Origin of the sequence: Amycolatopsis rubida (assembly GCF_900115345.1) — a bacterium.
GTDB classification, from domain to species: domain Bacteria; phylum Actinomycetota; class Actinomycetes; order Mycobacteriales; family Pseudonocardiaceae; genus Amycolatopsis; species Amycolatopsis rubida.
In genome coordinates this window covers 57,672-115,342 of sequence record NZ_FOWC01000015.1, presented here as the reverse complement: position 1 = coordinate 115,342, position 57,671 = coordinate 57,672, and the positions used below count along the sequence as shown (strand labels likewise).

At 68.4% G+C, this 57,671-nt stretch carries 49 protein-coding genes and 1 tRNA gene (2 of these 50 cut by a window edge); 24 read left to right on the top strand and 26 right to left on the bottom strand.

What is annotated here, in order from left to right:
- Nucleotides 1-745: the 5' end (the start) of a 30S ribosomal protein S1 gene (gene rpsA / locus BM362_RS37675; RefSeq protein WP_037818097.1), read on the bottom strand. 749 nt of this gene lie to the left of the window's left edge; 745 of the gene's 1,494 nt are visible here — the first part of the coding sequence; its start codon is at nucleotides 743-745; its stop codon lies beyond the left edge, outside the window.
- A 346-nt stretch (nucleotides 746-1,091) separates the two neighbouring features.
- Between rpsA and BM362_RS37670 the strand changes: the two genes are divergently transcribed.
- The 5 genes from BM362_RS37670 to BM362_RS37650 all read left to right on the top strand — a co-directional run bounded on the left by BM362_RS37670 (nucleotide 1,092) and on the right by BM362_RS37650 (nucleotide 6,191).
- Nucleotides 1,092-1,955 (top strand): class I SAM-dependent methyltransferase, encoded by an 864-nt coding sequence (locus BM362_RS37670; RefSeq protein ID WP_093576401.1) that lies wholly within the window; start codon nucleotides 1,092-1,094, stop codon nucleotides 1,953-1,955.
- A 17-nt stretch (nucleotides 1,956-1,972) separates the two neighbouring features.
- Nucleotides 1,973-2,866, top strand: coding sequence for a GNAT family N-acetyltransferase (locus BM362_RS37665; protein ID WP_244287413.1), 894 nt, complete (start codon nucleotides 1,973-1,975; stop codon nucleotides 2,864-2,866).
- Nucleotides 2,867-2,974: 108 nt separating this feature from the next.
- Entirely contained in the window at nucleotides 2,975-3,703 is a 729-nt protein-coding gene (locus tag BM362_RS37660) for an ABC transporter ATP-binding protein (RefSeq protein WP_093576400.1), read from the top strand.
- Between the two features lie 26 nt (nucleotides 3,704-3,729).
- A complete protein-coding gene (locus BM362_RS37655; RefSeq protein ID WP_093576450.1) occupies nucleotides 3,730-5,625 on the top strand; it encodes a YhgE/Pip domain-containing protein in 1,896 nt (631 codons plus the stop codon).
- Complete coding sequence (locus tag BM362_RS37650) at nucleotides 5,622-6,191, top strand: TetR/AcrR family transcriptional regulator (protein WP_067582020.1); 570 nt, start codon at nucleotides 5,622-5,624, stop codon at nucleotides 6,189-6,191. Before BM362_RS37655 ends, BM362_RS37650 begins: the two co-directional genes overlap by 4 nt.
- Nucleotides 6,192-6,876: 685 nt before the next feature.
- Here the strand turns inward: BM362_RS37650 and polA are convergent.
- Complete coding sequence (gene polA, locus BM362_RS37645) at nucleotides 6,877-9,615, bottom strand: DNA polymerase I (protein WP_093576399.1); 2,739 nt, start codon at nucleotides 9,613-9,615, stop codon at nucleotides 6,877-6,879.
- Nucleotides 9,616-9,677: 62 nt separating this feature from the next.
- Here polA and BM362_RS37640 point away from each other — a divergent pair, with 62 nt between their 5' ends.
- A complete protein-coding gene (locus BM362_RS37640) occupies nucleotides 9,678-10,118 on the top strand; it encodes a PaaI family thioesterase (protein WP_067582016.1) in 441 nt (146 codons plus the stop codon).
- Nucleotides 10,119-10,355: 237 nt separating this feature from the next.
- Here BM362_RS37640 and BM362_RS37635 read toward each other — a convergent pair whose 3' ends face one another.
- From BM362_RS37635 to BM362_RS37610, 6 genes are all read right to left on the bottom strand, one after another.
- On the bottom strand, nucleotides 10,356-11,069 hold the full coding sequence (locus BM362_RS37635; RefSeq protein ID WP_067582014.1) for an ABC transporter ATP-binding protein: 714 nt from the start codon (nucleotides 11,067-11,069) through the stop codon (nucleotides 10,356-10,358).
- The gene (locus tag BM362_RS37630) at nucleotides 11,056-11,985 is read right to left on the bottom strand and encodes an ABC transporter ATP-binding protein (RefSeq protein WP_067582011.1); all 930 of its coding nucleotides are present in this window, start codon (nucleotides 11,983-11,985) and stop codon (nucleotides 11,056-11,058) included. Before BM362_RS37630 ends, BM362_RS37635 begins: the two co-directional genes overlap by 14 nt.
- A complete protein-coding gene (locus BM362_RS37625) occupies nucleotides 11,982-13,127 on the bottom strand; it encodes a branched-chain amino acid ABC transporter permease (RefSeq protein ID WP_067582006.1) in 1,146 nt (381 codons plus the stop codon). The genes BM362_RS37630 and BM362_RS37625 overlap by 4 nt, the downstream gene beginning before the upstream one ends.
- Nucleotides 13,124-14,137 (bottom strand): branched-chain amino acid ABC transporter permease, encoded by a 1,014-nt coding sequence (locus BM362_RS37620; protein WP_093576449.1) that lies wholly within the window; start codon nucleotides 14,135-14,137, stop codon nucleotides 13,124-13,126. Before BM362_RS37620 ends, BM362_RS37625 begins: the two co-directional genes overlap by 4 nt.
- A 94-nt stretch (nucleotides 14,138-14,231) precedes the next feature.
- A complete protein-coding gene (locus BM362_RS37615; RefSeq protein ID WP_067582003.1) occupies nucleotides 14,232-15,407 on the bottom strand; it encodes an ABC transporter substrate-binding protein in 1,176 nt (391 codons plus the stop codon).
- Between the two features lie 630 nt (nucleotides 15,408-16,037).
- Nucleotides 16,038-16,649, bottom strand: a complete 612-nt coding sequence (locus BM362_RS37610; protein ID WP_067582000.1) for an ANTAR domain-containing response regulator — start codon at nucleotides 16,647-16,649, stop codon at nucleotides 16,038-16,040.
- 196 nt (nucleotides 16,650-16,845) lie between these two features.
- Here BM362_RS37610 and BM362_RS37605 point away from each other — a divergent pair.
- From BM362_RS37605 to BM362_RS37590, 3 genes are all read left to right on the top strand, one after another.
- Nucleotides 16,846-16,919: transfer RNA gene (locus BM362_RS37605), tRNA-Leu, on the top strand.
- 1,113 nt (nucleotides 16,920-18,032) lie between these two features.
- A complete protein-coding gene (locus tag BM362_RS37595; RefSeq protein WP_093576397.1) occupies nucleotides 18,033-19,145 on the top strand; it encodes an AI-2E family transporter in 1,113 nt (370 codons plus the stop codon).
- Between the two features lie 925 nt (nucleotides 19,146-20,070).
- Nucleotides 20,071-20,550 carry a PPOX class F420-dependent oxidoreductase gene (locus tag BM362_RS37590; RefSeq protein WP_093576396.1) on the top strand — a complete coding sequence of 160 codons (480 nt, stop codon included), beginning with the start codon at nucleotides 20,071-20,073 and terminating at the stop codon, nucleotides 20,548-20,550.
- A gap of 964 nt (nucleotides 20,551-21,514) precedes the next feature.
- On the opposite strand, the gene BM362_RS37585 is transcribed toward BM362_RS37590, so the two are convergent.
- The 4 genes from BM362_RS37585 to ribB form a co-directional block, all read right to left on the bottom strand.
- Nucleotides 21,515-22,372 carry an SDR family oxidoreductase gene (locus BM362_RS37585; protein ID WP_232791663.1) on the bottom strand — a complete coding sequence of 286 codons (858 nt, stop codon included), beginning with the start codon at nucleotides 22,370-22,372 and terminating at the stop codon, nucleotides 21,515-21,517.
- Between the two features lie 28 nt (nucleotides 22,373-22,400).
- Nucleotides 22,401-23,411, bottom strand: coding sequence for a methyltransferase (locus BM362_RS37580; RefSeq protein WP_425285757.1), 1,011 nt, complete (start codon nucleotides 23,409-23,411; stop codon nucleotides 22,401-22,403).
- Between the two features lie 310 nt (nucleotides 23,412-23,721).
- A complete protein-coding gene (locus BM362_RS37575) occupies nucleotides 23,722-25,644 on the bottom strand; it encodes an SDR family oxidoreductase (protein WP_093576394.1) in 1,923 nt (640 codons plus the stop codon).
- A 578-nt stretch (nucleotides 25,645-26,222) separates the two neighbouring features.
- Nucleotides 26,223-27,005, bottom strand: coding sequence for a 3,4-dihydroxy-2-butanone-4-phosphate synthase (gene ribB / locus BM362_RS48545; protein ID WP_232791662.1), 783 nt, complete (start codon nucleotides 27,003-27,005; stop codon nucleotides 26,223-26,225).
- Between the two features lie 361 nt (nucleotides 27,006-27,366).
- On the opposite strand from ribB, the gene BM362_RS37565 reads away from it, so the two are divergent.
- Both BM362_RS37565 and BM362_RS37560 read left to right on the top strand, forming a co-directional pair.
- Nucleotides 27,367-28,674 carry an LLM class flavin-dependent oxidoreductase gene (locus BM362_RS37565; protein ID WP_093576393.1) on the top strand — a complete coding sequence of 436 codons (1,308 nt, stop codon included), beginning with the start codon at nucleotides 27,367-27,369 and terminating at the stop codon, nucleotides 28,672-28,674.
- 39 nt (nucleotides 28,675-28,713) lie between these two features.
- Entirely contained in the window at nucleotides 28,714-29,409 is a 696-nt protein-coding gene (locus tag BM362_RS37560) for a tRNA-dependent cyclodipeptide synthase (RefSeq protein ID WP_067581983.1), read from the top strand.
- 814 nt (nucleotides 29,410-30,223) lie between these two features.
- Here the strand turns inward: BM362_RS37560 and BM362_RS37555 are convergent.
- Nucleotides 30,224-31,582: an NsdA family TPR-like regulatory protein gene (locus BM362_RS37555; protein ID WP_483073388.1), complete on the bottom strand. Its 1,359-nt coding sequence runs from the start codon at nucleotides 31,580-31,582 to the stop codon at nucleotides 30,224-30,226.
- 188 nt (nucleotides 31,583-31,770) lie between these two features.
- Here BM362_RS37555 and BM362_RS47100 point away from each other — a divergent pair, with 188 nt between their 5' ends.
- From BM362_RS47100 to BM362_RS37545, 3 genes are all read left to right on the top strand, one after another.
- Nucleotides 31,771-32,166, top strand: coding sequence for a hypothetical protein (locus BM362_RS47100; RefSeq protein ID WP_143132608.1), 396 nt, complete (start codon nucleotides 31,771-31,773; stop codon nucleotides 32,164-32,166).
- Nucleotides 32,138-34,567, top strand: a complete 2,430-nt coding sequence (locus BM362_RS50405) for a SufS family cysteine desulfurase (RefSeq protein ID WP_093576391.1) — start codon at nucleotides 32,138-32,140, stop codon at nucleotides 34,565-34,567. Before BM362_RS47100 ends, BM362_RS50405 begins: the two co-directional genes overlap by 29 nt.
- A gap of 560 nt (nucleotides 34,568-35,127) precedes the next feature.
- On the top strand, nucleotides 35,128-35,655 hold the full coding sequence (locus BM362_RS37545) for a pyridoxamine 5'-phosphate oxidase family protein (RefSeq protein ID WP_067581979.1): 528 nt from the start codon (nucleotides 35,128-35,130) through the stop codon (nucleotides 35,653-35,655).
- A 267-nt stretch (nucleotides 35,656-35,922) separates the two neighbouring features.
- On the opposite strand, the gene BM362_RS37540 is transcribed toward BM362_RS37545, so the two are convergent.
- The 8 genes from BM362_RS37540 to BM362_RS37505 all read right to left on the bottom strand — a co-directional run bounded on the left by BM362_RS37540 (nucleotide 35,923) and on the right by BM362_RS37505 (nucleotide 43,056).
- Nucleotides 35,923-36,225: a hypothetical protein gene (locus tag BM362_RS37540; RefSeq protein ID WP_143132607.1), complete on the bottom strand. Its 303-nt coding sequence runs from the start codon at nucleotides 36,223-36,225 to the stop codon at nucleotides 35,923-35,925.
- Nucleotides 36,226-36,658: 433 nt separating this feature from the next.
- Complete coding sequence (locus BM362_RS37535) at nucleotides 36,659-37,759, bottom strand: DUF1214 domain-containing protein (RefSeq protein ID WP_093576389.1); 1,101 nt, start codon at nucleotides 37,757-37,759, stop codon at nucleotides 36,659-36,661.
- Nucleotides 37,760-37,840: 81 nt separating this feature from the next.
- Nucleotides 37,841-39,019 (bottom strand): TetR/AcrR family transcriptional regulator, encoded by a 1,179-nt coding sequence (locus tag BM362_RS37530; RefSeq protein WP_093576388.1) that lies wholly within the window; start codon nucleotides 39,017-39,019, stop codon nucleotides 37,841-37,843.
- Complete coding sequence (locus BM362_RS37525) at nucleotides 39,016-40,152, bottom strand: acyl-CoA dehydrogenase family protein (protein WP_093576387.1); 1,137 nt, start codon at nucleotides 40,150-40,152, stop codon at nucleotides 39,016-39,018. Before BM362_RS37525 ends, BM362_RS37530 begins: the two co-directional genes overlap by 4 nt.
- Before the next feature lie 9 nt (nucleotides 40,153-40,161).
- A complete protein-coding gene (locus BM362_RS37520; RefSeq protein ID WP_093576386.1) occupies nucleotides 40,162-40,992 on the bottom strand; it encodes an SDR family NAD(P)-dependent oxidoreductase in 831 nt (276 codons plus the stop codon).
- Between the two features lie 2 nt (nucleotides 40,993-40,994).
- The gene (locus tag BM362_RS37515; protein ID WP_093576385.1) at nucleotides 40,995-41,426 is read right to left on the bottom strand and encodes a MaoC/PaaZ C-terminal domain-containing protein; all 432 of its coding nucleotides are present in this window, start codon (nucleotides 41,424-41,426) and stop codon (nucleotides 40,995-40,997) included.
- Entirely contained in the window at nucleotides 41,423-41,881 is a 459-nt protein-coding gene (locus BM362_RS37510) for a MaoC family dehydratase N-terminal domain-containing protein (protein WP_093576384.1), read from the bottom strand. The genes BM362_RS37515 and BM362_RS37510 overlap by 4 nt, the downstream gene beginning before the upstream one ends.
- A complete protein-coding gene (locus BM362_RS37505) occupies nucleotides 41,881-43,056 on the bottom strand; it encodes a lipid-transfer protein (RefSeq protein ID WP_093576383.1) in 1,176 nt (391 codons plus the stop codon). The genes BM362_RS37510 and BM362_RS37505 overlap by 1 nt, the downstream gene beginning before the upstream one ends.
- A 161-nt stretch (nucleotides 43,057-43,217) precedes the next feature.
- Between BM362_RS37505 and BM362_RS37500 the strand changes: the two genes are divergently transcribed.
- The 9 genes from BM362_RS37500 to BM362_RS37460 all read left to right on the top strand — a co-directional run bounded on the left by BM362_RS37500 (nucleotide 43,218) and on the right by BM362_RS37460 (nucleotide 52,454).
- Entirely contained in the window at nucleotides 43,218-44,102 is an 885-nt protein-coding gene (locus tag BM362_RS37500; RefSeq protein ID WP_208865458.1) for an ABC transporter permease, read from the top strand.
- A 13-nt stretch (nucleotides 44,103-44,115) separates the two neighbouring features.
- Nucleotides 44,116-44,928: an ABC transporter ATP-binding protein gene (locus BM362_RS37495; RefSeq protein WP_093576382.1), complete on the top strand. Its 813-nt coding sequence runs from the start codon at nucleotides 44,116-44,118 to the stop codon at nucleotides 44,926-44,928.
- A gap of 2 nt (nucleotides 44,929-44,930) precedes the next feature.
- On the top strand, nucleotides 44,931-45,917 hold the full coding sequence (locus BM362_RS37490) for an ABC transporter substrate-binding protein (protein ID WP_093576381.1): 987 nt from the start codon (nucleotides 44,931-44,933) through the stop codon (nucleotides 45,915-45,917).
- Between the two features lie 52 nt (nucleotides 45,918-45,969).
- A complete protein-coding gene (locus BM362_RS37485; protein ID WP_208865457.1) occupies nucleotides 45,970-47,184 on the top strand; it encodes a CaiB/BaiF CoA transferase family protein in 1,215 nt (404 codons plus the stop codon).
- Nucleotides 47,185-47,194: 10 nt separating this feature from the next.
- The gene (locus tag BM362_RS37480) at nucleotides 47,195-48,301 is read left to right on the top strand and encodes a DUF1214 domain-containing protein (protein ID WP_093576380.1); all 1,107 of its coding nucleotides are present in this window, start codon (nucleotides 47,195-47,197) and stop codon (nucleotides 48,299-48,301) included.
- Between the two features lie 49 nt (nucleotides 48,302-48,350).
- Nucleotides 48,351-49,658, top strand: coding sequence for an acyl-CoA dehydrogenase family protein (locus BM362_RS37475; protein WP_093576379.1), 1,308 nt, complete (start codon nucleotides 48,351-48,353; stop codon nucleotides 49,656-49,658).
- 50 nt (nucleotides 49,659-49,708) lie between these two features.
- Nucleotides 49,709-50,440: an SDR family NAD(P)-dependent oxidoreductase gene (locus BM362_RS37470; RefSeq protein ID WP_244287410.1), complete on the top strand. Its 732-nt coding sequence runs from the start codon at nucleotides 49,709-49,711 to the stop codon at nucleotides 50,438-50,440.
- On the top strand, nucleotides 50,437-51,516 hold the full coding sequence (locus BM362_RS37465) for a phosphotransferase family protein (protein WP_093576446.1): 1,080 nt from the start codon (nucleotides 50,437-50,439) through the stop codon (nucleotides 51,514-51,516). Before BM362_RS37470 ends, BM362_RS37465 begins: the two co-directional genes overlap by 4 nt.
- A gap of 554 nt (nucleotides 51,517-52,070) precedes the next feature.
- Nucleotides 52,071-52,454 (top strand): MHS family MFS transporter, encoded by a 384-nt coding sequence (locus tag BM362_RS37460; RefSeq protein WP_143132606.1) that lies wholly within the window; start codon nucleotides 52,071-52,073, stop codon nucleotides 52,452-52,454.
- A gap of 76 nt (nucleotides 52,455-52,530) precedes the next feature.
- Here BM362_RS37460 and BM362_RS37455 read toward each other — a convergent pair whose 3' ends face one another.
- From BM362_RS37455 to BM362_RS37435, 5 genes are read right to left on the bottom strand one after another with little or no spacing between them, the layout of a single operon-like run.
- On the bottom strand, nucleotides 52,531-53,373 hold the full coding sequence (locus BM362_RS37455) for a transporter substrate-binding domain-containing protein (protein ID WP_143132605.1): 843 nt from the start codon (nucleotides 53,371-53,373) through the stop codon (nucleotides 52,531-52,533).
- 5 nt (nucleotides 53,374-53,378) lie between these two features.
- On the bottom strand, nucleotides 53,379-53,591 hold the full coding sequence (locus tag BM362_RS37450) for a ferredoxin (protein WP_093576375.1): 213 nt from the start codon (nucleotides 53,589-53,591) through the stop codon (nucleotides 53,379-53,381).
- Nucleotides 53,592-53,598: 7 nt separating this feature from the next.
- Nucleotides 53,599-54,792: an aromatic ring-hydroxylating oxygenase subunit alpha gene (locus BM362_RS37445; RefSeq protein WP_067581970.1), complete on the bottom strand. Its 1,194-nt coding sequence runs from the start codon at nucleotides 54,790-54,792 to the stop codon at nucleotides 53,599-53,601.
- Between the two features lie 14 nt (nucleotides 54,793-54,806).
- Nucleotides 54,807-56,387, bottom strand: coding sequence for an amino acid ABC transporter permease/ATP-binding protein (locus BM362_RS50125; RefSeq protein ID WP_093576374.1), 1,581 nt, complete (start codon nucleotides 56,385-56,387; stop codon nucleotides 54,807-54,809).
- Between the two features lie 29 nt (nucleotides 56,388-56,416).
- Nucleotides 56,417-57,004 carry an Lrp/AsnC family transcriptional regulator gene (locus BM362_RS37435; RefSeq protein WP_093576373.1) on the bottom strand — a complete coding sequence of 196 codons (588 nt, stop codon included), beginning with the start codon at nucleotides 57,002-57,004 and terminating at the stop codon, nucleotides 56,417-56,419.
- Between the two features lie 146 nt (nucleotides 57,005-57,150).
- Here BM362_RS37435 and BM362_RS37430 point away from each other — a divergent pair, with 146 nt between their 5' ends.
- Nucleotides 57,151-57,671, top strand: the 5' portion of a protein-coding gene (locus tag BM362_RS37430; protein ID WP_093576372.1) for an NAD(P)/FAD-dependent oxidoreductase. 637 nt of this gene lie beyond the right edge of the window; only the first 521 of its 1,158 coding nucleotides appear in the window; its start codon is at nucleotides 57,151-57,153; the stop codon falls past the right edge of the window.

The window sequence follows — 57,671 nt, the reverse complement described above, 5'->3', positions numbered from 1 at the left end:
AGGACAGCTCGGAGACGTGCACCAGGCCGTCGACGCCGCCCAGGTCCACGAAGGCGCCGAAGTTGACGATGGAGGACACGACGCCCTTGCGGACCTGGCCCTTGGCGAGCGCGTTGAGGAACTCGCTGCGCACCTCGGACTGGGTCTGCTCCAGGTAGGCGCGCCGCGACAAAACCACGTTGTTGCGGTTCTTGTCCAGCTCGATGATCTTCGCCTCGAGCTCGCGGCCCACGTAGGGCTGCAGGTCGCGCACGCGGCGCATCTCGACCAGCGACGCGGGCAGGAAGCCGCGCAGGCCGATGTCCAGGATGAGGCCGCCCTTGACGACCTCGATGACGGTGCCCTTGACGGGCTCGTCCTTCTCCTTGAGCTCCTCGATCGTGCCCCAGGCGCGCTCGTACTGGGCGCGCTTCTTGGACAGGATCAGACGGCCTTCCTTGTCCTCCTTCTGGAGGACAAGGGCTTCGACCTCATCGCCGACGGCGACAACCTCGGCCGGGTCGACATCGTGCTTGATGGACAGCTCGCGCGAGGGGATGACGCCCTCGGTCTTGTACCCGATGTCGAGCAGGACCTCGTCGCGGTCGACCTTGACGATGGTGCCCTCGACGATGTCCCCATCGTTGAAGTACTTGATCGTCTTGTCGATAGCCGCGAGGAAGTCTTCCTCCGACCCGATGTCGTTGATGGCGACCTGCGGGGCCCCGGTCGGGGCGGTCGGGGCGGTGGCGGTGTCGGTGGTCATTAGGCGGGTTGCTCCGGTGGATGGGTGTCGTAGGTGGACGTGAAGTTGGCTACCGGCGGTGCACGCGGCGGGCCCCGCAACTGGCATGCGACGACCCTGCTCAAACGTCCGGTGACCAAACGTTCCACCAGTGAACGACCGCGGCATGACCCGCTGACGATGCGCGGCCCCGGTGGGTAGTCACCCAGGCAGCGCGAACCCCACTGCGCTAACACGTATCGTACGCGGGCCTGTCCGGGGGACACAATCAGGGTCGCCCTCGGCTCCCGGTACCTTCTTCGCAACGTTTCCGCCGGTCCGGGCATTCCCCGCGCCCAGCCGGCCGCACCCGGGAGAGGAGACCCGCATGCCCGAGCCCGCCGCGGCACCGGCGGCCCTGTCCGGCGACCGCCACGCGAGTGCAGAGGAACGGCTCGGCACCGTCGGCGTCGCCCATCGCGAAGTCGGCGGAAACGAAGCGGAAGCGGCGAATCTGGCCTGGTGGGACGCGGATGCCGACGACTACCAGGCCACCCACGGCGGATTCCTCGGCGACGCCGATTTCGTCTGGTGCCCGGAGGGCGTGCGCGAAGAGGACGCGCGACTGCTCGGCGACGTGCGCGGCAAGCGAGTGCTCGAAGTCGGCTGCGGACAGGCCGCGTGCTCGCGCTGGCTCGCGGCCGCCGGAGCCGAACCCGTCGCCACCGACCTGTCCGGCGGCATGCTCCGCCACGCCCGCGAAGGGAACGCCCGCACCGGCGCGGCGGTCCCCCTCGTGCAGGCGAACGCCGAGCGGCTTCCGTTCGCCGCGGCGAGCTTCGACATCGCGTGCTCCGCGTTCGGCGCGCTCCCCTTCGTGCCGTCGCTGGAGACCGTGTTCGGCGAAGTGCGCCGGGTGCTGCGCCCCGGCGCGCCATGGGTGTTCTCGGTGACCCACCCGATGCGGTGGATCTTTCCGGACGATCCCGGGCCGCAGGGGCTCACCGCGACCCAGCCCTACTTCGACCGCACGCCATACGTCGAGGTGGACGACGACGGCACGGCGACGTACGTCGAATACCACCGCACGCTCGGGGACTACGTGCGCGCGCTCGCCTCCGAAGGCTACGCGCTGGAAGACCTCGTCGAGCCGGAATGGCCGCAGGGCCACACCCGCGCCTGGGGCCAGTGGAGCCCGCTGCGCGGCAGGCTGTTCCCCGGCACCGCCATCTTCCGCACGCGCCGCGACTGACCGGCTACGCTGCGGCAGTGAGCTCCGCAGGCCGATTCGCCGAACTCGACCCGCTCCTGCCGCCGCCCGTCCCGCTCGCGAGCGGCGACCGGCTGCGCGCGGTGACCGCGTCGGGCACGCAGGTTTCCGCGATGCTCCAGCGCTACCGGCACGGTCCGGGCGACGTTCCCCTGCTGTGGTCGGCGGCCGAGGTGTGGCAGCTGTTCCCGGATCCGGAAACGGCAGGCACCGAAGCGTTCGACGCGCTGCTCGGCGCACTGCGGTCCCAAGTGGACACCGAAGCGCCGGGCGCCGATTCGGCGTGCGTCGTCACCTGGCCGAGCCGCGACGCCGAGGCCATCCGGGCCTTTCTCGACCACGGGCTGGTCCCGTTGTCCGCATTGGCCGTTCGCCCCGCCGTCGCACCGGAAGACACCGCTGCCGACGCGTCGATCCGCCTCGCCGGACCGGACGACTACCCCGCGGCGCTGGCCTTGTGCACGGCGACCTTCGACTACACCGGCCTGGTCGCGCACCGGAAACGCGAACAGACCGCGGAACTGCTCGGCCCGGCGCTGCGCCGCGCGCTCGGCGAGAAGGCGACCTGGCTCGCCGAGGCCGACGGCGAGGTGGCGGCGCTCGCGCAATGCGACTGGGTCGAATCCATGCCCGGGAACGAGGCCGCCGAACTGCTGCCGACCGGCCGGTGGGGGTACGTGAACAACGTCGTCACCGCCCCGGGCAGCCGCGGCCGCGGGATCGGCCGCGCACTGATGGCCCGCGCACACCGCGAACTGCTGAACCAGGGCGCGACCGGCACCTACCTCTACTACAACCCGACCAATCCCCTGTCGTCGGTGTTCTGGCACCGGCAGGGCTACCGGCCGCTGTGGACGTCCTGGGAAGCGCACCCTGCGTGGGCCCTGCGCTGAGCCCGCCGCTCTTTGGTGTGACGTCCGGCGAGCCGCCTTGCCGACGCCTCCAGGTCAGGTCTAACTTTTGAACTGACTAGTCAGTTCAAAATCCGTGGAGTGTGTCCTGTGCAGGTCCGTGCCGACCGGGTGTCCCTGAAGGGCCCCCACGGCCCCTTGTTGCCGCCTACCTCGCTCACCGTCGAGGAGGGCTGCCTCACCGTCGTGCACGGCGAACCGGGCGTCGGCATCACCGCGCTGGCGCTGGCGCTGGCCGGACGGCTGAAGCCGACCACCGGCACCGTGACCGCCGAACCGGAGGGCGACCTGCGGCGGCTCGTGGCCGTCGTGGACGCGCCGGGGGTCAGCGAGCCGGACGAGGCCTTGTCGCTGCGCGTCGTCACCGGCGAAGAACTGGCGCTCGCACACCGTCCTTCCAGCAAGGATGCTGTCACAGCTTGGCTCTCCCAGCACGACGCGGCTCCGTATGCCGACAGCCGGTTCGAGAACCTCGAACCGGCGTTGCGCATCCGGCTGCTCACCGCGCTGGCCGCCGAACGCGACGGGGTGCGCGTGCTCGTCCTCGACACGCCCGACCGGCACACCAGCGACGTCGAGACCTGGACCGCGGTCGCGAAGGAGCACGCCGCGCGCGGGTTCGCGGTGGCCGTGCTCGCCGCGACGACGCCGGAGCCGGCGCTTCCGTTCCCGCCCGCCAAGGTCGGCGAGGCCGAGCAGCCGGACCCGGTCCGGCTGTACGCCCCGCCGGAACCCGCCGAAGCCGAGCAGACCAAGCAGCTCCCGGAAACCGCCGAACTGACCGCCGAAACCGAGAACTCCGAGGGAGACCGGGCATGACCACCCCCCACAAGCGGGCCGGCGGACTGAACGCGTTCCGGATCGCGCTCAACGAGCTGCGCAGGCTGTCCACCGGGACGCTGCCGAAGCTCGCCATGTTCGCGCTCGTGATGGTGCCGCTGCTGTACGCGTCGTTCTACCTCTACGCGAACTACGACCCGTACGGCCGTCTCGACAAGCTGCCCGCCGCCGTGTTCACCGAGGACGCGGGCGCGAAGGACTCCGGCGGGGCCGAGCGCAACGTCGGCCGCGAGGTCACCGACGAACTGGTGAAGTCCGGCACCTTCCAGTGGCACCAAGTGTCCGAAAAGGACGCTCGGGACGGCGTGCGGGACGACAAGTACTCCTTCGCCATCGGCATCCCGCACGACTTCTCGAAGGCGCTGCTGTCGTCCGGCAATTTCGAGCCGCAGCAGGCGACCATCACGCTGACCACCAACGACGCCAACAACTATCTGTCCGGCACCATCGCGAAACAGGTGGCCGACCAGGTCCGCAAGACGATCGCGGAGAAGGTGGGCAGCGAGGCGGCGGACAAGTTCCTCGTCGGCTTCTCCACCATCTACGGCAAGATCTCCGAGGCCACCGACGGTGCCAAGCAGCTTGCCGACGGAGCGGGGAAACTCCAGACCGGGCAACATCAACTGGCCGACGGAGCGAGCCAGCTCGCGACCGGTTCGGCCAGCCTCGCCACCGGATTGGGCACGCTCACATCGAGCACCGCGCAGCTGCCGAGCCAGACGCAGAAGCTCGCCGACGGCGCGGGCCAGGTGGCCGACGGCAACCAGAAGGTCGCGGACGCCTCGTCGCTGGCCGCGTCCGCGTCGAGCGACCTGCAAAGCCGTCTCGACAGTTACCGCTCCCAGCTGAACACGCAACTGCACGACGCCGGGCTCTCCGACAGCCAGGTCAACGACATCCTCTCCCGCCTCGACCAGCTTCGTTCCCCGGTCAACGAGGCGAACGGGAAGATCCAGTCCGCGAACGGAGACCTGCAGAAGCTCTCCAGCGGCGCCCGGCAGGTGTCCGACGGGGCGCATCAGCTCGCGTCGGCCTCGCCGCAGCTGGCCAGCGGGATCGCGCAGGCGTCCGACGGCGCGAAGCAGCTGCGCGACGGCGCGGCGAAGCTCAACGACGGCGAGAAGACCGCGGTCACCGGCACCGACCAGCTCGCCGACGGTTCGGTGAAGCTGCGCGACGGACTGGCCGCCGGACTGAAGCAGATCCCGAACCCGGACGACCCGACCCGGACCGCCACCGCGAACACGATCGCCGACCCGGTCGCGGTCACGTCGAACGGCGTCGCGTCCGCGGGCACCTACGGGGCCGGGCTCGCGCCGTTCTTCATCTCGCTGGCCACCTGGATCGGCGCGTTCGTGCTGTTCCTGCTGATCCGCCCGCTGTCGAAGCGCGCGCTCACCGCCGGGGCGTCCCCGCTGCGGGTCGCGCTCGGCGGCTGGATGTCCTCGGCCGTGCTGGGGCTGGGGCAGGTGATCGTGCTGTTCGCCGCGGTGACCTGGCTGGTCGGCATCCACGTGGCGCATCCGCTGGGCGCGATCGGCTTCGCCTGCCTGGTGTCGCTGGCCTTCACCTCGATCGTGCACGCGCTGAACGCGCTCTTCGGCGCGGTCGGCAAGTTCCTCGGGCTCGTGCTGCTGGTGCTGCAGCTGGTGAGCGCGGGCGGCACGTTCCCGTGGCAGACGATCCCGGACGCGCTCTATCCGCTGCACATCGTGCTGCCCATGGGCTACGCCATCGACGGCTTCCGGCACCTGCTGTATTCCGGCGCTTCGCTGCAGATCCTCGGTGACGTAGGGGTGCTGGCCGCCTACCTCGTCGGCGGGATCCTGCTGTCCACTCTCGCGGCGCGCAAACACCGGGTGTGGTCGGTCTCGGCACTCAAGCCCGAGCTGAGCCTGTGAGAGAAACGACCAAACGGAAGCTCTTCGAGGCCACCTTGCGGCTTTCGGCCAGCCGCGGGCTGGTCGGGCTGACGGTGGACGACATAGCGGCTGAGGCCGGGGTCGCCAAGGGCACCGTTTATTACAACTTCGGGTCCAAGGACGGGCTGGTCGACGCGCTGCTGCGGTTCGGCGTGGATCTGCTCGCCGGGCGGTTGCGGGCGGCGGGGTCGGATGACGATCCGCTGGCGGTGATCGAGGCCCAGGTGGATACGACGCTGGAGTTCATCGCGGAGTATCCCGGGTTTTCGCAGATCGTGGTCAGCGAGTTGTGGCATACGCCCGGGCGGTGGCATGACACGTTGGCGTTGCTGCGGGAGGAACTGATCGCTGTCGTGAAGGCGCAGCTGGAGCGATTGGACGCGGCTGGGCGGTTGCCCGCCGGGTTGGATATCGCTACTGCTGCGGCCGGGTTGTTCGGGACGATGCTCGTGGTGGCGCTGGATTGGCAGGTGTTCCATCCCGCGCGGGACCGGGCGGACGTGCTCGGGTCGGTGATGTTGTTGATTCGCGGGGTCAAGAGGTGACGTGGCGGGGCCCGGCTTTCCGCGCCGGGCCCCTGGGGGTCAGTGGCAGTTCGCGCAGCAGCCGCAGCCCTTGCCGGTGCAGGCGGAGCAGCATCCGTGCCGCAGGACGGTCTGGAACAGGCGTTTGATCATTGCTCGGTCCTTCCGGGTCGGTCGTTCCCGCGTGAGTCACGCTAAGTGGGGTCGCGGTCACGGGGGTACCGCTGACCGGGCAAGCGGGCGGGTGAATCCCGGATGGTGGTCGTCTCGGCTCGTCGCCTGACGGCGACATCGCGCCTGGCGCTCGTGAGACAACGCCTGCGGTTTCCGGGCCGTGAGGGGAACCCTGCGGGAACCTGATTCCCTCAGGGTTCTTCCCCTCACGCACTTGGTCCGCGTGGCGGCCTGGCCGAATTCGCCGTCGGTTCCGTTGGCCGCGCCGGTGCGCGTTCGCTTGCCCGCGTGTGCGGCCGATTGCCTCGCCCCGCCCGCCGAATCGCGAGCGGCCTGCCGGAGTCCTTCGCCCGCCGCGCCAGCTCCCGCTCGCGCCCGGATGGCACCGCCGATCGGGTCGCGCGCTCCGCCGATTCGCGGCCGCCTGGCCGGATTCCGTCGCCCGCTCCCCGAATCCGGTTCCCGCCGCGAAACCGCTGCGCGGGAGTACCCGGGACCGGTCGCGGACCGGCCCCGGGCCAGGTTCCTCAGCTCAGTGCGCGGCCTCGTTCCACGACCGCCCGTACCCGACCGAAACCTCCAGCGGCACGGCCAGTTCCGCCGCCGAGCCCATGCCTTCGCGGACCAGTTTCTCGACGTCCGAACGCTCGCCGTCGGCGATTTCCAGGACCAGTTCGTCGTGGACCTGGAGCAGCACGCGGCTGCGCGAACCCGCTTCGGCGAGGGCGCGGTGCACGTTCAGCATCGCCACCTTGATGATATCGGCCGCGCTGCCCTGGATCGGGGCGTTCAGCGCCATCCGCTCGGCCATTTCGCGGCGCTGCCGGTTGTCGCTGTTGAGGTCCGGCAGGTAGCGGCGGCGGCCGAAGATCGTCTCGGTGTACCCGCGCTTCGCCGCCTCGCCGACGACCGACTGCAGGTAGTCGCGCACCCCGCCGAACCGCGAGAAGTACGCCTCCATCTGCTCTTTCGCGTCTTCGGTCGAGATCTTCAGCTGCTGCGACAGGCCGTATGCCGACAAGCCGTACGCCAGCCCGTAGGACATCGCCTTGACGCGGTAGCGCTGTTCCGGCGTGATTTCCGCGGCGGGCACGGAAAACGCGCGCGACGCCACGAACGTGTGCAGGTCCTCGCCGCTGTTGAAGGCCTCGATGAGTCCCTCGTCCTTCGACAGATGCGCCATGATCCGCATTTCGATCTGGCTGTAGTCCGCGGTCATCAGCTCGGCGTAGCCGTCGCCGACCACGAACGCGTCGCGGATGCGCCTGCCTTCCTCGGTGCGCACCGGGATGTTCTGCAGGTTCGGCTCGATCGACGACAGCCGTCCGGTGGCCGCGATGGTCTGCTGCAGCGTGGTGTGGATGCGCCCGTCGTCGGCGACCGATTTGATCAAGCCCTCGACCGTGGTGCGCAGCCGCGTCGCGTCGCGGTGTTCCAGCATGTGCTGCAGGAACGGATGCTCGGTCTTCTCGAACAGCGACTGCAGCGCGTCCGCGTCGGTGGTGTAGCCGGTCTTGGTGCGCTTGGTCTTCGGCATGCCCAGCTCGTCGAACAGCACCACCTGCAACTGCTTCGGCGAACCCAGGTTGATCTGCTTGCCGATCACCTCGTACGCGGATTCCGCGGCCTGCGTGACCCGGCTGAGATAGTGCGCCTCCAGCTCGGTGAGCTGGTCGACGTCGACCGCGATGCCCGCCGCTTCGAGTTCGGTGATGACTTCCAGCAGCGGCAGCTCCAGCTCGGCCAGCAGCTTCGCGCCGCCGAGTTCCGCCAGCTCGGCGGCCAGCGCGCCGGCCAGCTCGAAGACGGCGCGAGCCCTCACCAGTTCGGCGGAAATTTCCTTCTGCTCCAGCTCGTCCGCGCCGCCGTCGAGCAGTGACAGCTGACCGTCTCCGTCGCCAGCTTCCGAACGCAGCTCGCGGTGCAGGTAGCGCAGCGCCAAGTCGTCCAGCCCGAACGTGCGCTGCCCCGGCCGCGCGAGGTACGCGGCGAGCGCGGTGTCCATGGTCAGCCCGCCGAACGTCCAGCCGCGGGCGCGCACCGCGTGCAGGGCCACCTTCAGGTCGTGGCCGATCTTGCGGATCTTCGGGTCCGCCAGCCACGCCGACAACGCCCGGTCGTCCGCCTCGTCCATCGCGGTGACGTCGACGTAGGCGCCCTCGCCCTCAGCCGTGGCGAAGGCGACCGCCTTGAGGTCGGAGCGGACCGACGAGCCAGTCGTCCGGAACGACAGCGCGACCGGCTCGGCCGCACCGGCGTGCGCTTCGAGCCACCCGCCGAGCGCGCCGGGCGAGAGCGCGGAACCGGACACCTCGAAGCCCTCCTCGGCCTCCGGTTCGGCGCTGCTCAGGGTCTCGAACAGCCGGTCGCGCAGGACGCGGAACTCCAGCTCGTCGAAGAGCCGGTGCACTGCCTCGCGGTCCCACGGGCGCAGCTCCAGCTGGTCCGGCACGGACTCCAGCGGCACGTCGCGGACCAGCTCGGTGAGCTGCCGGTTGAGCTGGACCGAGGAGAGGTGCTCGCGCAGCGCGGTGCCGACCTTGCCCTTGACCTCGTCGACCCGGTCGATCAGGCCGGCCAGGCTGCCGAACTGCCGGATCCACTTGGCCGCGGTCTTCTCCCCCACGCCGGGGATGCCGGGCAGGTTGTCCGACGGGTCGCCGCGCAGGGCCGCGAAGTCCGGGTACTGCGTCGGCGTGAGGCCGTATTTCTCTTCCACCGCGTCCGGCGTGAACCGCACGAGGTCGGAGACGCCCCGCTTCGGGTACAAAACGGTCACCCGGTCGGTGACGAGCTGCAACGCGTCGCGGTCGCCGGTGCAGATGAGGACGTCGTAGTCCTCGCCCGCCTGCGTGGTGAGCGTGGCGATGACGTCGTCGGCCTCGTAGTTCTCCTTCGTGAGCGAAGGGATGCCGAGCACCTCGAGCACCTCTTTGACCAGGTCGACCTGGCCGCGGAACTCGTCCGGCGTGGCGCTGCGGTTGGCCTTGTAGCCGGCGTACGTCTCCGACCGGAAGGTCTTGCGCGAGAGATCGAAGGCCACCGCGAGGTGCGTCGGCTTCTCGTCGCGCAGCAGGTTGATGAGCATCGAGGTGAAGCCGAAGACCGCGTTGGTGACCTGCCCGGTCTTCGTGCGGAAATTCTCCGCGGGCAGGGCGAAGAAGGCGCGGTAGGCCATCGAATGGCCGTCGATCAGCAGCAGCCGGGGGCGGTCTTTCGCGGCGGCGGCGCCTGTGGCGTTGGCAACGGTTCGGTTCTCGGTCGGGCTCACGGGGGCGAGTCTAGGGTGAGGGTCTGACACTCTTGCGTGTCGCATAGGTTGAGGAGCAGAGAGTGACCGAGCAGACGGCGGAAATCACGCCGGGCCAGTTCGCGGGCATGGATCCCGCGGCCGCGGGCCAGCAGCTGAACGACAAGATCGGGCTGAAGCTCGTGGAGCTGACTCCCGATCGGGTCGTCGGAACGATCCCCGTCGAAGGCAACCTCCAGCCCTACGGACTCCTGCACGGCGGCGCGAACGCCACCGTCGCCGAAGCACTGGGCTCGGTGCTGGCCGCGTTGAACGCGGGCCCCGAACGCGCCGCGATGGGCCTGGAGCTGTCCTGCACCCACCACCGCGCGGTCCGCTCCGGCACCGTGACCGGAGTGGCGACCCCCCTGCATGTCGGCCGGGGGACGATCACGTCGGAGATTGTGCTGACGGACGACGAGGGTCGCCGTACTTGCACCGCGCGCCTCACCTGCGTCGTCCGGGACCGTCCGCCAGGCGCCTGATTCCCGGTGAAAGATCCGTGAAGGTTCCCCTCACGGCCCGCGGCCACAGCAACGCACCCCGCTCACCAGGCAGCCACACTCCCCCGCACCCCGATACGAAGCCACGAACGCGGCGCGGGGGTGCTTGTCAAGGCATCTTTCCCGCCTCGACAAGCACCCCCGCGCCGTCGTCACAATCAGCTTCGGGGTGCCCCGCGCAACCACTGGGGCGCAATGTCGCCGCCAGGCGACGAGCAGTCACCCCACCCCGAGATAAGCCTCCTTGATACTGGTATCAGCCAGCAATTCCTGCCCGGTACCAGTCTTGGTGATCTGCCCGGTCTCCAGCACATAAGCCCGATGCGCCCGGGACAACGCCTGCTGCGCGTTCTGCTCGACCAGCAGCACCGTAGTCCCCTGCCGGTTGATCTCCGTGATAATCCGGAAAATCTGCTGAATGAACTGCGGAGCCAACCCCATCGAAGGCTCGTCCAGCAGCAACAGCCGAGGCTTGGCCATCAACGCCCGCCCGATGGCGAGCATCTGCTGCTCACCCCCGGACATCGTCCCGCCGACCTGGGTCTTCCGCTCAGCCAGCCGCGGAAACAACTCGAACACCCGGTCGAAGTCAGGCTGCAGATTCTTCCGGTCCTTGCGCGCGTAAGCGCCCATGTCCAGATTCTCCAGCACCGTCATCCCGGGAAAAATCCCCCGTCCCTCCGGCGCCTGCGAAATCCCGCGGACCACGCGCACATCCCCGCGCAGCCGCGAAATGTCCTCGCCGTCGAAGCGAATGGAGCCGCCGGAAATCGGCCGGATGCCGGAAATCGCGCGCATCGTGGTCGATTTGCCGGCCCCGTTCGCCCCGATGAGGGTGACGATCTCGCCCTCGTTGACCGTGATCGACAGCCCGGACACGGCCTGGATCCGTCCGTAGTGGACGGAAACGTCGGAAAGCTCAAGCAACGTCATCGTCGGGAACTCCCAGGTAAGCGGCGATCACGGCGGGGTTCTCCCGGATCTCGGAGGGCAGCCCGTCGGCGATCTTCTTGCCGAACTCCAGCACCACGATCCGGTCGGTGACGCCCATGACGAGCTTCATGTCGTGTTCGATCAGCAGGACGGTGTAGCCGTCGTCGCGGATCGTCCGGATCAGCCCCATGAGCTCTTCCTTCTCCGCCGGGTTGAACCCGGCGGCAGGCTCGTCGAGGCACAGCAGCTTCGGCTCGGTGGCCAGCGCCCGCGCGATCTCCAGCCGCCGCTGATAGCCGTACGGCAGGTTCTTCGCCCGGTCCGCGGCCCGGTCGGCGATGCCGACGAATTCCAGCAGCGCCATGGCTTTCTCGATCGCCTGCTTCTCCTCGCGGTGGTGCCGCGGGACTCGCAGGAGGGCGCCGAGCAGGCTCGTCCTGTGCCGTGCGTCGGTGCCGACGACCACGTTCTCCAGCGCGGTCATCTCGGAGAACAGCCGGATGTTCTGGAACGTCCTGGCAATGCCGAGCTGGGTGATCCCGTGCCGCGACGTCTTGCCGAGCGGCTTGTCTTCGAGCAGCACCTGTCCCGACGACGGCCGGTAGACGCCGGTCATCGCGTTGAAGCAGGTCGTCTTGCCCGCGCCGTTCGGCCCGATCAGGCCGAGAATCTCGCCGCGCCGGATCTCGAAGGACACCGAGTCCAGCGCCACCAGCCCGCCGAAGCGGACGGTGACGTCGTCGACCTTGAGCAGCGTCTGCCCGTAATCGGCCCGGATCTCCCGGTCCGGCGCGACGACCTCGGCGACCTCGGCCTCGTGCTCGGCGAGTTCCTCGGCGGTCATGTTCGCGACCTCGGCCACGAGGCCGCCTTCGGCCGGGACCTCCGGCCCGTTTCCGTTGCCAGGGACCGTCATGCCTTCTCCCCCGGATTGTCGGTGGCCAGCGAACCGTCGCTGCTGACCTGCTCGCCCTTGCCGAGCAGCCGCTGGTAGGCCTGCCTGCCGTAGGCGAGCAGCCGCTGCCGCGCGCCGAGCAGGCCCTGCGGGCGAAAGATCATCAGGATGATCAGCGCCAGCCCGAAGATCAGGTACTTGTACTCCGCGATCTGCTGGAACCGCAGCGGCACGTACGCCACCACGATCGCGCCCAGCAGCACGCCGACCTTGTTGCCCGCGCCGCCGAGAATGACCGCGGCCAGGAACAGCATCGACGTCACCACGTCGAACTTCTGGTTGTTCACGAAGCCCAATTGTCCCGCGTACAGCGCGCCGGAGAGACCGCCGACCGCGGCACCGCCGACGAACGCCCAGATCTTGAACTTGAACGTCGGCACGCCCATGATCTCGGCCGCGTCCTCGTCGTCGCGGATCGCGACCCACGCGCGGCCGACGCGGCTGCGCTCCAGGTTCCCGACGACGAAGAGGATCACGATGATGATCGTGACGCAGAGCCAGTACCACGGGATGCCGTCGGTGTTGTTGAACAGCGGGCTGCCGTCGGCCTTCGAGCCCGGCGGATGCCCGACGCCCTGGAAGCCGCGGTTGCCGCGCAGCGGGTCGATGTTGTCGGCCAGCAGGCGCACGATCTCGCCGAAGCCCAGCGTGACGATCGCCAGGTAGTCGCCGCGCAACCGCAGCGTCGGCGTCCCCAGGATCACCCCGAAGATCATCGTGACCACCATCGCGATCGGCAGCACGACGAGGAACGGCAGCTTCGCCAGCGACGAGTCCGGGCTCGTGAACAGCGCCATCACGTAGGCGCCGATGGCGAAGAACCCGACGTAGCCGAGGTCGAGCAGACCCGCTTGGCCGACCACGATGTTGAGCCCGATGGCGACCAGCGCGTAGCGGGCCACCTCGAACATCGCGATCGGGAAGTCGTACCCGGGCTGGGTGGTGATCAGCGGCGGATTCAGCACCGGCAGCAGGTAGACCAGCGCCACCAGCGGGATGAGCACCCCCCACTGCTGAACCCGGGACAGCCTGTTCCACCAGTCCGAAACCGGACGGCGGCGCGTCTTCGCCGGTGCGGCGGGCGGCGTCGTAGTCGTCGTCATACCCGGGCCTTTCCGAGCGATTCGCCGAGAATGCCGGTCGGGCGGAACATCAGGATCAGCACCAGCAGGGCGAACGCGACGACGTCGCGCCACGCGCCGCCGAACAAGGACTGCCCGTAGTTCTCCACGACCCCGAGGAGCAGGCCGCCCAGCAGCGCGCCGCGCAGGTTGCCGATGCCGCCAAGCACCGCGGCGGTGAACGCTTTGATGCCGAGGATGAAACCGCCCTGGTAGGAGGCGCCCTGCGGGATCTTCATCATGTAGAACAGCGCCGCCGCACCGGCCAGCAGACCGCCGATGAGGAACGTCAGCGTGATGACGCGTTCCTTGTTGACGCCCATCAGCGTCGCGGTGTCCGGGTCCTGCGCGACCGCGCGGATGCCGCGGCCGAACTTGGTGCGGTTGACGAACATGTCCGTGCCGACCATCAGCAGGATCGACGCCACCACGGTGATGATGGTGACGATCGTGACGCTGCCGCCGAAGATCGTGAAGACCTCGTCGTTGCGCAGCAGCCGGATGCTGTTCTCCGGGTTGCCGCCGCGCCAGATGAACAGGATCTGCTGCAGCACGAACGAGGCGCCGATCGCGGTGATCAGGAAGACCAGCCGGGGCGCCTTGCGTTTGCGCAGCGGCCGGTAGGCCACGCGTTCCAGGACGACCGCGGTGCCGCCGGACACCGCCATCGACGCGATGAGCGCGAGCAGCAGGAAGCCGATCAGCTCGAAGATCGGCAGGTCCGGGGTCGCACCGGGACGGAAACCCAAGCCGTAGAAGGTGAACCACGTCGCGTAGGCGCCGTAGATGAACACCTCGGAGTGGGCGAAGTTGATGAGTTTGAGCACGCCGTAGACGAGGGTGTAGCCCAACGCCACGAGCGCGTAGATGCTGCCGTAGGACAGGCCGTCGATCGTGTTGTCCCAGAACTGGTTCAGGAACGAATTCACATCGAAGGTGATCCAGCTGCCGCCGCCCTGCGCGAGGACGAGCGAACTGAGGTCAGGGGTCATCGACACACTAGTTCTCCATGTGGGTCCGGGGTGCGGGCGCGGCGGGATCTCGCCGCCTGGCCCGCACCCCGGTACTGGAACCGAAAGCGGTGAGCTACTTGATCTCGGTGTTGCGGACGATCTTTCCGTTCTCCACCTTGTAGGTCCACACGGTGGTCGCGGCGAGCTCGCCGTGGTCGTCCCACTTGAAGTGCTTCGTGATGCCCTGGCCGTCGTAGGTCTTCACGAAGTCCAGCAGTCCGGCGCGGTCCTTCTTGCCGGCGTCGATGCCCTTCAGCAGGATCGTCGCGACGTCGTAGGCCTCGGGCGAGTAGGTGCCCGGGTCGACGCCGGTCGCCGCCTTGTAGGCGTCGGTGAACTTGGTGAACTGGTCGGCGGGCACGCAGGGGCAGGTGAAGTACGCGTTGGCCGCGGCGTCGCCGGCGCCCTTGACGAACAGGTCGTCCTTCACGCCGTCCGGGCCGACGAACTTGGCCTTGACGCCCGCGTCGTTCAGCTGCTGCGCGAACGGAGCGGCTTCCTGGTAGTAGCCCGAGTAGAAGATCGCGTCCGGTTTCTCGTTCTTGATCTTGTTGACCACGGCGGAGAAGTCGGTCTGCTTCGTCTTGACCTTGTCCTGGCAGCTCGCCTTGCCGCCGAGCGCCTTGACGGTCGAGGCGGCGAGGCCGGTGCCGTACTCGGAGTCGTCCTCGATCACGCAGACCTTGTTCGCCTTGAGCTCGCCGGTGATGAACTTCGCGGCGGCCGGGCCCTGCGCGTTGTCGTTGCCCAGTGCGCGGAAGAAGGTCTTCCAGCCGTTCTGGGCGAGCGACGGGTTCGTCGCGGACGGGGTCACGGCGACCAGGCCCGCGGAGTTGAAGATGTTGCCCGCGGCCTTCGACTCGCCCGAGAACGGGAGGCCGATGACGCCGATGATGCCCGGGGTGTTGACGATCTGGGTCACGATGCCCGGCGCCTTGTCCGGGGTGCCCTCGGTGTCGAACTCCGCGAGCTTGACCTGGCAGCCCGGGTTGGCCTTGTTGTGCTGGTCGACCGCCAGCTTCGCGCCCTTGAGGATGTTCTGGCCCAGGGCCGCGTTCGCGCCGTTGATCGTGCCGGCGTAGGCGATCGAGGTCGGCGCGCACTGCGCCTTGCCGTCTCCCGCCGGGTCCGCCGCGTTCGCCGCCGCCGACGGGGCCGCGGCCTGCGGCGCGCCGCTGTCGCCACCCGAGTCACCGCCGGTCCGCGCCGAGCAGGCGCCAAGGGAGATGACTCCCGCCGCGGCCAGCACGATGACCTTAGTGAGTCGTGCTCTCTGCACTCGTTCCTCCAAATGCCACCCGCCACGCTCCCGGGGGAACGGCGGGTCCCTGCGTGGGACTTCGACTGGGCGCTGAACGTAGCCGCCGGGTGAGGTGTTGCACAGAGTCACAGCGAGTCTTGTATCCACATCGTGACGGTCGTCACGAGAATTAACGGACGATTTACACTCGATCGTCTGATTGCAACGACCGAGTGAATGACTCTTCGTGTCCGAGCACCCCTCGAAAGGACCTTGACCTGACGTCCGATCGATGGGGGCAGTCTAGGAACATCCCCTCCGTCATCGTGACCGACACCACGATCCCCCGGCCTCCAAGGTAGCAACCTTGCCCTTTCGCGCAGGGGAGATCAACCCGCACGGGTGGGTCCGGCATCGATGCCGGACCAGGGTTTTCCCTGGTCGTCGACCAGGTTTCGGCGCGACCCGGCGAGCCGGGCCGGACGCGGCGCACCGGAGGGAGTCCCGCTGGACGGGAGCGCACTCCGGGGCCGGACGGTCACGCTCCGGCACGGTTTCCGGCGTTTCCGGTGTGCCGGGCAACGAAAAAGCGGGCGCGACCCCCTGGCCACGCCCGCTTCTGGGATGCTTGCCGGTTGCTCAGCCGATGCTTTCCACGACCGCCTCGGCGACGGCCTTCATCGTGGTGCGCCGGTCCATCGCGGTGCGCTGGATCCAGCGGAACGCGTCCGGTTCGGTGAGCCCCTGGCGGCTCATCAGCAGGCCCTTCGCCCGGTCGATGACCTTGCGGGTCTCAAGCCGGTCGGTGAGCCCGGCGACCTCGGCCTCAAGGGCCTGCAGCTCGGAGAACCGGCTGACGGCCAGCTCGATGGCGGGCACGAGGTCGCGTTTGGCGAACGGTTTCACCAGGTAGGCCATGGTGCCCGCGTCGCGGGCCCGTTCGACGAGGTCGCGCTGGCTGAACGCGGTGAGAATGACGACCGGCGCGATCCGGTCGCCGGTGATCCGCGCGGCCGCCTCGATGCCGTCGAGCTTCGGCATCTTGACGTCGAGGATCACGAGGTCCGGCTTGAGGTCGGTGGCCAGCGCGATGGCCTCCTCGCCGTCGCCGGCCTCGCCGACCACCTCGTAGCCCTCTTCGCGCAGCATTTCCACCAGGTCGAGCCGGATGAGCGCCTCGTCTTCCGCGACGAGCACCCGTCGCTGCGGCACGCCGGCGGCGCCGTTCGACTCGGCAGCCTGTTCGGTCACCGGTGTCCTCCTGAAGGCTCGGCGGGACGTCTTCGACACGCGGTCACCCGCGAGAGCCCAGCGTACCGGGACCGATCCAGATCCCACGATGGCGTTCACCACGAAGTGGCGGGCGACACCCAGCCCCGGCCCCCAGTCGATCACCGGACCCGGTCTGGGGCTGGAGGGGCGGGTCCCGTAAAGTTTCCGGCACTGCGCCCCCGTAGCCCAACTGGCAGAGGCAACGGATTCAAAACCCGTCCAGTGTGAGTTCGAATCTCACCGGGGGCACCGTCGGAAATCCCCGCCGGACGCGGTCAAGCCGGTCCCGGTTCGATTCGTCACTTCAGTGGTCCTCTTCGCCGCACTCGCGATCGCGGGCAGCGCTTCCTGCCTCAAAAGGGCCATGAGCAGATCCGCGGGGGGCCTTCGCGAGGTCGAGACCAGCCGGGGCGCTGCGCCGAGAAGGCCGACGTCCTCCGCCTTCGGGCGCTTAGGCGCGGCCGCTTCCGCCTCGCGCAGCGCGTCGAACTCGGCAACCATCTGCGCGCGCTCGTGTTCGAGCTTGTCGTACTTCTCGCGGAGCGCCTTCGTGAACGGGTCGTCCGCTGCTTGCTCCAGCCGAGAAGCCTGCTTTTTCGCCAGGTGATCAAGTGCTTGACGGAGCCGCTTGAGTTCGGCCTCTCTGTGCTTCGCCTGCTGATCTTCCGCACCGGTCTGGCCCGAACAGCCGATCGGAGAGAAGCCCTCCGACCGAGGCAGGGATCGCGTCCTCTCGCAAGTACAGCGTCTTCCGATGGCCCCCGTACTTGTCCGGTCGGCCGCGGTTGGCGGTGCTCGGCCGGCCGCATGGACACAGCACCCTGCCCCGGAACATGCACGTCCGTCTTCGGGTGTCCGCTGGGTTTTGCCGGCGCTCCGGGAGGTGCGTTCGGCGGCACGCCGTTGGACGAGTTCGTCGTGCATCCATTCCGGGATCAGCGGTTCATGCGCGGGGTCCGTAGCAGGGATTGCCGATATTCCAGCCCTCGCGAACGTGCGTGCACAGTCCGCCCCAGGATCCGCTGTGCGCGACTGCCCGAGACCGAGATGCTCTCGTTTTTGCCGCGAACAAAGAAACGTCGTGCGCTTTGAGGCCTCGTTCCACCGAGAGTCCTTCGAGCACCCGGTCGGCTCTGCGGCCGGAGCCCAAGCCACCCCGCAAGCCGGCGGACAGGGCGTACTCCGGAGTGATTCCGCCGGGCTGTTCGCCGTCGTCCCCGGCCGGACACGCAATGCGTCGCACGCGGCTGCCTGCTCTGACGATGACGCCCTGCCCGAGGACGGAAGCCTGCGCGTGAGACAGTGCGGGCTAGTCTCGTGCGCCCACTAGGCCCGGATCCCGGGCGAGGAAGCCAGGTGCTCATGAACAGCGACAGACCGCCGGCCCGGCACGGCCCGACCACGGAGGACGTTCTCGCGGCGGTGCCCTACGGGTTACGTGTCGCAGCCGCGGTCTCCGGACGGTTGCTGGTGGTCGCCGGCGGGATGGCGTTGATCGGGTTCGTCGTCGTCCAGCTGGCGACAGTGCTGGTGCCGGTGGCGGTGGCGCTGCTGCTGACCGGACTGCTGGCACCGTCGGTTTCCTGGCTGGCACGCAAGAAAGTCCCCCGCGCGCTGGCCACCGCGATGGTGATCGTCGGCGGAATCGCCGTGGTCGGCGGAGTGGTCACCTTCGTGGTCCTCACCGTGACCGCGGGAATGCCCGCGCTGATCGAGCAGATCTCGCACAGCGTGGCCGACCTTCGCGAATGGCTGCGGACCGGCCCGGTCCACCTGAGCCAGGGGCAGCTCGACCAGATGCTCGACCAGGTGGCCACCACCCTCGACAACAACCGGAGTTCGATCGCCTCCAGCGCCGTGACGACCGCGGTCACGGTCGGCGAACTGGCCACCGAGTTCCTGCTGATGGTGTTCTGCCTGATCTTCTTCCTCGCCCAGGGCAGGCGGATCTGGACGTTCGTCCTGCGCGTCGCGCCCGCCCGGTTCCGGCCCCGGGTGGACCTCGCGGGGCAGGCCGGGTTCACCACGCTGGCCCGCTACATCCGCGGCACCGCGGCGGTCGCGGTCGTCGACGCGGTGGCGATCGGGGCGGGTCTGCTCATCGTCGGGGTGCCGTTGGCCGCCCCGCTGGCCGCCCTGGTGTTCCTGGGCGCGTTCATCCCCGTGGTCGGCTCGGTCGTCGCCGGCGTGGTCGCGGTGCTGGTGGCACTGCTGACCGGCGGCGTGCTGCCGGGAATCGTCGTGCTCGCCATCGTGATCGGGGTGATGCAGCTGGAAAGCCACGTCCTGCAGCCATTCCTGCTCGGCCGGGCCATCCGGCTGCACCCGCTGGCGGTCGTGCTCGCGCTGGCCGCCGGACTGGTCACCGCCGGGATCGTCGGAGCCCTGCTGGCCGTGCCGCTGCTCGCCGTCCTCAGCTCCGGCCTGCGCAGCCTCAACGCACCCCCGCCGCACGCCGGGAGCGAGCCGGCGTGAACGCCCGCGGACCCGGCGACCACGCCCGAACGTCCACGCCACGCTGCCGGGCCCGGGGGATTTCGAAGCGAGGGGCTTCGAGGCGCGGCGGCCGAACCACGCCAACGTCATGAGTGCCGCCCAGACTGTGCTGGCGCGCGAGCGAAGTCATTGCGGAGTGCCGGGGCCTTCCTGCCGTGATCGGTGCCCGGGTTTGGCGTGCGGCCCGGTAATCGTGGCGAGGCAGTCCGCGCGCGAGCCGCAAACTACGTCCGTGCAGGTCAAGACGCATGGTGGTGGTAGTGGACAATTCCGCCGAGCCGGTCCCGCCGAGGTACCGTGAGGCGGGCGAGGGCGGGTGGATCCCGGGCGTTCAATTTTCCTCCACAGTGGACGATCACCCGGACTTCTCGCCCAGATAGTCCCCCAGCTCGCCGACCACCGGCCTGCGGGACGGCCGCCGATCACGGCGGTGATCCCGCGCAACGACGCGCCAGCCGCCACAGCGTGCTCAGCACCGGCGCGGGCCTCACGTGCCGACCGCACTCAGCACGAGAGCCGTCGAAGCTGCCGCGCACTCGGTTTAGCAATGCCTTGCCAGGTCGAAGGATTCGCCGCGGAACTATCCGGCGGAGGACGGACGAACCGGATCTGCGCGCACTGCCGCTGGATGGCGGGCGCGAGTCGGCGCAGCCCATGACCGAGCTTGTGGAGTGCAGTGTCCTGATCGCGGCGGTGGCGCGAAAGCGGCTGCCGAATCGCGAATGTTGTTTCTGCGTCCCCCGGCAAGGTTTCGGCGCTTTGCTTCCGCAGTCAACGCTTCGCGTCGTTTAACCCGTCCATCATCCCCACTGTTGCCGCACGGCACGCGGTGCGGCAACAGTGGGAAGGCGGGATTTCCCGGGAGTACAGCAGGTTCTGGTCTGACACATGAACGGAGGCAGCCGTGCCCGGCAAGGTCATAGACAATCAGTGGTGGCAGAGTTTCGTGCTCGCGGCACCGCGCACCGGCAAGCTCGCGGTGACGCGGAAGGACGGCAGTCCGCACGTGACACCGGTCTGGGTCGACCTCGACGGCGGCACCGTCGTGTTCACCGCTCGCGCGGACTCGGTCAAGGGCCGGGCCATGCTACGCGAGGGCAGGATCGCGATCTGCTTCGACGACGACCGGCCCCCGTTCGCCTTCGTGCTGATAACCGGCGACGCGGAGATCGACGACCACGCCGGGAACGTCCGCCGCTGGATGCACCGGATCGCGGCCCGGTACCTCGGAGAGGAACGCGCACAGGAGTGGGTCGACCGCGTCTGCGTTCCCGGCGAGGTCGTCGTCCGGGTGACCGACGCGACCGTCATCGGCCAGGCCGGAGTCGTGGACTCCCTTCTGGCCTCGCCGCCGCCCGCGCTGGAGAAGCCGGCTGTCCCGTGAGGACCGCGTGGCGAACACCCCAGGGACGGCCGGCGCGGCCATCGACGAGATCAGCTCCAGCCACGGCTCCTCGTCGAACGAACACTCGATCAGGTGCCGTAGGGAACATCGACGCTCGCGTACGCGAACTGCCATCGAGCACGGATCGCGGTCGAAGCGGGTCGCGCCCCTGCCCTTTGACCGAGTCCACACGCATCGGAACGGGCCAATCCGATGAGGTTGCCTCCTGCGCTGGGTCTCCGGTCAGGCTGCCGCAGTACTGCCTTCCCCTGTCAGCCAGCTGCTTTGGCGAGAAGCGAGGAGGCTTCTCGTTCCCGAGCAACGACGGATTCTTCGTTGACCATCGGCCCGAGCGGGCGTTCTCCGGGCCGAGCCGTCCGGGCGATCGACCCACGCCCCAGGCCAGACTTCGACGACGGCGAGCAGGCCGCGGCGTGCTCGAACCGCGGCTTCCGCTCGTCCTTGCGCGAACTCACGAGATCCGGCTCATCACTCGCAGACGCGCCGATCTCGCGTAAGACTGCCCGTCGCAACGCAGCCGCCCGCGGAGACAAGCTGGGGCGATCCCGCGGCGGCGAAGCCGGCCGCTGGCGAGCAGCTCACGGGCCAAGTCCTCCGTCTGGACGGGACACCCGTGACGAGGCTGGAAACAGCGCCGCGGCCAGCCGGAACAAGCCGCGGCACCGGATCGTCGATGAGCGAACGCGTGGAGCTCAGAGCAGATCTCCAGCTGCTGAAGACCGGCTTTCCGGATGATGCGTCCACGCGAATCTCGCGGAAGCCGCCGCGCTGCGGACGCGAACTCCCGCCGGAGCCAGGACGGACTCCGCACTACACCGGATGGGCCGGTGCATCCGCACACGATCGCCTGCGGGGCTCAGCCGATCTTCCTTGTGTCGCGAAGGAAAGATCGGCAGGCTTCCCGGCCCGGCGCCACCGGACAACGCCGCGGGCAAGGTCGAGCCTAGTGGACTTGGTAGTCGACGGGCGGGTGTTCGCGGTCGTGGGTCACGGCCGAGACAGACTTGCCGCCGTCGACCGGCAGGGTCACGCCGGTGATCCACGACGCCAGCGGCGAGAGCAGGAAGGCCGCCGCCGTGGCGATGTCGGAGGGTTGTCCGATCCGGCCCAGCGGGTAGCTTGCGGCGATCGTCTCCGGTGGCAGGCGGGTGACGGAGTCCATGAACGTGGTGCGCACGAAGGCCGGCGCGATCGCGTTCACCCGCACCCTCGGCGCGAGCTGGTCGGCCAGGTCCTCGGTCAGCCGATGCAGCGCGGCTTTGGTGGCACTGTAGGCCGCCAGCCGCAAAGGACTGGTCGCCGCCACGGTGTTGAGCATCAGAACCGAACCGCCATGGTCTTTCATCCAGGCATGCCAGGCGAGCTGCACGTAACCCAGCGCGCCGAGGACGTTGGTGTCGAACGTCCGTTGGAAAGTGTCCAGAGCCATGTCCACGGCCGGGGTGTTCCTGGCGGGGTTGATGCCCGTCGCGTAGACCAGCAGATCCAGCCGCCCGGTCTTCAGCACGAGGTCCACTGCCGTCTGCCGCTCGTCAGCCTTCCGGCTGTTGGCGACCACCGGCTGGATCGGGTTTCCGGTCTCCCTCTCGATGCTCTCGGCCGCCTCCTTGAGCGACTCCGGGTGCCGGGCAGTGATCGTCACCGCCACGCCGCGCCTGGCCAGTTCCAAGGCTATCGCCCGGCCGATCCCGCGGCTGCCGGACACCACCAGCGCACTCAGCCCTCGCATTTCGAAGTCGTCTCCGGCGGGGCGAGGATACTCGTCGTCCAGGGCCACGCCTGGGCCGGTCGGAATTGTCACACTGTCCTCCACAGGCTGTTTTCCGGTCTCACTGTGAAACACCTTCGACGATGGACAGGAACCCCGGCCCCGTCTTTTCCATCACCCTGGTCAGCCGCATCCCGGCGGCCGAGAAGAGCTCGGCAAATTCGGCCTCGGTGCGGACCCGGCCGGCAAAAGATGCCAACAGGACCAGATCAATGCCCTTTCCGGCATGCGGCGCGTTGCCCGGCGGCACTACGCATTCGAGGGCGACGACCCGGGATTCGGGCTTCATGGATCGGCGGATGCTCTGCAGAATGCGTACGCACTGGTCGTCGGGCCAGTCGTTGAGAATGTACTGGAGCACGTAGACATCGCCGTCCGGCGGAACGCTTTCGAAGAAGTCGCCGGAAACGGCCTGCCAGCGGTCTCGGTCGTCCAGCTGGCCAAGATCGTGATTCGAGACGACGATCGGCTGGTCGAGAAGGATGCCCCGCAGGTCGGGCCGGATTCGCAGCAGCTCCACCAGGAACCTGCCGCGGCCGCCTCCGACGTCGACCACCAGACCGTCCGGAGGAACACGATAGCTCTGGGCGAACCCCCTGGCCTCCAGCTGGGACCACTGACCCATACCGGCGTCGAACTCGCCGGCCGTCGCGGCGTCCCGGGCGTGCACCTCCCAGAACGGGCTGCCGTATACGGCGTCGATGGCGGCCAGCCCGGTGCGAGCGCCGGCGACGAGCTCGCCCGCAGGACGCCAGATCGCGGGCTCCGTGATCATCAGAACCGCATCGCGGACCGACGTCGGAGAGTCGGTGCGCAGGGCTTGGGCTCGCGCGGTGATGGCGAAGCGGCCGTCGCCGTCCTCGTGGAAAACTCCGCGAGAGGCGAGCAGGCGCAAAACCCGCGCGAGTGCGTTCGGATGCGTTTTCGTGCGCTCAGCCAATTCTCCGGGGTCCGCCGGGCCGTCGGCGAGCTGATCGGCGACGTTGACCAGGGCGGCCACGCGCAACGCAGCGGAATAGAGGTAGTCCAGACTGGAGGAGAGCAGGAAATCTGCGGATTCTTCGTGTGCCACAGGCGTTCCTTTCACACTTCTTGGATGCGATAAAACAGTACGGTGACTTTTCTCGCTCTCGGCGGTTTCCCGTGGATCGCAGCGACCACGACAGGCCGAGGCGGACTCCCTCGGAAAACCCGCCCGGGAGCCGCCGGCGAAAGTGACTCGTAGTGGTCACCTGCGGAACGGCCAGCAGGCGGTGCGCGGCATCCTCTGTCACCTCCCTCCCCGTCCGAGGCTGCGTATTCACCGAGGATTCGCCAGGGCCCTGAATACGGAAGGCTGGCCACTAGCATTACTACGGAACCCAGTCACGCGGGCGGTCGCATCAGTGCACCGGGTCCCCGACAACCGTCTTGAAGTAGCCTCGTAGCGCGGCTTCCGCTCGTCGTACGGCAGCGGCTATGTCGTCGCCGTCTTCGCCAAGTTCGACGGCGGCGACGAGAACGTCGGCGCAGGTGGACAGGATATCCACTGGAGGGTGCTCGAACTGTTCCAGATACCGGACGATCGCCGCCGGGGTGCTGGCGAGACCGCGCAGGGTGAGGAGCAGTTCGGCGCTGACAGCACACCACAGCAGCAAATTGGTGCGCAGAACGGCTGCCGCGGCGCCCGGTCGCGCACGGTGGGACAGTTCTGTCATGAAGCAACCGAAGTCGACGGCGCCTTGAGGGACTGGTTGCGCCGGGTCCACTTCGAGTTCGGCGGCGGCTTCCCGGAGGACGGGGCGGACAGTGCGGGCTGCCTGTGTCATCTTCCGGAAGAGGTCACCGGCCGGAGAGGAGCCGAATTCGGCCGCCATGCGTTCGAATGCCGCGATCTCCGTCAACTGCGCCGGGAGTTCGCCTGCGACGAACCGGCGGAGGTCTTCGAGCGCCAGGCCGTGCGTGCAGGATCGGCGGTATGCAGAGGTTTCCCGGACGAACCTCGATATCCTCGGTGTCAGCGCGCTGAGAAGCCGGGCGCTTCGTTCCCCGGGAGCAACCACCGTTGCGGCGTCCGACGGGCGCTGTCGCACGGCCGACGGCGGGGGCAGCAGGCCGGACCGGGCGAAGCGGTCCAGCAACCCGTCCAGGTAGGCGGTTCCCGCGGGCGGCGGGTCGAGGCCCGCGTTGGCCGTCGCGCGAATCGTGTTGGTGCAGCTGAACTCGGGGAAGAACCAGTGTGGCCGCATCTGCCCGGTCGCCGTCCCTGTCTCGCTGATCAGCGGGGCCAGCTGCCGCGCAGGATGGCCGGGCGACTGGATGAGGGCCGAGACGTCCTGTGCCCAGCGATCGTAAGGTATGTCGCGAATGGAGTACCCCCGGTTCCGCAGCCGGTCGACGAGTGCGCTCAGTTCGCCGGCAGCGGGGTGGGTGATGGTGTAGACGCGGCCGTCGGGAGGCTGGGTGCGCAAAACGTGCACAATCACGTCGGCGGCATAATCGGCCGGGGCGAAGTCGAGCGGCAGATCGGCCTCCGGTGCGGCCCCGGTGTCGACGATCGCACGGGTCCACGCACCGATCGGGGTGTCGCCGCTCCGCAGCACGCCTTCGGCAGCCGCCGCGATGGCATGCGGCCGGTAGATCGCCGCCGGCAGGCCGCGCGAGCTGGCTTCCCGGACCAGATCCTCGGCTGCCCGTCGACTGTCGGCGGTGCCCGGCCGGTCGGTGCCGAGCGGGCTTGGACGGTCGTCTTCCAGTATGTAGCGGAGGTGCGCCGTCCCCGATCCCGCGATCGTGAGAAGGGTGGAGATGTGGTGCAGCGGTTTGAGGCGCTCGCTCGCCGCCAGGGCGATCAACGCGCGCACGCCGGAGACAACCGTCTCCGCCGGCGGCGATGCCAGGGCCGGACCAGCGTCGAAAGATCCATTGTGGACGATCATTTCCGTGGTGCGCGCCAGTTCGTCGTAAGCGTCCGGGGACAACCCGAGCCGGGGCTGTGACAGATCACCGGCCAGGGGAACGACGTTCCCCTCGACCGCGCCGAAGTCCAGCCCGTGGCCGCGCACCCGCTCAGCCAGCTTGGACAACCCGTGCGCGGCGTCGCGGGCACGGATCAGGCAGCGCACCTCGGCCACCCCGGCCCTGACCAAGCGGTCCAGCAGAAAGGATCCCAGAAGGCTGGTGGCGCAGGTGAGGAGCACCCGCTTCGGTGTGCGCCCCTCCGGGATCGGCGGGGCAGCGAACCGCAGGGAGGAAAACAGTCCGGAGCCGGCCGGCCAGTCTCCGGTCTTCGCCGCGGAACCGTCGTCGGGGCTGCGAGCGTGCATCAGGTTCTCCCTCGCCTATCCGTTATTCGGGATTTCGCCGCCGAACGGACCCCGCGATCGGACGGCCAGGCCCTCCCCGGTGATTGCCTGGCTGTATCAAGACTTCACCCGGTGCACGGCCGCAGGGAAGAAGTTGCCGCGTTTTCCCGGTTTATTTCTGGCGGACGTTGATCGGTCATCGCGGCGCGACTGCCCGCGGAGTTCGCGAGGAGGGGCTGGGGCCGCGCACGCTGGCCGTGTCTGCTTCCGGCATGTGGACGCGTGCGTGGCCGCCGGACGCACCACCCGCGCGATCCGCCCTCTCGTTCGTGGCGACCGGCCGCTGTCTCAGTCGAGGCTGACGGCGGCACCGCGATCGCAGTGCCGCCGAGGCCCACCCAGGTCGATGTGACCTGCGGCGTGCCGTCTTTCTTGCGACCGCGAGGTGTCCGGTGCTCGTGTGCGGAGCGGACGAACCTCTGCCGCGGGCTGCGCGTGGTCGGGCAACTCCTCGCCCCGTCTCGCGGCCGAGCCAGGGGGCCGGCACCGGGCGAGACGGCAGCGGCCGCCGCGGGTCCTTGCGGAGGAGCGCCGGGTACTCACTGCCGGCTACGCCGCTGTGACCGCGAGCGGTGAACTGATCCCGCGTCGGCAGCCGGATGCTCGATCCGCTTTGCCGAGTTGTCCCGGCAGGCGGCGAGTTCCGCGATCGACACGATCGTCAGGTCGTGCACGCCGGCGAACTCGACCAGCTCGGGACCGCGCAGCAGATGGCCGCGGGGTCCCGCTATCTCCACGATGGCGGCGGCCGGTCTCAATCCGGCGAGCGAGGCCAGGTCGACAGCAGCCTCTGTGTGCCCAGCCCGGACGAGGACACCGCCGGGACGCGCCCGGAGCGGAAAGACGTGGCCCGGCCGGGTGAAATCGTCCGGGGCCGTGTCTTCGTTCGCGAGCAACCGCAGCGTGGTAGCGCGGTCCCGGGCCGAGATACCTGTAGTGACCCCGTGGGCGGAGGACGCGTCCGCCGAGACCGTGAACGCGGTGCCCATGGGGTCGGTGTTCGCCGCCGCCATCGGTGGCAGCCGCAGGCGGTCGAGGTCCGCCGCGGCCATCGGCGCGCAGATCAGCCCGCGGCACTCGCTCATCATGAAGGCCACGATTTCCGGAGTGGCCTTCTGCGCGGCGACGACCAGGTCCCCTTCGTTCTCACGGTCTTCGGCGTCGAGCACGACGACAGGCCGCCCGGCGGCGATATCCCGGACCGCCAGTTCCACCGCGCCCGGCGGCCGCCGCGCCCCGGAAACGGGCGGCCCGAAGCCATCGCGTCCACCAGAGACGGTCATCGCCCCCGTATTTCGCCCGTGCCGGGACTTCGCCGACATGATGGTCTCCCTTGAACGCCGGTGTGGAACATCCAGCGTCGTCGCGGTGTCTCCACGGCTACAAGCCGTTCACCTCATCAGGCCGTTAAGCGGCGCTGCCTGTTCATTCTGTTCTCCCGGCGCGGAGAGGGCGGCGACCGGGTGCCGGGCAAAGCGGCCGGCATGTCCTGATCGCCTGACTGGTGACGGCTCCCTTTCCGGCCACGAAACAGAACCTGATGTCTCCGCCCGCCTGCCCGGTTTAACGCGTCGCGACGCTCAACAGCCTTTTCCCCGTGCGTACTTACCCCGGCTCCACCGGGCTGAGAGCCTCGTAGCCTGAACCGTCGAACGGGACGACTGTCCGGGAGGAAGAGCTGCCATGAAGTTCGGGGTGTTGTACGAGCTGCAGGCTCCGCGGCCGTGGAGCCCGGACAGCGACCAGCGGATGTTCGCCGAGGCGCTGGAACAGATCGAACTCGCCGACCGGATCGGCATCGATCATGCCTGGGCCGTCGAACACCACTTCCTTGAGGAGTACTCCCACTGCTCCGCGCCGGAGGTGCTGCTCGCCGCCGCTTCCCAGCGCACCCGCGACATCCGGCTCGGCCACGGCGTCTGCCTCACCTCGCCCCGGATCAACCACCCCGCGCGGGTGGCCGAGCGGATCGCGACGCTGGACGTGCTGAGCGGGGGCCGGGTCGAATGGGGCACCGGTGAAGCGGCCACGGCACTCGAACTCGGCGGTTTCGGGATGCCCTACGACGAGAAGCGGGCCATGTGGCAGGAAGGCGCCCAGGCCGCGGCCGACATGCTCGCGCTGACCCCTTATCCCGGGCACGAAGGCGACTACTTCAGCATGCCGTGCCGCAACATCGTGCCGAAGCCGCTGCAGCGGCCGCACCCGCCGATGTGGCTCGCCTGCGCACGGCGCGAGTCCATTCTCCGGGCAGCCCGAAACGGCATGGGAGCGCTGGTCTTCGGATTCGTCGAGCCGGAAGAGGCGAAGACGTGGGTCGCCGAGTACTACGACATCATCAGGTCCGGCAAGTGCGTGCCCATCGGACACACCGTGAACGCGAACGTCGCCGCGCTCTTCGGGTTCTCGGTGCACCACGACGGGGAAGAGGCGATCGCGCGGATCGCCCCGGGGCTGCGGTACTTCGGCTACAGCTTGGGCCGCATCTGGGCGTCCGGGCACCACCGCCCAGGACGCACGGATGTGTGGTCGGCATTCCAGCGGGAGGAGACCGGCATCCCCTTTCACCCCGAGCAGGGAATCATCGGCACCCCCGCTGAGGTGCGTGGGCTGCTCGCGGGTTACGAACGAGCCGGACTCGACCAGGTCATCTTCATCCAGGCGGTGGGGCGGACGCGGCACGACCACATTTGCCAAGCGCTGGAACTGTTCGGCACCGAGATCGCGCCCGCGTTCCGCGAACGTGACGCCGGCGCCCGAGCGGGCAAAGACGACCGGCTCGCGCCGTACGTGGCGGCGGCCGAGGCCCGTCGCGCACGGGCCCTGCGTCCGCTCCGCGAGGAGGACATCCCGGTGGTGCGGGCACCGGAGCACCGGGAGGACGCCGGGCAGCACGACCAGCGTCTTCCCCCGGACAGCGGGATCGGCGGCGCGCTGCCCGTACCGGCCCGGCCCGGCGGTCCCAGCGCGTCGAGACGCGAACGCACCTGACGAGACCGGGCAGCTTCACTGCCGGAGAGGCGGCACCTCATGCGAACTGGCGAGTACGGCGACCACTTCGTCCCGATCGATCAGAAAAGCGCGCGGCTGCTGGACAAGGCTGAGCACGGGCTGCTCGCGCTCAGCATGTTCAACAGCTATTTCAGCCAGGAAGTCATCGATTTCAGCGTCGCCGCCATGCACGACCGGTTCCGGACGTTCGACGTGGTGACCCCCGGCGAGCAGATGCGGAGCCTGCTGGAAGCCGCCGGATACGACCAGCAACGCGCTCTCGCCAAAGTGCGCAAGAACCTGTCGATGCTGCGAGGCAGGACACTGCGCGCGTTCGACCGGATCGGGGTCCCCCGGCTGACCGCGCAGGCCCATCTGCTCACCTTCGACGACTTCCGCGGCGGGACGCCTCACGACGAGATCACCGCCGTCATCCGCGAGAAGGCCGAGCACGACAACGTCTTCCGGGACGCGTGCCTGAACATCTCCCGCCGTGTCCTGCGGCGGGTCGACCAGAGCAGGCAGCCCACGGAAGCCGAGCTGGAGGCCACCATCGGCTACTACGTCAGCGAAGCGGCGGTCATGACCAACACCGCGGACATGCTCGGCCACGACAGCTCGGTCACCTGCTACCGGCATGTCATGGAATTCATCGCCCCGCTGTACGAAGGCAAGCTGAGCTGGCGCCCGTCCGAAAAACAAGGCTACGCGAGCCTGCGCCGTCCACCCTCCTGACGGTTCTCCGCTCTGCGGAGGGACCGATCACCGCCAATCAAGTCCACTTAGGACCGCCAGCGGCCGAACAGGTGCTGAGCCGGTGACGGCAGGCGGTGCGACCCAGACCGGACGTTACCCGGTGGTCCCGGCAGAACCGCGACCTCCGGAACCGGCGGCAGGGCGAAGCAGCCTTCAACGACCCGGCGGCAGGCACCGGGGCCGGAGCGACACCCCGGCTGGCGATAGCCGCTCGGATGCCTTCGGCACCAACGAGTCTCCGTCCGGTGCGCGCCGCGGTCGCGGGCGCAGGCGACGACCTGGCCGGGGCCGACAGCGAACGAGCAGCGCTGCCTCGCTCCGCAGGATGAGCAGGCACCGTCCACGGTGGCCCGGTTTTCCGCCCCGGTGCGGCACACGGCTGACCGGGCTCGGACAAGCTGGGGCCACCCCGATGCCCGCCCCCGTTCAGCGCAGCAGCGCGCCGAGGCCGTTCCGCCGCCGGGCAGACCTCCGGTGGGCCCCGCCGCGTGACATCCCGACGTTCACCCCATCGCACCGGTCCCTCGCACAGTGTGCCGCCGCCGAACGGACTCCGTCTCCGGGCAAAGCCCGACGGCCGCCGCCAGGCCGCCCGCGTCATCGGGGCGCCGGATGCGAGCAGGGCAATCGGTCGCCCTTCGGCCGGAACCGCGAATCGGGGCGCGTTTCCCTCCTCGGCCGAGGACGCGATTCAGGCGTCGAGCCCTCGCCTTCGGCATGGCACGATCCTCGATTCGCCGCAGTCGTTGAAAGCGGTGGCCTGCTCGGCGAGGCGCATGGTCCGGTCCTCGGTTCAGATGGTCTCGGGAAGGACCCGGTCGTGTCTGTGCCGGTGCGCGATCTGTGCCAGGATCTCGGCCGCCGTTTCGTGATAACGGTAGGGGTGCAGGATCGCCTTCGCCCTGCGTACCGCGGTGTCGATGCTCGCCGAGCGGAAAGCTTCGCTCTGGCTGAGAAACTGGCTCCAGGTCCGGCAGGCCGCCGTCAGGCGACCTTCGCGCGCTTGGAGTTCCGCGAGCCGGGCGAGCATGATCACACGCAGCCGGGCGAAATCGGCCGGACATCGGCGCACGCCCTCGGCCAGCGCAGTGATGGCCCGTGTCCGGTCGCCGCGATGGCTCGCGGTCACCGCCTCGTAGTACGAGACGTACGCTCCGGTGAGCACGCCCGGCCACGTCCGCCCATCCGGTTCCCCGGCCAGCTTTTTCGCCGTCCGCAGGTGGCGGTCGGCAGTCTTCCCGTCGGCCGCGGTCGCCGCCGCGGCCGACAGCTGCCCGTGCAGCAGCGCGCGCATCCCGGTGCCCGAGTTGCGGCCGTGTTCCAGCGCGAGGCGCGCCAGCCGGGTGGCGGGGGCGGCGTGTCCGAGCTCCCTCGCCTGCATGCTGAGCAGCCGCAGCACCCGCGCCACGGCATCGGTGTCGCTGATGGCGATCGCCGCGGAAGCGCTGAGCAGGTAATAGCACTGGGCGTTGCCGTGGGCCTCGTCGTCGTAGTGGGCGTAACCGCAGACCCGGACCATGCGCGTGGCCGTGTTCAGCAACTCCCACCGGACTCCGGGCTTCGCCGGCCGCAGCAGGAGGGGACGCAACTTCGTATCGATGTAGGACTGCATAGCCTTGCGCGCAGGACTGGCTCCGAACTGGGCGACAGTGCACGCGAACATTTCCGTCATCGTCGCGACCGAGCGCACATCGCGGGCGGCCAGTGCGGATCCGCGCTCTCGCGCGCTCCCGAATCCCAGGCCGGAGAGGTCCGGCACCGCGGCGAGGGCGTCGAGGGAATAGGGAACGGGGCTCTTCGGCGGCCAGGCCGGCCCGCCGGGCCGCTCCTCCCCCAGGTCGTAACCGCCGCGCCTGGGGCCGGGGACGCCGAAGCCCGTCTCCTCGGCAGTGACCCTGCGCCCGAGCCGCCGGGAGATCGCCTCGGCGATGACCTCGGGCACCGGCGGCCGGGGACGCACTCCCCCCAGCCACTGAGACACCGAAGGCCGGGCGTAGTGCAGGTCGAGGCCCATCTCGCGGCCGATCCTGTTCACCTCGTTCGCGAACGCGGGTCCGTTCCAGCGGCACTCGTCGAGCGCTTTCCGAAGAGCGTGGTTCGAAATCCTGCCTCCCGGCGCCGACACAACCAGAGTCTCCCTCCGCCGAACCATTGCCCGTCGCGCCATTGGCACAATCCGCCCGGCTCCCGGGAACTGATTCCCGAGGCCACTCCAGGCCTATCCCCTTCGCTCATTTTCCAGCATCGGTCACCGCACCGCGTCGACCAAAAGGGTCTCTCGCCGTCCACAAGCCGGCCGAAGGCGGCCATCGATCAACCCGATCAACGCCAAGAGGCACCGTGATCGACATTCGCAAGAATATTCCACGAAACGGCCGCGGCGATGAAACTCCGCACCGGCGCGCGGCCCGCGGCACGCCCGCCGGCACGGTCCCGGTTGTTTCCGCAGGCCGAGGCAACGGGTCGAGATCGGAGGCGAAGTCACTGAAACGGACGATTGTCGCGACCGGCCTGCTGTCGCAGAATCAGACGCATCGCGACATCTCGTCCCGGCCGGCGTGGATTATTGCCACATTTCGCGACGTTTCCGCCGGGCCGTTCTGGACATCGCCGAAACGTGCGCCTGGAAATAACGCGCGGCGATTCTACGGCCGCGAAATTCTGGCAGCGGACAGATTTCCCCGAACAGTTTTGTGGAGGTACGCGAATGACGATCGCCGCGGAACCTGCTTGTGAATGCGCCGCGCACGGCGTCGCGGTCCCGGCTGCGGCAGGTCCGGGCGGGCCGGGTTACGACGTGGACCGCGTGCGCGCGGATTTTCCCATCCTGGCGCGAAAGGTGAACGGCGGGCGGCCGCTGGTCTACCTGGACAGCGCCGCGACCTCGCAGAAACCGCGGGCCGTGCTGGAGGCGGAGTCGGACTACTATCGGCTGCACAACGCCAACGTGCACCGCAGCTATCACGAGCTGGGACGGGAGGCGACCGAACTGCTTGAGGGCGGCAGGAGGCGGATCGCCGGGTTCGTCGGCGCGGCGCCGGAGGACGTTGTCCTGACGAAGAACGCGTCCGAGGCCCTGAACCTCGTCGCGTACGCGCTGGGGAACGCGAGCTGGGCGGAGCCGGAGCTGCGTTCGCTGGCCTTGGGGCCCGGCGACCGCGTCGTGGTCACGGAGATGGAGCACCACTCGAACCTCATGCCGTGGCAGCAGTTGTGCCGCCAGACCGGTGCGGAGCTGGCCTGGCTCACCATCACCCCGGACGGGCGGCTGGACCTCGGCGACCTCGCGGAGGTGGTGAACGAGCGGACCAAGGTGTTCGCGTTCACCCATCAGTCCAATGTGTACGGAACGGTGAACCCGGTCGGGACGCTGGTGGCGCGGGCGCGGGAGGTGGGGGCGCTGACCGTGCTGGACGCGTGCCAGTCGGTGCCGCATATGCCGGTGGACGTCGCCGCGCTGGGAGTGGACTTCCTCGCGTTCTCCGGTCACAAGATGTGCGGCCCGACCGGGGTCGGCGTGCTGTGGGGCCGCCGCGACCTCCTGCGGACGCTGCCGCCGTTCCAGACCGGGGGCGAGATGAACGACCAGGTCGCGATGGACAGCTCGACGTACGCGCAGCCGCCGTACCGCTTCGAGGCCGGCACCCCGGTGATCGCGCAGACCGTCGGGCTGGCGGCCGCCTGCGACTACCTCGGCGGCCTCGGCAGGCAGAACATCGCGGCGCACTGCGCGAATCTGACCGCCCGCGCGCTCGACGCGCTCGCCTCGATCCCGGGGGTGCGGATCGTCGGTCCCGCCACCACGCAGGACCGCGGAGCGGCGATCTCCTTCTCGCTCGCCGACCGCTTTCCCGACGAGATCGGCGCGCACCTCGACAAGCGCGGCATCGCGATCCGCGTCGGCCACCTGTGCGCCAGACCGGCCTGCGTCCGGTTCGGCTTGCCCGCGACCACCCGCGTGTCCTTCTACGTCTACAACACCGAGCGGGAGGTCGATCTCTTCGCCGAGGCACTGGCGGAACTGGCCGAGCCCGCGATCCACGCCCTGCCCGCGCCGAAGCCCGCCGCGCGGCCGGACGCCCCGGCGATGCCGTTCCTGGACCGGGTGTTCGGCGACGCGGCCACCGCGATCACCGGCGTCGCGGTGTCCGTCGGCGACCGGCTCGGCCTGTACCGGGCGATGGCCGGCGCCGGCCCGCTGACCGCGGCGGAGCTCGCCGCCCGCACCGGGACCCGGGAGAACTACCTCGCCGAATGGCTGCACACTCAAGTCGGCGCGGGCTACGTGCACAGCGAAACCTCCGCCGGAGAACGCACCTACGTCCTCCCCGACGAGCACGCCGCGGTCCTGGCGGACCCGGACGCGCCCGGTGCCGGGATCGGCGTCTTCGCCGCGGTACAGGCCCTGTACCGGGTCGAGGACCAGCTGGCCGGATGCCTGCGCGACGGCGGCGGAGTGGACTGGGGCGACTACCCCCCGGAGATGTTCCGCGCGATCGCGCGGTTCTTCCGCCCCGCCTACAACGCCAACATCGTGTCCTCCTGGCTGCCCGCCCTCGACGGCGTCACGGAACGCTTGGCCGCCGGCGGCCGGGTCGCCGACATCGGCTGCGGCATCGGCCACTCGACGCTGCTGATGGCCGCCGCGCACCCGCACGCCGCCTTCGACGGCTACGACTACCACCAGCCCTCCGTCGACCACGCCCGCATCGTCGCCGACGAACGCGGACTCGCCGACCGCGCCCGCTTCCACACCGCCGCCGCGGCCGACCTCCGCCCCCCGCCCGGCGGCGGCTACGACCTCGTCACCTTCTTCAACTGCCTCCACGACATGGGCGACCCTTTGGCCGCGCTGCGCGCCGCACGCGGCATCGTCAGCCCCGACGGCGTCGTGATGCTCGTCGAACCCAACGCCGAAGCCGACCCCGCCACCAACACCCACCCCATCGGGCGGCTGTTCATGGCACTGTCGTTCACCCTGTGCCTGCCCGCCGCCGCGGCACAGGACGGCCCGCTCGCACTCGGCAACCACGCCGGCGAAGCAGAACTGCGGGGACTGGCCGAACAAGCGGGATTCACCCGCTGGCGACGCGTCGCCGAAACCCCCAGAAGCGCCGTCTACGAACTACGCCCCTGAGCGCGGCACCGCTCTGATCGCATCCCGAGACAGCGCTGCGCTCCACCGCGATCTCGCGAGACCGCCTGTTCTCCGCATCGCAAAGCAGTCCGATGACGTCATAGCTACGCCAACCGTGGCGGGCGAAAGTGGTCGAGAGGATCACGCGACCAACGCGCGAACACCCCGCGCGGACGACATCCGCGGCGCGGCTGAAATCTCCGCCTCTCGCGATCGGGGAGGACATGCACGCCGCGACCTTCTCACCGGCTCTGGCACCAACACCAAGTCCGATCCCCAGCGGGCAGCCACGACGCATGGCGTCGAGGTGCACGCCAGTACCTGCGGCTTCTGCCGCGAAGCCTCTTACCCGCGGTGCCAACGTGTCGTTCACGGCCACGCGGGCGCACCAGAAGATCAACGGCAACGCGTCCGAACCCGATGCGGACCCGGACAAGCTTGCCGCAGTCGTCGGCGGGGCTCGGGACTGGCGTCATCCCCATGAGCAACCTTGCGGGCGCTGACTGCCGGGCGCGGCATCCCCGTGCTTAGCGACGACTGTCAACGGATGGAGGAATGCCATGACAAACGACGATCCTGCGCGCCGTGCCGCGACTTTGCTCAAGACGATCCCGTTCCTTGTGCTGGCCACGTCCGGCCAGGACGGCCCGTGGAGCGCTACGCTCAACCACGTCATCGCCCACGACGCCACCCTGCTGTTCTGCTCCCACCCCGCCAGCCGGCACACGATCCACATCGGCGCGAACAGCACAGTCAGCGCGACCGGTTACCAGGTTCGCGACGACCAGCTCGACGGAGTGCAGCTTCGCGGGACCTGCGAGCCCGTTCCTCGCGATCAGCTCGCCGCGCTGCACCGGGAATTCTGGGAGAAGGCGTTTCCCGACGCCCGGCAGCGCGAGAACGTCATGGTCGGACTTGAAGACTTCGGCCCCTCATCGGCGCGTGACCTGTATGCCGTCTCCGTCACCGAAGCCTGGGTCCGCGACACCGAAGCCTGGGCACGCGAAGGCAAGGACCTCCGTGTACCCGTCGATCTGCCTGCGTTGACAGCCTTCCTCAAGGACGCGACCGTCCCGGAAGCACGTTAGGCATCAGGACGATCCGTATCGGCGAAAGGGATCGGGACGTCGTCCCTGCTTTCGGCGGACCGATACGTTCGGGATCAAGCCGGGGATGAGGGCTGCGATCCAGCGAAGCCGGCGTGGCCGAAGCGGAATCGGCAGTACAGGCGCGGACGGCTCTGAACAGCATCCGGCGCGGAAGCCTGACCTCGTCCGACGTGTCGCGCACCTCACCGACGAAATCGGACAGCAGGTACTGAACGATGACACGCAACCGGGTTCCCGAACCGGAGTTCAGCTCGCGTCGCGCAACGGCGGCAAGCAGACCTGCCGAAGCCAGCCGCGGGCTTCTGGCTCCGGGGCGCGGTCAGTGGACCGGCCCTCGCCGGCGATCCACCGCGCCTTCCCCCGAACCTCGGTCCCGACCGGCGGCGCGTAAGAAATCCGATAGCGAACTGAGGTCATGTCGTCGAGGATGCCCCGGCTGTACCTGCCGTGCCGCAGCGGTTCGGTCGATGCGGAGAACCACGTCGGCCTCCGTGCGACGTCGTCGAGGTCCTCGCAGCAGTCTCGTTGCCCGTCAGGAGGATCGGTCACCAGCCTGATCATGTCCCAGCAGATTGGACTTCCCGGCGTCGGCCTCCCCCGATGACGCCGGTCAGGAACTCCCGCACCGACGCACGCACATCGCGCAATGACCGGAAGTTCCGTTCCTGAATCGTGTTCAAACCTCACGCGCGCACTCCTTCGCACCGAGCCCTGCCGCAGGGCCAGAAGAAACCGCCCTTGCCGCAGGCAACGAAACGATCGTTCCGCCGCCACCAGGCACCGTCGGCGCAGATCGCCGAACTCGACCGTGGCATCCTCAGCCTGTGCGAGCAAGCGAATCCGGCACTGCCCGCCGCCTCCGGTGACAACCCGGAACGCACGCACGCCGCGGCCGCGTTCGTCGCGACGTGCACCCAGCCGCCTCGGCGAAATCCGGGAAAAGCAAGCCGGCCACGCAGAACGGGCTAAAGCTCAAGCCAGTTCAGCGCAGAACGCGCACCTCTGCCGGGGGCGTGCCGCTGCCAGGCTCATCACGCCGAAGGATGTAGCGGATCATGACGATTCCTTCCTCGTGTTCGAAGGCGTCCAGCCAGTTGACGGGCTGGGGGTCCCCGCCGATCCGGACGGTAAAGCTTCCGTCCTCGTTGGGTCGCATCTGCGCGGCGTTCAGATTGGTCACGTGGTCGCGGTATTCCATGGCCTCGAACCAGCGGTTGAAGATCTGGATGGACACAAAGGCCGCGGGCGGGGGGCGGAAAGTCACCTCAAGGCCGTTGGTTCCCCGAAGATCCCACCATCCGCCCAGATACGTTTGCGTCGTGGCGCCGTAGAAGAAGTCGAACGCGGGATCCTCGGGGTCCCATGCCGCCACGATCTGGTTCGGCCGCTTGCGCAGAGCATCGACGAGGCTGGTGAGCGAAGGCTGCACCAGCCGCATTCCTTTGGCCACAAGCCGGATCCGCCGGGCGAGCGTGGCTTCGTCGAGCGCGGGGCGAGGAGGGGCGGGTTCACCCAGCAACTCCACGAAGAAGGTCGGTGCGGTTTCGCTCCCGGGCCGGTAGCTGTAGTGGCGGAAGTAGACCTCGCCGCAGCCCTCGTCGAGGGTGAGGCCGAGCCTTCCCCGGAGGTCGCTCGACAAGTAGAACTCGTAGTTCCCGTCTTCGTCGCACACCTCGTCGGTCACGACGAAGGTGCCAGCGACCCGCGTATCCCCTGAGTAGCGGTGAACCTGGGCCGACACGAGCGGAGCGTCCCCGCGCTGGCCCCATACGCGGTACTCGCGCTTTGGCGAAATCCTGCTCATGTAGTAGCTGCAGTCCGCGGAGTTCCCGTAGAGCGTGCGAACCGGGCTGTTCGCCAAGGTCACTTCGGGCCGGCAGGGGTCGTTGTGCTCGATCAGGTACTCGGCGAGGTGGCCCAGGTACCTGAGGCCGTGGCGAAGGCCTTCGGCCCGGTCAACTGCGTGTTCGCCGGCCGCTGCCCACTGCGCGAAGCCTTCCATGCTCGACAGGAGGTCGCCCCAGGCGGCCAGCATCTCGTCCGTGGCAGTGTCGTTCGATGATTCACTGAGTTCGGCCGTCATTTCGTTCCTTTGCTGCGAGGTCTGGCCTGCGTGTGCACCGGCTTTTCGCTGTCGCGACAGCGACAGTGCTCTGCGGGGCGTCTAGTAGATCAATACCTGGGTCGCCAGAGACGTCAGCAGATCGGCGAGGTTGTCCACGCACCCGTATTGCCGATCGCGGGCGATGTCGATGATGGTCATGATCGTTCCTTGGACCTCGATGTGCGCCGCTTGCCTGCCGCGGCCAGGGTGCAGTGCCATGAAGAGGTGGACCCACTCCTCCACGTATTCGCGCTGCCCCTGGCGAAGTTGCTCCGTCGTGTTTCCTGGCGCTCGGAGGTCGGTGACCATCGCGTCGGTCACTTCGGCTCGCCTGACGGCGAAGGAAGCGAAGACTCCGACGAGTCGTCGGAGCGCGTCCTCCTCGTCGGACGCGCTCGCCAGTATGTCGTCCAGTGTCACGTGGAGATAGCCGTTTCCGCGGAGAAGCACAGTTTCGAGGATGTCGGCCTTGCTCTCGACATGGTTGTAGAGGCTTGACGTCGACAACCCGACTTCGGCGGCGATGTCCTCCAACCGGGTGCCCGCGTATGTCTGTTCGCGAAAAATGCGCAAGCCTGCCTGGATGATCAGTTCTCGCTTCGACGCGGGTGCGAGGCCCCGGGCCGCGGCGGGGACGGTGCGTTTGCCGACGGCGGGCAGCTTCGCGGCGAGGATCCGCTTCGCGAGATGCTGGAGGCTGGAACGGAAGGCATCCGGCGGCAGGGAGACGCTGTGGAATGCCGGGCTCAGCAGTGCGCTGAGCGCCGCGCGTGCGCGAAGAACGGCACCCTCGTCGGCGTTGCCGCCGGACAGGGCCGCGATGAACCGGTCGCGCACCTCGCGCAGATTGGCCGCGCGAGGACTCCATTCTTCGGCCGTGAGGTGGCGTGCCTCTCGTTCCCACAACAAGGGGGCTCGCCTGTTCGTGACGGCGAACTGTGCCACGGACTCGAGATTGCGGTCCAGATCCTCGGCCTCCGATACGCCAGCCGTGATCGCTTGGCCGAGACGGTCCAGTTCTGCGTCAAGAGCAGCGCAGAGCAGTTCGGACTTGCTGCTGAAGTGGCGGTAAAGAGCCGAGGCGCCGATGTGGACGTCGGCGGCTATGTCACCCATGGCGACGTTCTCGAACCCTTGCTGGGAGAATCGGTGGCCGGCAGCTTCCACGATGAGCTGGCGCCGGTTCGCCGGCCGACGTCTGACGGTTGTCATGGGGCGCCTTTCGATGGAGTCGTTCATAGCGCCTTCGAGATTATTTCCTTCATGATCTCGTTCGTGCCTCCGTAGATGCGTGATGCCCGCGAGTCGATGAACGCGCGTGCGATCGGGTACTCGGCCATGTATCCATACCCGCCATGGAGTTGCACGCAGGCATCCACGACCCGGCCCTGGAGGTCGGTCGCCCAGTATTTCGCCTTGGCGGCGGCGACCGGCGACAGCGTGCCCGCGTTGTGCTCGCTGATGCAGCGGTCGACATACGTTTGCGTGATCTCCACCTCGGTGACGAGCTCGGCCAGCCTGAAACGGGTGGCCTGCAGATCGCCGATCTTCCGCCCGAACGCGGTGCGGTCCTTCACGTAGCCGACGGTCCAGTCGAGCGCCGCGGCCGCGCCCGCCACACCGGCCACCGCCAGCGAGAGGCGTTCCTGCGGGAGGTTCGTCGTCAGGCTGAAGAAGCCCGAGCCTTCGTCGCCGAGGAGGTTCGCGGCAGGAACGCGCGCGTGGTCGAAAACCAGCTCCGCGGTGTCCTGCACGTGCAAGCCGATTTTCTGGAGAGCGCGTCCCCGCTCGAAACCCGGCGTGCCGCGTTCGACGACGATCAGGCTCAACCCGCGGTGCGGGTCCTCAGCCGTGCGGGCCGCCACGATCACCAGGTCCGCGTTGATGCCGTTGGTGATGAACGTCTTGGTGCCTGAAATGACGTAGTGGTCGCCGTCGCGCACCGCGCGGGTACGGATTCCGGCGAGGTCGGAGCCGGTTCCCGGTTCCGACATCGCGATGGCGGTGATCGTTTCCCCGGAGGCGACTCCCGGCAGCCAGCGTGCCTTCTGTTCGCCGGTCGTGAGTGCCAGCAGGTACGCCAGGGTCACGTCGGACTGGAGCGACAGCCCGATGAGAGCGGGGGCGACGCCCGCGTAGGCGGCCTCTTCCGGGAGGATCGCGTTGTACCGGTAGTCGATGATTCCCGCTCCGCCGAACTCGGCCGGCACTGCCGCGAACGCGCCAAGGTCGCCCGCCTGGGCGAAGAGTTCGCGTGGGACGATCCGGTCGTTCTCCCACTGGGAGTAAAACGGGATCACCCGCTTTCCGAGGAAGGCTCGCACGCTGTCACGGTAGACGTCGTGCTCGGGTTCGAAGATCGTACGCCGCATGGTGGCTCCTTACGCGGTGAAGCCGCCGCCGCAGACGACGGTCTGCGCGGAGACGTAGTCGGACTCGGGCAGGCACAGCAGATAGACCGCTCCGGCCGCCTCGGCCGGTGTCCCCGCGCGGCCGAGCGGGATCTGGCGGGACATCGCGTCGAGAAGGTCGGGGTTGACGCCGACGCGCAGCTCCCGTCCCTCGATGTCGATGGTGGCGTCGCCGTCCGCGGGAGCCGCCGTGAGCCGGGTCTTGATCAAGCCGAAGGCCACGGTGTTGACCGTGACGTTCAAGCGTCCCCACTCCTTGGCCAGCGTCTTGGTGAGACCGGTGACTCCGGCCTTGGCTGCCGCGTAGTTGGCCTGTCCCGCATTGCCGCCGAGGCCGGCGATGGAGGAGATGTTGACGACCTTGCGGCACGGCACCGGGTCGCCCGCGGCCCGTGCTGCCTTGACGGCGGCGGAGATGACCGGCTGCGCTGCCCGCAGGATGCGGAACGGGGCGCGCAGATGCACGTCCAGAATCGCGTCCCACTGTTCGTCGGTCATCTTCTGGACGACCGAGTCCCACGTGTAGCCCGCGTTGTTGACGACGATGTCGACTCCCCCGAAGCTGTCGACCGCGGCCTGCACGAACCGTCCGGCGAAGTCCGGGTGGGTGATGTTGCCCGGGACGGCCACGGCCTCCCCTCCGGCGTCGCGAATCTCCGCGACGGTCTTCTCCGCCGGGCCCGCGTCGAGATCGTTGACGACGACGGACGCGCCGCCGGACGCCAGCTTGACGGCGATCTCCCGGCCGATGCCCCGGCCCGAACCGGTGACAATCGCGGCCTTCCCCTTGAGTGCACTCATCTTCAGCTCTCCGTCGTTCCGGCGGCAGGGACAGTGATCGTGGCTTGCCCGCGCAGGGTCGTGGTCCCGTCCGGGAGCCGCACGGCGACCTCCAGCGTCGCCGTGTCGCCCTCCCGGGCGACCACGGTTCCGGTGCAGGTCGGTTCCGCGTGGATCGGCGTGATGGAGACGAACCGCACCGAGAAGGTCTTGATCCGCTCCTGGGGCACCCACCCGGTCAGCAGCCGGCCCAGGTAGGCCATGCTCAGCATTCCGTGCGCGAAGACGTCGTCGAATCCCGCGGCTCGGGCGTAGTCGGGATCGATGTGGATCGGATTGTGGTCACCGCTGGCGCCGGCGAACAAGGCGAGAGCGGTGCGTGATATCTCGGGAAGGGCCAGCGGCGGCAGCGAGCAGCCGGCCCGCAACCCGGCGTGCGGCAGGGATTCGCTCATGCCATGGCTCCGTGGTTCCGGACGACGAGGACCCCGCTCGCCGTGGCGATGAGGTTTCCGTGCCGGGAGATCTCGGTGGTTCTCGTCACCAGCTCCATTGCTCCGTTCCGCTTGCTCACCACGTCGGTGATCCGCTCCGAGAGCGTGACGACGTCGCCGGCGTAGGCCATCCGGCGATAGTCGAATCGCTGTTCACCGTGCAGGATCTGGCTCGGCTCGACACCGAGTTCGCGCAGGTAGCCAAAAGGATCCGGGGCTTCGAGCGACAAGCTGAAGAAGAAGGTCGGCGGCACGGGGAGGTCCGGATGTCCGGCCGATCGTGCGTGCTCGACATCGAGATAAACCGGGTCGGTCTCGCCGATGGACTTCGCGAAAGCACGCAAGCGGCCCCGCTCGATCGTCACCTGGAACGACGGCAGCGCGAGCGCCCGCGCACGCTCGACATCGATCGGCATCAGCTCACCCGCTCGTACAGCGTGACGACGGCGGCGCCGCCCAGGCCGATGTTGTGCTGCAGCGCGAGCCGGGCGCCCTCCACTTGGCGCTGGCCTGCCTCGCCGCGAAGCTGCCAGGTGAGCTCTGCGCACTGGGCGAGGCCGGTCGCGCCGAGCGGATGCCCCTTCGACAGCAATCCGCCGGAGGGATTGGTGACGACGCGTCCGCCGTAGGTGTTCTCGCCGTCCCGCACGAACTTCTCCGCGGTTCCCTCGGGCGTCAGCCGGAGGGCCTCGTAGCTCAGGATTTCGTTGGTGCTGAAGCAATCGTGCAGCTCCACCACCTGAACGTCGGCGGGGTCGGCCCCCGCTTCTTCGTACACGGCGTCAGCCGCTCGACGGCTGAGGTCGTACCCGACGAGGTTGACCATGTCGGTGAAGGACTCGCTGCGGTCCGTGGTCATCGCCTGCGCCGCGATCGCTACGTCCGCGCGCAAGCCGTGGCGGCGGGCAAATTCCTCGCTGACGACCACAGCTGCCGCGGCGCCGCAGGTCGGGGGGCAACACTGCAACCGCGTGAGCGGGCCGTAGATCGTCGGGGATTCCAGCACTTCCTCAAGGGTCACCGGCTCGCGGAAGACGGCGTACGGGTTCCGCCGCGCGTGCTGACGTGCCTTCACCGAGACCATCGCGAAAGTTTTCGGGTCGGTTCCGTACCGCTCTGCGTACTCCGCACCCGCTCCGCCGAAGAATTGTGCCGCGAAAGGCGCATCGCTGACACCCTGTCTCGTGGCGGCGAGGGCCTCGAACTCCGAGAACGGACTGGGGCGATCCGGCCACTTGGCGGTGAGCGCACCGCGCTCCATCTGTTCGAACCCGAGCGCGAGCACGCAGTCGGCCGCGCCGCTGGCCACAGCCTGCCGGGCCAGCCAGAGCGCGGACGATCCGGTGGAGCAGTTGTTGTTGACGTTCACGATCGGGATGCCCGTCATGCCCACCGGGTAGAGCGCTCGCTGGCCGCTGGTCGAGTCGCCGTACACGTAGCCGACGTAGGCCTGCCGCACCTGCTCGACACCGATCCCCGCGTCGGCGAGCGCGGCGCGGACCGCGGCGGCGGCCAGCACGTCGTAGGGCTCGGATCGGCTGGGCGCCGAGAAGGGAACCATCCCCACTCCGCTGACAAAGACGCGTTGCATGGCGTCGCTTCCTTCCCGGTGTGAACTCGTCGCCTGAGCGAAGATCATAAGTATCGCGATTCACTTAACTCTCGCACACTGCTTGACCACGTAGCAATCTCTGTGTGAGAGTTCTCTTCATCACACGCATGGCGAGTCACATCATGGAATAGGAATCAGGAATGGGCACAGCGACACAGGCGCGGTCCACGGCCCGGCGAGCCGCGGCGGCCGGACGCATGCGAGACCGTGCGGAGCGGCGTTCCCCGGTGCGGCGGCCGAACAGCTCCCGCGCCGGCCGTCGCGGGAGCTGGGCAGTGCACCTCGCGCAGCTCCTCCTCGGATTGGCGTTGCTGGGGCTCTGGCAGCTGGCCGCGGTGCAGCAGTGGTTCGAGCCGGCACTGGCCAAGTCGCCGGGCCAGGCGTGGGAGTACCTCCGGTCGGCGTGGAGCTCCGGGGAAGTGCCCGCCAACCTGAACTCGACCATGATCGCCGTCCTGATCGCCTGGGTCCTGGCCGGCGCGGCCGGGGTCGTCGTCGGCGTCGCTCTCGGTCTCCTGCCCTCTCTCGAGCGAGTCGTCGCACCGTACTTCGACGCCGCGAACGCGATGCCGCGCCTGGCGCTCGCGCCGCTGTTCATCGTGGTCTTCGGGATCACCACCACAGCCAAAGTCGCCTTGGCGGTCACGCTGGTGTTCTTCATCGTCTGCTCCAGCGCGCGGGCGGGGGTGAAGTCCACCGACGACGAGTGGCTCCGGCTGGCCGCGGTCATGGACGCCGGCAAGATCCAGATCTTCTGGCGGATCCTGCTGCCGGTGGCGACACCGGCGATCTTTTCCGGGCTGCGCCTCGGGCTGATCTATTCGCTCCTGGGCGTGGTCGGCTCGGAACTGATCTCCGCCCGCGACGGCCTCGGCCAGCTCATCGCCGTCTACTCGGCCCAATTCCGGATGGAGGCCGTCTACGCGATCTTGATCCTGCTCGCGGTCGTCGCCGTCCTCCTCAACCAGGCCATGTCCCTCGTCGAGAAGTACCTGCTCCGGTGGCAGGCCCCGGCGCGGCGCTGAAAGGAGAAGGTTCATGTCCAGTCCGGTTGTCAGCCCGGCCCGAGGCGACGCCATCGTTCTGGGCGGCGTGCGCGTCGAGTTCGCCGCGCCCGGCGGGGAACTCAACACGGTCATCGACGATCTGGATCTTCGCGTCCCGGCAGGCCAGTTCGTAGCCCTGATCGGACGCAGCGGATGCGGCAAGACCACGTTGCTCAACCTGGTGGCCGGGCTCGTCTCGCAGTCCTCGGGGGAAGCCGCGGTCCTCGGGGGCCCGCCGGCCCGAGCACGCAGGCGCCTTGGCTTCATGATGGCCCGGGACGCGCTGCTGCCGTGGCGGAACGCCCGGCGGAACGTCGAGTACGGACTCGAACTGCGCGGGCTCCCCCGCAAGAGCCGGCGCGAAATCGCGATGCGCTGGCTCGACGCGGTGCATCTCGGTCGTTCGGACCGGTTGTGGCCGTGGCAGCTGTCCCAGGGGATGCGGCAACGGGTGGCGCTGGCGCGGACCTGGGCACTGGATCCGGAGATCCTGCTCATGGACGAACCGTTCGCCGCACTGGACGCCCACACGCGCGTCGCGGTTCAGCACGAGTTCCTCAACCTCTGGCAGGAGCAGGAACGCACCGTGCTGTTCGTGACCCACGACCTCACCGAGGCGATCAGCTTGGCCGACCGGGTCGTGCTGCTCGGCAACGGACGGATCCTCGACGACGTCACGGTCGGCCTTCGCCGGCCGCGCGACCTGGAGGCAGTACGCGTCGACAAGCGCTTCGCAGAACTCTACGACCGCCTGCAACGACGCCTCAACCACCTGCCCGAACCACTATCCGGACAAGAGGACTGACGATGAAGAAGCACACTCTCCACGCCTCGTCTCTCGCGGCGGCGGCGATGCTCGCCCTGACCGCCTGCGGTTCGACCGGCAGCGACTCCGTCAATTCCGCATCCGCCGGCGCGATCTCCTCGCTGTCGATCGGTGTGTTCCCGGGGAGCGTGCTGTCACTTCCGGCTTACATCGGCGAGAGCGAGGGCCTTTTCGCGAAGCACGGGCTCAAAGTCACGCTCGTCAAGGGCAAATCCGGACCGGAGATCCTCGGCGGCCTGATCGGCGGAAGCACCCAGGCGGCGGTGAACGGAGGATCCACCGTCATCGCGGCGCTGCAGCAGGGCCAGGACCTTCGCACTCTTCCTCTCTACGCTTCGCTTGACTTCACTGTCGCGGCCACGAAGTCCAGCGGCATCAAAGACGTCGAGGGACTGATCGGCAAGAAGGTCGCCGTCACTGCCCGTGGTGGCGCCTCCGAGATGTTCGTGGACGAGCTTCTGCGGGAGAAGGGGCTGGACCCCGCGAAGGTGACCTTCGTCGGTGCGGGCCCCATGGCCAACGTTATTCCGCTGCTGCGCGACGGCGGCGCAGACGCCACGGTGCTCGGCTACACCAGCCAAGCGACGTTCAAGAACCAGGGGATCGACCTCACCACGCTCGCCGATCCTCGTGACGGAAGTGCCGGCGAAATCGCGCATTACGGCATTTCCGCGCTCTGGGCTACGTCGGGCAAGGAGGCGGCCAGGATGAGCAAGGTCTGCGCCGCGTTCGCCGACATCCACCGGTGGATGTCCGATCCGGCCAACGTGAACGCCGGAGCGAAGGTCCTTGCCGGGGTCACCGGCATCCCGGCCGCCGACGCGGTCCAGCTGTGGAAAGACGAGGGACAGCACCTGTGGCGCACGAGCGTGAGCGAACCGGAGTGGAAGGACAATGTCGCGTGGGTGAACAAGAGCACCCACAACCCCTCCGGCAAGGACGTCGCTCTGAACAGCGCCTGCGGATGAGGGGTTCGCCCCGGTCCGGAGCGTCGTCCCGCACGGCGCCGAAACGGTGCCGATGACCATCAAGAAGGCGAGAACGACCATGGAAATGCTTCCGCTCGAAGGTGTCCGGGTGCTGGAAATCGGGCAGCTCGTGGCGATCCCGGGCGCTGGCCAGCAACTGGTCGAACTGGGCGCCGATGTCATCAAGCTGGAGCCGCCCGGCGGCGAGGCCGCCCGAAGGACCGACGCCGCCTACGCGGTGGCGATTCTGCGCAGCTACAACCGCGGCAAGCGGTCGCTGCGGCTGGACCTCAAGGACCCCGGCGACAAGGCGTTCGCTCGCAAGCTGGTCGCGACCTGTGACGTCGTGCTGCACAACTGGCGTCCCGGCGCCTTGGAGCGCCTCGGCTTCGGGCATCAGCAGCTCGCCGAGATTCGCCGGGACATCATCTCTGTGTCCGTCAGCGGCTTCGGACCCCACGGGCCGTCGGCCACCCGGCCCGGACTCGACATCGCGGCACAGGCCGAGAGCGGCTTGATGTCGATGACGGGCGAAGCGGACCGGCACCCGCAGCGCGTGGGCACGCCCGTCATCGACCATGCCACGACTTACGTCGTCACGCAGGCCGTTCTCGCCGCGCTGCTGCGGCGCGACCGGTTCGGGGCAGGTGCGGAGATTCGCGTGCCCCTGCTGGACGTCGCGATCCATCTCCAGACGCCGAACTGGACTGAACAACAGGTCACCGGAAACATGATGTCACGGTGCGGAAACGGTCAGCCGAGTGTCGCACCGGCCGCGGACGTGATCGACGCCGCCGACGGGCCGATCGTCATCAGCGGGTACCAGGACCACGCTTGGGTGCGGCTGTGCGAGGCTGCCGGACGCCCCGAACTCGCCGATGACCCGCGGTTCGCTGACAATGCCAGCCGGGTGGCGAACCGAACCGAACTGCTCCGGACCTTGAGCGAGGCGCTAAGCAGCAAGTCCGCCGCGGAAACAGTGGATGCTTTGGCCTCCGCGGGCGTGGTAGCCGCCGTGGTCCGCACCTACGACCAGGTCATGGCCGCCGAAGATGTGATTGCCAACGGCGTCTTCAGCCCGGCGCGGGCCGCCGCGGGCGAGGCCTATGTGGTACCACGCCTGCCTTATCACGCGAGTCCGCCGCTCTTTCGCACGCCCGGCCCAGTGCCGGAGCTCGGCGAGAACGACACCGAGATCCGCGACTGCGCTGCCGTGCGCGAACCCACGGCACGCGATTCCGTCCGACGTTCCTGTTCCAGACCGTAAGGGGCACACCGTGACTGCCGTACCCGAAGACACAGCTGGCGCGCACACTCAGCCGCCAGGCCCGGAGGCACTCCGGAACTCGTGGTCGAAACTTGGCGACAGCATCGCGGCGTTCGGCGATTGGGCGCTGCGCTGCGACAACGCGATCGACCGGGCCGAGGGGATCCGGCACGCGCTGCGTTACCTGAGCCATCTGGCGGACTCACTCATCGAATGCAACGATCCGCAACGGCCCGAAGCCATCTTGGTGCAGACGCCGACTCGAAAATTCTTCGGCGACGCGGCCGACTGCAACTACTACCTGGCGAAGATCTCGGGCTCGGAGGAATACCGCGTGCACGGCCGCCGCGGGGACACGCCCTTCTTCTCTGCCCAACTGCATCGGTCAACGGGCGACTCGCGCGTCGCGGGAACCCTCGTCATCACGCCGGATCTGTGCGACGCCGACGGCGAGTACGAGTTCTACCTGTCCCCGGAGCTCGGTGATCGCCCAGGCCTCGTGATGGACGAGAGCTGTGGCGAACTCCTCCTGCGCGACTACGCCAAGTTCCCGGAAACGCAGACGCGTCCGACGATCGAGATCGAGCGTCTCGGCCAGCCGGCCGGACCGCGTCCCCCGCTCGCGGAAGCGCAGCTCGCGCATCGCGTGGACCTCGCCGCCAAGGGCCTGCGCCTCGCCCGGCGATGGCTGGCCGAGCTGGTCGAGACCCTCCAGGCCCGGCCGAACCAGCTTCACCATGCCTGGGCGGCCGACGATCGGGCCTTCAGCTTCTTCTACGGGACGCCGACCAACCACTACATCGCCGGCTGGTGGGATCTCAGCGCCGCCAAGGCCCTCGAGGTCAAGCTCCGGCCGCCCGCCGCGAGCTATGTGGGAGTCGACCTCTACAACCGCTGGTTCGAATCGCTGGATTCCCGGGACCGCCGGACGCATCTGAACGACGCGCACCTGGTTCCCGACGAGGACGGCACGATCCCGGTCCGCATCGGACCTGAGCCGGAGCCGGGCAACTGGCTCGATCCGTGCGGCCATGCGGACGGAATCGTGGTGATCCGGTACATCCAGCACGAGGAAACGGGCGAACTCGCGACGCCCACGCTTCGGCCCGTCTCGTGACAGCGGGCGCCGTCGCGGACTTCGCAGACCCCGGAAGGATTGGTGCATCATGAGCTGGAGTTTCGAGACGCCCGCCGAGTTCCGCGAGGAACTCGGCTGGGTGGAGCAGTTCGTGCGCGACGAGGTCGAACCGCTCGACCACGTCATCGCGCACGCGTGGGACGTTCGCGACCCGGTGCGCAACGCGGCGGTCAAGCCGCTGCAGGAGCGAGTGCGCGAACGCAAGCTCTGGGCCTGTCACCTCGGCCCGGAGCTGGGCGGACAGGGCTACGGACAAGTGCAGCTCGCGCTTCTCAACGAGATACTGGGACGCACCCACAGCGGGCCGGTCGTGTTCGGCTGCCAGGCGCCCGACTCGGGCAACAGCGAGATCCTGGCTCATTACGGCACCGCCGAACTCAAGCACCGCTATCTCGAGCCGCTGCTCGCCGGCGAGATCGTCTCCGCGTACTCGATGACCGAGCCCCGCGGCGGCAGCGACCCCACCGGCTTCGCGACCCGGGCGGTGCTGGACGGCGACGAGTGGGTCATCGACGGCGAGAAATGGTTCTCGTCGCACGCGAACTTCGCCTCCTTCCAGATCGTGCTCGCGGTGACCGACCCCGATGCGGCCCCGCACCGCCGCACGTCGATGTTCGTGGTCCCGTCGGATACCCCCGGCGTCGAGATCGTCCGGAACGTCGCGGTGTGGGGCCATCGCGAGGAACAGGCCTGCCACTCCTACGTGCGATACCACTCGGTCCGTGTTCCCCGCGGCCATCTGCTGGGCGAGCGGGGGGCCGGCTTCGCGGTGGCCCAGACCCGGCTGGGCGGCGGCCGCATCCACCATGCCATGCGGACCGTCGGGCTGGTGCGGGCCAGCCTCGACATGATGCTCGAACGCGCGGTGTCCCGGCAGACCCGCGGGGGCCGGCTCGGCGACCTCCAGCTGGTGCAGGAGATGATCGCCGACTCGTGGATCCAGCTCCAGCAGTTCCGGCTGCTGGTGCTGCAGACCGCGTGGAAGATCGACCGCTGCAACGACTACAGGAAGGTCGTCGCCGACATCTCGGCGGTGAAGGCGGCCATGCCGAAGGTGCTGCTGGACGTGGCAGGCCGGGCCATCCAGGTGCATGGGTCGCTGGGGATTTCCACCGAGATGCCCTTCGGCCGGTGGGTCATGGAAAGCTTCCACATGGGACTGGCCGACGGAGCGACCGAACTGCACAAGGTGCAGGTGGCGAAGCAGCTCATGCGGGATGTCCGGGAGAACACCGGGCTTTTCCCGCGGGGGCACCTCCCGACGCTCGCCGACGCCGCCCGCAGCAAGCATTCCCCGGCACTGGCCTTGACCTCGCCCGCGGAGCAGGACCGATGACTTCTCCAGCCCCGGCCGAGCCGAGCGAAGGCTTCGCTGGCCGAGTCGTCGTGGTCACCGGCGGCAGTCGCGGCCTCGGCCGGGCAATGGCGCTCGGGTACGCCGCGCGGGGAGCGACTGTCGTGGTGGCCAGCCGCAAGCTCGCCGCATGCGAGGCGGTGGCACAGGAAGCCGCCGCGGCCGGTGCCGCCAAAGCGTTGCCGCTCGCGTGCCATGTCGGCCGCTGGCAGGACTGCGACCAGCTAGTCCGCAGGGTGCTGGAAGAGTGCGGCCGCATCGATGTGCTGGTCAACAACGCGGGAATGTCGCCCTTGTACCCGTCGTTCGCTGACGTTGACGAGGCGCTCTTCGACAAGGTGCTGGAAGTGAACCTCAAAGGCGCCTGGCGCCTGAGCGTGCTTGCCGGGGACCGCATGAAACAAGCCGGCGGAGGCACGATCCTGAATATCAGCAGCATCGCAGCTGTCCAGCCCACCGCCCGGGAGTTGCCGTACGCCGTCGCGAAGGCAGGTCTGAACACGCTGACCGTCGGGCTTGCGCACGCGCTGGGGCCGGAAGTCCGGGTCAACGCGATCATGCCCGGCGCATTTCAGACCGACGCCACGGCGGGCTGGCCGGAGGCCGCGGTCGCTGAGCTGTCCGGGACCCAGGTTCCGTTGCGGCGGCTCGGGAAGGCGGGCGAAATCGTCGCCGCGGCTCTTCACCTCACCGGGGAATCCTCGACTTACACGACCGGGGCGATCCTGAAGATCGACGGCGGCCTCGCTTGGGCGCCGGCATGAGCGACGAGCATCAGGACCCGATTTCGCACGAGGACCGGACAAGAATCGAGGCATGGCTCCGCAGCCAGCGCGCCCCTGCGAAGCTCGGGGACGCTCGGAGGCTCTCGGGCGGTACGCAGAACGTCGTGATCGCCGTCGACATCGATGGCCGCGAGGTCGTACTGCGCCGTCCGCCGGTCCATCCACGGCCGGCGAGCAACGCTTCGCTTCGCCGCGAAATGACCGTCCTGAGCGCATTGGCCGGCTCCGCCGTGCCGCACCCGAGACTGCTCTGGGCCTGCCCCGACTCGACGGTGCTCGGACGCGACGTCTTCTACTTCATGGAGCTGGTCGACGGCTTCAATCCGAGCGCGGAATCGAATCCGGTGTACGACGGGGATCCAGCGAAGCGCCATGCGGCTGGCCTGGCCGTCGCCGACGCACTCGGACGGCTGGCCAATGTCGACGTCGAGGCGGTCGGCCTCGCCGGTTGGGGAAAGCCGGGATTTCTGGAGCGGCAGGTCCCGCGGTGGCTGGCCGTCGCCGATGCGTATTCGGCCACCGCGGGCTACCGTTCCGCGGATTTGCCGCATCTCGTCGAGGTGAGTGCCTGGCTGCGGGAGAACCGTCCGCCGGACACACCGCCGGCCATCCTGCACGGCGACTACCAACTGGCCAACGTGCTGTTTCATCGCACTGAGCCGGAAGTGCTGGCCGTCGTCGACTGGGAGATGGCCACAGTGGGCGATCCCCTTCTCGATCTTGGCTGGCTCCTGGTCTGCTGGCCAGGAGGAAACGAGCAGGCCATCGAGCAACTGCCCGAAAGCCTAGGCGCGTCCGGCGGTCTCGCCGATCGCGCGGAGTTGCTCGCCGCGTATGCCGCGGTGTCTGGCCGGGACCTCGATTCAGTGGATTGGTACGTCGCCCTCGCGGGCTTCAAGCTGGGCATTCTGCTTGACGGAACCTGGGCGCGCCACCTCGCGGGCAAAGCGGACGGTGCGACGGCGAGGCGTTTGCACGAGGCAGCGATCGGTCTGCTCGAAGCAGCTTTTCGGATCACCTCCGGGCGCTGGAGCCTGCGGGACGCCGCGCTCTGAGTTTTCCCTGTTGCTCCAGGAGCGCAGCGATCTCGCAGGCGGCGACCCGGCTGCTGGACACAGCAAGGGCAAACGGAGTGCAGCCGCTCCGGATGCGGCCCCGCGACCGGATGCCGGCTGTTGCCTGCCAGGACGCGCGAAACCATCGGTTTGCCCTAGGCATGGGACCGGGTCGCGTCCGTGTGCCGATGGTGGCCGCGGATCGAATCGTTGGTCAATCCGGTGGGTCAGACCGGCTGGTTCGCCGCAGGGTGGCTTCTGCCGTTGCCGGTAGGACTTCCCAATCTCCTTGGCACGCCGCTGCGCCGCTCGCTGGTGGCGCCCGCCTGGCGGCAGTGCTTGTCACGACACGTTGACGCGTCGGCGGGCCAGTGAGCACTGGCCTGGGCGTGGCGTTCCCGTCTGCGGTACTCGCGGGAACGGCTGCCGCGCTCGCGGGATACGCCGCCTACGTTCTGGCGAGTTTCCTGCCCGCTTGTGCGAAAGCGTCCGGAGTGGTGCCCGCGCGAACCGGGTGATTGCCTTGCTCTTCCTCGCCCGGCGTTCCAAGGCCCGTGGCCACCGTCGCCACGCCTTCCGGGGTGGCATCATGCCGGCTCCCCGGTCGTTCCCCAGCGGTCCTGACCACGGACTGCCGGGGCGACGTCGGCCTGTCGATTTCGGTTACCGTGGCGCATCTGGCGGTCTATGGCTCTTACACCGTGACGGTTCCTTCTCGCCTGTCAATTCCGGACGAGGCCCGCTACACCGGAATTTCGCTGTGCTACCACGTCGCGGCGCTTCTCAGGAGTGGCCTGATCCCGATCCTCGTCAGTACGCTCGTCGCGTCGGCGGGCGGGGATTTCTGGCCCGCGGCAACGGCACTGGTGATCGCCAGCCTGATCACCACTGCCGAACTCACCCGAGCCTCCTCCGGCGGCCGCTGGCTCTCCGGCTGAAGTCCGTGAAGGCGCCCCTGGGGGAATCAGCGTCGGCGAAGGTTCCCTTCACGGCTTTGGCCGGCTCGGGCCGCGGTCAGCCTTCCTGTTTGGCGATCACCGGTTTCCGCTGAAGGAAGTCCGGTGGCAGCGACCATTTCCGCGCCACTTCCCGAGCGGCATCCGACGTGAGGAATCCTTCGATCGCCGGGCCGAGCTTGTCCACGACGGGGTTGTCCTTGCGGATTCCCCAGCCCACGATGCTCTTTTCGCCTTCGTAATACGCGACGGCGAGCTTGCCTCCGCTGTGCTGGGCGGAATAGCTGAACCCGACCCCGCCGTCGATGGCGGCCTTGATCCGGCCCTCTTCGAGGTCGCGCAGCTCCTGCGCGACCGACTGATAACTCTGGTTCCTGATCGCGGTCTTGCCCGCGTCCGTGCACTGCTTCGACCCGGCCGCGACCGCGGCCGCCAGCGGGGACGAACCGATCAGCGATCCGACGGTGCTGCCGCACAGATCCTGCCAGCTCTTGATCGCACCGGCGTCGGCAGTACGGGTCACCACCGCGTTCCGCTCTCCGGCGAAATCGATGAACGAGATGACCTTGCGCCGCTCCGGGGTGTTGTACAGCGACGTGATCAGATCGATCCGCCCGGACTGCAGGGCAGGCAGCAGTCCGGTGAAGGACACCTGTTTCCATTCCGCCTGGTACCCGGCATCGGCCAGGACGTGGTCGACCATGTCGACCATCCAGCCGGTGACCTTGCCGCCGCTCTCGCGGTACTCCCACGGCGGGAAATCGCCCGACGTGCCGATCACCAGCACCGCGGGCGCCGAGCCGCCCGAGGACCCGGCGCATCCGCTGAGCATCCCGGCGGACACGATCACCGCAAGACAACCGGCGAGCGCTCGCCGGGCTCTGTTCCCAGTAATGAGCACGACACTCACCTTTCCTCGGTTGTCTCGGCTCGGCCGACCGTCAGCGCGTAAGCGGGGCAGGAACGGACTGCGCGGTAGACGTGTGGCGGCACCGACGGGAACTCCGGCTGGAGCACGATCACCTTGTCCGTCTCGCCCAAAGCGAACACATCGGGTGCGGCGACGACACAATTGCCGTACGCGCAGCATTTCTCTTCATCGACCCGGATCTCGTACATGCGCGCCTCACTTCCCGCCGGCCTCGGGCAGATAGCGCGCCTGGAGCCAGGAGTAGAGCTGGACCAGTGGCCCCTCCTGCCAGGAAATCCGGCTGCGGGCCGAATGCCGCGAGCCCATCCCGCGCTGGATGGCGGCGTCGGCCATCCAGTCCTGCCGGTTCAACGCGGCATGGAAATCACCGGACATCGCGAGCAGGTCGTCATAGAGCGGGTTGGCTTGATAATCGGGCGGGGTGAGGTAGGACTGGTGGATGCCGGTGCGGTCGACCGCTTCCGGGCGCATGATCCGGTAGAACGCCGAATCGCTGTTGGTGCCGATCAGCAACGTGGGCGGGATGAGCACCCACAACGACACGGTCCGCTCTTCCTCGGTGAGACTCTCCAGGACGGGGAAAAACGGCTTGCCGGTCGGGTTCAGCGCGAAATCGGGGTGGATCGCGCGCATGCCGAACGTGATGGCGGCGTCGCCCTTTTCATGCTCGTGCACCTCGACCCCGGCCGAGGGCTCCACGTAGTGCGCCGGACCGTGCAGCCGGTCGACGTGGTAACCTTCGGCCGAATTCTCGTGCAGGATCTTCCAGTTCCACGGCATTCCCGGCAGATCGAGCGGCGGCGCGGACACCAAGTTCTCGAAATCCCAGTTCTTGACCAGTGCGGCGGCTTTTTCCAGCCGCGGCGCCAACGGTGCGGCATTGTCGTCGAGGTTGACGAAAATGAACCCGAGCCAGATTTCGCAGCGGAACGACGGGAGCCGGATCGCCGACGGGTCGAAGCCCGGGGTGCGATCCATGTCCGGAGCCTGTACGAGCTGCCCGTCGTGCCCGTACTGCCAGAAGTGATACGGGCACTTGAACGCCTTGCCGCAGTTGCCGCTGCTCTCGTCGAGGTCGTTCCAGTCGCCGTCCGCGCCGTCGCCCGGCGTGGTGATCAGCATTCCCCGATGGCGGCACACCGACGACAGCGCGCGGATCTCCATGTCGGCGCCCCGGACGAGCACCATCGGCTCGCCGAAAAGCGTCACGGTGAAGTAATCGCCAGCATTGCGCAACTGTTCGGTGCGCCCCACGCAAAGCCATTCCTTTTCGAAGATGTGCTCGCGCTCGTATTCGAAGATCGCCGGGTCGACGTAGTACCGCGGGGGCAGCGTCAACGCCTCAGCCGGCTCGACGGTGGACTTCGCGAATTCCTCAAGGTCGTGCATCTCGTCTCTCCTGACTACTTTTCGTCACCTTCGGCGGGCACGCTCGCGACTGCCAGCACGCCGTCGCCGAGCACCGTTCGCAAGAACTGGCGGGTACGGGGTTCTCGCGGGTTTTCCAATATCTGCTGGGGAGTTCCCGACTCGACGATGTTTCCGCCGTCCATGAAGACGACGCGAGTCGCGCAGCGGCGAGCGAACGACATCTCGTGGGTCGACACGATCATCGTCATGCCGAGCTCGCCGAGTTCCTGCATGATCTGCAGGACCTCCCCGACCTTCTCCGGGTCGAGGGCCGAGGTGGGTTCGTCGAACAGCAGCACGCTCGGCTGGGCGGCGAGCGCCCGGCAGATCGCGACCCGCTGCTGCTGCCCGCCGGAGAGCTGGTGCGGATAGGCGTTGCCGTAGCCGGCCAGCCCGACGGCCGACAGCAACCGGCCGGCGACGCGCCGGACCTCTTCCGGGTCCCGTTTCTGGGTCCGGACCGGCGCCGCCGCCAGGTTCTTGCCCACGGTCAGGTTCTCGAACAGGTTGAACTGCTGGAAGACCATGCCGACCCGGGCGCGGGCGCGATCGCGCACCCGCCGGCGTTCGCTCGTGATCACCGTCCGGGCGCCGGACCGATCGGTCCGGGTGCCCAGCTCGACCCCGTTGACCTCGATCACGCCGCTGGTGACCGGTTCGAGGTTGTTGAGGCAGCGCAGCAGCGTGGTCTTCCCCGAACCGCTCGGGCCGATGACGCACACCACCTCACCGTGGCGGACATCCAGATCGACGCCGTTCAGCACGACGTGATCACCGAACTGTTTCACCACTCCCCGCGCCGAAACAACGTGGGGCCGGCCCGGCGGTGCTTCGCTGAGGACGACCTCGTCGAGCAGCCGTTTGGCCTCCGCGGCCGGTGGCTGATCGCCCGGCGCGCTCGGCAGGTCACGCGGCGGCTTGCGCCGGGTGTAGTCGAGCTTCTTCTCCAACGCCCGCTGCACGAACGCGATCACCGTGTTGACCACGATGTAAATCGCTGCCGCCCCACCGAAAACCGCGACGAACTGGAACGTCCGCGACACCTCTTGCTGCGCCCGCAAGGTGAGCTCGTCGACCGCGATCACCGACGCCAGCGAAGTTTCCTTGACCAGGTAGGTCGCCAGTGTGCACAAGCCGGGGAGGACGACGCGCAACGCCTGCGGGCCGCGAACCAGCCGGAACACCGTGGCCGGGGACATGCCCAGCGCGGCGCCGGCGTCGAGCTGTCCTTGCTTCACCGCCATCAGCCCGCCGCGCGAAAGCTCGCACACGAAGGCGGCGAAGGCGATGGTCAGTGACCAGATCGCGGTGAGCTCACCGCCGAGCCGGAGCCCGATCGCGGGCAGGGCGTTATACCAGAAAATGAGCTGGAGCAGCACCGGCGTTCTCCGGATGACCCAGAGATAACCACCGACCAGCCAGCGCAGGAAACGGATTTTCCCGTTGTGCGCCAGCGCCAGCGCGAGTCCCAGCAGGAGGGAAAGAACCAAGGTCGCGCCTGCGATGCGCAGGGCTACCAGAATGCCTTCCAGGAAGTAGGGCAAGGTCGCGTACCCGAGGATGTCGTTCAGCATCTGCCACCCTCACCAATCTGTGTGGTGTGTTACGGCCCGGGCCGCGGTGGACCGGACGAGGACTCATCCCCCAGACGCATCGGCACGGTCCAGTCGAAATCGACCCGGCCTGCCTTGATCACGTGCATCACGTCGACGGATTCCACCCCCGGCAGCGGGTAGAGCTCGCTTTGCAGGAATCCGTAGAGATCGCGGTCGCTGTGGAACAGAACGTCGATGAGAAGGTCATAGACACCGCTCGTGAAACCGACGTACAGCGTGTACTGCCGGGACGAAATGCGTTCCGCGATCGCCTCGGCCGTGCCCGGTTCGCAGCGGATGCCGAAAACGACGTCGCAGGCATAACCATGGGCGGACGGGTTGAGCACCGCGGCGACCTTCATCAGGCCGCCCTTGGTCATCCGGGCGATCCGGTTGCGGATCGTCGGCTGGCTGGTGCCGAGTTCCCGTGCGATCTGCGCGTTGCTCATCCGGCCGTCCTCGCGGAGCAACCGGATGATCGCGCGGTCGGTCTCGTCCAGATGCTCGAACGACAGGTGAGCCGGCTCCGGTTCCGCGGCCCACACGGTGCGGGTGCGCACCACCCGAGCCCCGGTCCGCTCTCGATCCTCGTCCATGCCGGAGAACCGTAAGCCTCGTTTTCTGATTCGACAAGCAAAATCAGAAAAGATCTTGATATCGAAAGTCGCACTGGTGCAAAAGCGCTCAACCAGTTAAAGTCTCACCAGCTACCGGTGCTACTGGCCTTCAGATCGGAGCGAACATGTCTTCCCCTTCCGCGCACACCGTCGTCGTGGGTGCGAGCGTTGCCGGGCTCGGCGTGGCGGAAAGCCTGCGTGCTTCCGGGTACGAAGGCCGGATCACCGTGCTGGAGCGCGACTCCGAGCAACCGTGCGACCGGCCCCCGCTTTCGAAGGGCTTCCTTCTCGGCGAGGACGCCGGCATCGAACTTCCTTACGCCGCAATGGCTGCCACCGAGGGTGTCGAAGTCCTGCTCGGCGAAGAAGTCACCGCGCTGCGGCCGGACCGGAACCTGGTCCACACCGCCACCGGACGCACGCTGACGTATTCCGATCTGGTCGTGGCCACGGGTTCGCGGCCCCGCCGGCTGCCCGTGCCGGGGCGGGACGCGGTGGACATCCAGGTCCTTCGCGGGCGGCGGGACGCGATGTGCTTACGCGCTCGCGCGGCCGGGGCTCGGAGCGCGGTCATCGTCGGCGCCGGAGTTCTCGGCCTCGAAATCGCGTCGTCGTTGCGCCGGCTCGGCGTCGACGTCGAAGTGGT

Bases quoted from the DNA above. Each gene is read 5' to 3' on its own strand.
- BM362_RS37625 (WP_067582006.1), bottom strand. From the start codon at position 13,127: ATGACGACGACTACGACGCCGCCCGCCGCACCGGCGAAGACGCGCCGC.
- BM362_RS37465 (WP_093576446.1), top strand. From the start codon at position 50,437: ATGAGCGACGAGCATCAGGACCCGATTTCGCACGAGGACCGGACAAGA.
- BM362_RS37435 (WP_093576373.1), bottom strand. From the start codon at position 57,004: ATGGACGAGGATCGAGAGCGGACCGGGGCTCGGGTGGTGCGCACCCGC.
- BM362_RS37485 (WP_208865457.1), top strand. From the start codon at position 45,970: ATGACCATCAAGAAGGCGAGAACGACCATGGAAATGCTTCCGCTCGAA.
- ribB (WP_232791662.1), bottom strand. From the start codon at position 27,005: ATGTCGGCGAAGTCCCGGCACGGGCGAAATACGGGGGCGATGACCGTC.
- BM362_RS37525 (WP_093576387.1), bottom strand. From the start codon at position 40,152: ATGCGGCGTACGATCTTCGAACCCGAGCACGACGTCTACCGTGACAGC.
- BM362_RS37670 (WP_093576401.1), top strand. From the start codon at position 1,092: ATGCCCGAGCCCGCCGCGGCACCGGCGGCCCTGTCCGGCGACCGCCAC.
- BM362_RS50405 (WP_093576391.1), top strand. From the start codon at position 32,138: ATGACGATCGCCGCGGAACCTGCTTGTGAATGCGCCGCGCACGGCGTC.
- BM362_RS37565 (WP_093576393.1), top strand. From the start codon at position 27,367: ATGAAGTTCGGGGTGTTGTACGAGCTGCAGGCTCCGCGGCCGTGGAGC.
- BM362_RS37495 (WP_093576382.1), top strand. From the start codon at position 44,116: ATGTCCAGTCCGGTTGTCAGCCCGGCCCGAGGCGACGCCATCGTTCTG.
- BM362_RS37490 (WP_093576381.1), top strand. From the start codon at position 44,931: ATGAAGAAGCACACTCTCCACGCCTCGTCTCTCGCGGCGGCGGCGATG.
- BM362_RS37575 (WP_093576394.1), bottom strand. From the start codon at position 25,644: ATGCACGCTCGCAGCCCCGACGACGGTTCCGCGGCGAAGACCGGAGAC.
- BM362_RS37560 (WP_067581983.1), top strand. From the start codon at position 28,714: ATGCGAACTGGCGAGTACGGCGACCACTTCGTCCCGATCGATCAGAAA.
- BM362_RS37620 (WP_093576449.1), bottom strand. From the start codon at position 14,137: ATGACCCCTGACCTCAGTTCGCTCGTCCTCGCGCAGGGCGGCGGCAGC.
- BM362_RS37555 (WP_483073388.1), bottom strand. From the start codon at position 31,582: ATGGTTCGGCGGAGGGAGACTCTGGTTGTGTCGGCGCCGGGAGGCAGG.
- BM362_RS37630 (WP_067582011.1), bottom strand. From the start codon at position 11,985: ATGACGGTCCCTGGCAACGGAAACGGGCCGGAGGTCCCGGCCGAAGGC.
- BM362_RS50125 (WP_093576374.1), bottom strand. From the start codon at position 56,387: ATGCTGAACGACATCCTCGGGTACGCGACCTTGCCCTACTTCCTGGAA.
- BM362_RS37505 (WP_093576383.1), bottom strand. From the start codon at position 43,056: ATGCAACGCGTCTTTGTCAGCGGAGTGGGGATGGTTCCCTTCTCGGCG.
- BM362_RS37520 (WP_093576386.1), bottom strand. From the start codon at position 40,992: ATGAGTGCACTCAAGGGGAAGGCCGCGATTGTCACCGGTTCGGGCCGG.
- BM362_RS37510 (WP_093576384.1), bottom strand. From the start codon at position 41,881: ATGCCGATCGATGTCGAGCGTGCGCGGGCGCTCGCGCTGCCGTCGTTC.
- BM362_RS37535 (WP_093576389.1), bottom strand. From the start codon at position 37,759: ATGACGGCCGAACTCAGTGAATCATCGAACGACACTGCCACGGACGAG.
- BM362_RS37475 (WP_093576379.1), top strand. From the start codon at position 48,351: ATGAGCTGGAGTTTCGAGACGCCCGCCGAGTTCCGCGAGGAACTCGGC.
- BM362_RS37450 (WP_093576375.1), bottom strand. From the start codon at position 53,591: ATGTACGAGATCCGGGTCGATGAAGAGAAATGCTGCGCGTACGGCAAT.
- BM362_RS37445 (WP_067581970.1), bottom strand. From the start codon at position 54,792: ATGCACGACCTTGAGGAATTCGCGAAGTCCACCGTCGAGCCGGCTGAG.
- BM362_RS37595 (WP_093576397.1), top strand. From the start codon at position 18,033: ATGAACAGCGACAGACCGCCGGCCCGGCACGGCCCGACCACGGAGGAC.
- BM362_RS37500 (WP_208865458.1), top strand. From the start codon at position 43,218: ATGGGCACAGCGACACAGGCGCGGTCCACGGCCCGGCGAGCCGCGGCG.
- BM362_RS37530 (WP_093576388.1), bottom strand. From the start codon at position 39,019: ATGAACGACTCCATCGAAAGGCGCCCCATGACAACCGTCAGACGTCGG.
- BM362_RS37635 (WP_067582014.1), bottom strand. From the start codon at position 11,069: ATGACGTTGCTTGAGCTTTCCGACGTTTCCGTCCACTACGGACGGATC.
- BM362_RS37515 (WP_093576385.1), bottom strand. From the start codon at position 41,426: ATGAGCGAATCCCTGCCGCACGCCGGGTTGCGGGCCGGCTGCTCGCTG.
- BM362_RS37545 (WP_067581979.1), top strand. From the start codon at position 35,128: ATGACAAACGACGATCCTGCGCGCCGTGCCGCGACTTTGCTCAAGACG.